The organism is Streptomyces sp. SD15 (assembly GCF_054462255.1).
In genome coordinates this window covers 1-44,773 of the sequence record NZ_JBTLMO010000061.1, presented here as the reverse complement: position 1 = coordinate 44,773, position 44,773 = coordinate 1, and the positions used below count along the sequence as shown (strand labels likewise).

General features: G+C 68.7%; 37 protein-coding genes and 5 pseudogenes. 19 read left to right on the top strand and 23 right to left on the bottom strand.

Features of this window, described 5'->3' with window-relative positions; genetic code table 11:
- Positions 1 to 87 precede the first annotated feature (87 nt).
- Positions 88 to 366 (top strand): annotated as a pseudogene (locus tag ACX28W_RS37720) (transposase); the annotation flags it as partial.
- An 891-nt stretch (positions 367 to 1,257) separates the two neighbouring features.
- Here ACX28W_RS37720 and ACX28W_RS37715 read toward each other — a convergent pair.
- From ACX28W_RS37715 to ACX28W_RS37695, 5 genes are all read right to left on the bottom strand, one after another.
- A complete protein-coding gene (locus tag ACX28W_RS37715; RefSeq protein WP_459004586.1) occupies positions 1,258 to 1,524 on the bottom strand; it encodes a DUF4235 domain-containing protein in 267 nt (88 codons plus the stop codon).
- Entirely contained in the window at positions 1,521 to 1,991 is a 471-nt protein-coding gene (locus tag ACX28W_RS37710) for a DUF3618 domain-containing protein (protein ID WP_459004585.1), read from the bottom strand. Before ACX28W_RS37710 ends, ACX28W_RS37715 begins: the two co-directional genes overlap by 4 nt.
- The gene (locus tag ACX28W_RS37705; protein ID WP_459004583.1) at positions 1,988 to 2,407 is read right to left on the bottom strand and encodes a phage holin family protein; all 420 of its coding nucleotides are present in this window, start codon (positions 2,405 to 2,407) and stop codon (positions 1,988 to 1,990) included. Before ACX28W_RS37705 ends, ACX28W_RS37710 begins: the two co-directional genes overlap by 4 nt.
- Positions 2,408 to 3,019: 612 nt before the next feature.
- Positions 3,020 to 4,789 carry a thiamine pyrophosphate-dependent enzyme gene (locus tag ACX28W_RS37700; RefSeq protein WP_459004582.1) on the bottom strand — a complete coding sequence of 590 codons (1,770 nt, stop codon included), beginning with the start codon at positions 4,787 to 4,789 and terminating at the stop codon, positions 3,020 to 3,022.
- Positions 4,790 to 4,829: 40 nt separating this feature from the next.
- Complete coding sequence (locus tag ACX28W_RS37695; RefSeq protein ID WP_459004589.1) at positions 4,830 to 6,398, bottom strand: FMN-binding glutamate synthase family protein; 1,569 nt, start codon at positions 6,396 to 6,398, stop codon at positions 4,830 to 4,832.
- A gap of 265 nt (positions 6,399 to 6,663) precedes the next feature.
- Between ACX28W_RS37695 and ACX28W_RS37690 the strand changes: the two genes are divergently transcribed.
- From ACX28W_RS37690 to ACX28W_RS37675, 4 genes and pseudogenes are all read left to right on the top strand, one after another.
- Entirely contained in the window at positions 6,664 to 7,014 is a 351-nt protein-coding gene (locus tag ACX28W_RS37690; protein ID WP_459004580.1) for a PRC-barrel domain containing protein, read from the top strand.
- A 660-nt stretch (positions 7,015 to 7,674) separates the two neighbouring features.
- A complete protein-coding gene (locus ACX28W_RS37685; protein ID WP_459004578.1) occupies positions 7,675 to 7,887 on the top strand; it encodes a hypothetical protein in 213 nt (70 codons plus the stop codon).
- A 52-nt stretch (positions 7,888 to 7,939) separates the two neighbouring features.
- Positions 7,940 to 8,362, top strand: a pseudogene (locus ACX28W_RS37680) (TIGR03557 family F420-dependent LLM class oxidoreductase); the annotation flags it as partial.
- Between the two features lie 191 nt (positions 8,363 to 8,553).
- A complete protein-coding gene (locus ACX28W_RS37675; protein WP_459004577.1) occupies positions 8,554 to 9,423 on the top strand; it encodes a UbiA family prenyltransferase in 870 nt (289 codons plus the stop codon).
- A gap of 379 nt (positions 9,424 to 9,802) precedes the next feature.
- On the opposite strand, the gene ACX28W_RS37670 is transcribed toward ACX28W_RS37675, so the two are convergent.
- Positions 9,803 to 10,297 (bottom strand): SPW repeat protein, encoded by a 495-nt coding sequence (locus ACX28W_RS37670; RefSeq protein WP_459004575.1) that lies wholly within the window; start codon positions 10,295 to 10,297, stop codon positions 9,803 to 9,805.
- A gap of 285 nt (positions 10,298 to 10,582) precedes the next feature.
- Between ACX28W_RS37670 and ACX28W_RS37665 the strand changes: the two are divergent.
- Positions 10,583 to 11,010 (top strand): annotated as a pseudogene (locus ACX28W_RS37665) (hypothetical protein); the annotation flags it as partial.
- Positions 11,011 to 11,216: 206 nt separating this feature from the next.
- On the opposite strand, the gene ACX28W_RS37660 reads toward ACX28W_RS37665, so the two are convergent.
- Complete coding sequence (locus tag ACX28W_RS37660; RefSeq protein ID WP_459004573.1) at positions 11,217 to 11,798, bottom strand: DUF2231 domain-containing protein; 582 nt, start codon at positions 11,796 to 11,798, stop codon at positions 11,217 to 11,219.
- 682 nt (positions 11,799 to 12,480) lie between these two features.
- Between ACX28W_RS37660 and ACX28W_RS37655 the strand changes: the two are divergent.
- Both ACX28W_RS37655 and ACX28W_RS37650 read left to right on the top strand, forming a co-directional pair.
- Positions 12,481 to 12,645: pseudogene (locus ACX28W_RS37655) on the top strand (SDR family NAD(P)-dependent oxidoreductase); the annotation flags it as partial.
- 288 nt (positions 12,646 to 12,933) lie between these two features.
- Positions 12,934 to 13,632: an IS110 family transposase gene (locus ACX28W_RS37650; RefSeq protein ID WP_459004572.1), complete on the top strand. Its 699-nt coding sequence runs from the start codon at positions 12,934 to 12,936 to the stop codon at positions 13,630 to 13,632.
- Between the two features lie 63 nt (positions 13,633 to 13,695).
- Here ACX28W_RS37650 and ACX28W_RS37645 read toward each other — a convergent pair whose 3' ends face one another.
- The gene (locus tag ACX28W_RS37645) at positions 13,696 to 16,629 is read right to left on the bottom strand and encodes a GH32 C-terminal domain-containing protein (RefSeq protein WP_459004570.1); all 2,934 of its coding nucleotides are present in this window, start codon (positions 16,627 to 16,629) and stop codon (positions 13,696 to 13,698) included.
- A gap of 261 nt (positions 16,630 to 16,890) precedes the next feature.
- Between ACX28W_RS37645 and ACX28W_RS37640 the strand changes: the two genes are divergently transcribed.
- The 6 genes from ACX28W_RS37640 to ACX28W_RS37615 all read left to right on the top strand — a co-directional run bounded on the left by ACX28W_RS37640 (position 16,891) and on the right by ACX28W_RS37615 (position 23,278).
- The gene (locus ACX28W_RS37640; RefSeq protein ID WP_459004568.1) at positions 16,891 to 17,925 is read left to right on the top strand and encodes a LacI family DNA-binding transcriptional regulator; all 1,035 of its coding nucleotides are present in this window, start codon (positions 16,891 to 16,893) and stop codon (positions 17,923 to 17,925) included.
- Between the two features lie 143 nt (positions 17,926 to 18,068).
- Entirely contained in the window at positions 18,069 to 19,373 is a 1,305-nt protein-coding gene (locus ACX28W_RS37635) for an extracellular solute-binding protein (RefSeq protein ID WP_459004566.1), read from the top strand.
- A gap of 87 nt (positions 19,374 to 19,460) precedes the next feature.
- Positions 19,461 to 20,387 (top strand): carbohydrate ABC transporter permease, encoded by a 927-nt coding sequence (locus tag ACX28W_RS37630; protein ID WP_459004565.1) that lies wholly within the window; start codon positions 19,461 to 19,463, stop codon positions 20,385 to 20,387.
- A 1-nt stretch (position 20,388) separates the two neighbouring features.
- Positions 20,389 to 21,261: a carbohydrate ABC transporter permease gene (locus ACX28W_RS37625; protein ID WP_351837303.1), complete on the top strand. Its 873-nt coding sequence runs from the start codon at positions 20,389 to 20,391 to the stop codon at positions 21,259 to 21,261.
- Between the two features lie 47 nt (positions 21,262 to 21,308).
- Positions 21,309 to 22,790, top strand: a complete 1,482-nt coding sequence (locus ACX28W_RS37620; protein WP_459004563.1) for a glycoside hydrolase family 32 protein — start codon at positions 21,309 to 21,311, stop codon at positions 22,788 to 22,790.
- A 350-nt stretch (positions 22,791 to 23,140) separates the two neighbouring features.
- Complete coding sequence (locus tag ACX28W_RS37615) at positions 23,141 to 23,278, top strand: hypothetical protein (RefSeq protein ID WP_459004561.1); 138 nt, start codon at positions 23,141 to 23,143, stop codon at positions 23,276 to 23,278.
- Between the two features lie 675 nt (positions 23,279 to 23,953).
- Here the strand turns inward: ACX28W_RS37615 and ACX28W_RS37610 are convergent.
- The 4 genes from ACX28W_RS37610 to ACX28W_RS37595 all read right to left on the bottom strand — a co-directional run bounded on the left by ACX28W_RS37610 (position 23,954) and on the right by ACX28W_RS37595 (position 28,284).
- Positions 23,954 to 24,928, bottom strand: coding sequence for an NmrA family NAD(P)-binding protein (locus ACX28W_RS37610; RefSeq protein WP_261691482.1), 975 nt, complete (start codon positions 24,926 to 24,928; stop codon positions 23,954 to 23,956).
- A 293-nt stretch (positions 24,929 to 25,221) separates the two neighbouring features.
- On the bottom strand, positions 25,222 to 26,256 hold the full coding sequence (locus ACX28W_RS37605; protein ID WP_351436249.1) for an alpha/beta fold hydrolase: 1,035 nt from the start codon (positions 26,254 to 26,256) through the stop codon (positions 25,222 to 25,224).
- Between the two features lie 30 nt (positions 26,257 to 26,286).
- On the bottom strand, positions 26,287 to 26,988 hold the full coding sequence (locus ACX28W_RS37600) for an SDR family oxidoreductase (protein WP_382009696.1): 702 nt from the start codon (positions 26,986 to 26,988) through the stop codon (positions 26,287 to 26,289).
- A gap of 480 nt (positions 26,989 to 27,468) precedes the next feature.
- Positions 27,469 to 28,284 (bottom strand): oxidoreductase, encoded by an 816-nt coding sequence (locus ACX28W_RS37595; RefSeq protein WP_382009734.1) that lies wholly within the window; start codon positions 28,282 to 28,284, stop codon positions 27,469 to 27,471.
- A gap of 301 nt (positions 28,285 to 28,585) precedes the next feature.
- Here ACX28W_RS37595 and ACX28W_RS37590 point away from each other — a divergent pair, with 301 nt between their 5' ends.
- A complete protein-coding gene (locus tag ACX28W_RS37590) occupies positions 28,586 to 29,119 on the top strand; it encodes a TetR/AcrR family transcriptional regulator (RefSeq protein ID WP_459004559.1) in 534 nt (177 codons plus the stop codon).
- A gap of 87 nt (positions 29,120 to 29,206) precedes the next feature.
- Here the strand turns inward: ACX28W_RS37590 and ACX28W_RS37585 are convergent, their stop codons facing one another.
- Together ACX28W_RS37585 and ACX28W_RS37580 are read right to left on the bottom strand one after the other, a co-directional pair.
- Entirely contained in the window at positions 29,207 to 29,776 is a 570-nt protein-coding gene (locus ACX28W_RS37585) for a TetR/AcrR family transcriptional regulator (RefSeq protein ID WP_369263646.1), read from the bottom strand.
- Between the two features lie 232 nt (positions 29,777 to 30,008).
- Positions 30,009 to 31,307 carry an SNG1 family protein gene (locus ACX28W_RS37580; protein ID WP_459004558.1) on the bottom strand — a complete coding sequence of 433 codons (1,299 nt, stop codon included), beginning with the start codon at positions 31,305 to 31,307 and terminating at the stop codon, positions 30,009 to 30,011.
- A 589-nt stretch (positions 31,308 to 31,896) separates the two neighbouring features.
- On the opposite strand from ACX28W_RS37580, the pseudogene ACX28W_RS37575 reads away from it, so the two are divergent.
- Positions 31,897 to 32,089, top strand: a pseudogene (locus ACX28W_RS37575) (transposase); the annotation flags it as partial.
- Positions 32,090 to 32,138: 49 nt separating this feature from the next.
- Here ACX28W_RS37575 and lipB read toward each other — a convergent pair.
- From lipB to ACX28W_RS37555, 4 genes are all read right to left on the bottom strand, one after another.
- Positions 32,139 to 32,807 (bottom strand): lipoyl(octanoyl) transferase LipB, encoded by a 669-nt coding sequence (gene lipB / locus ACX28W_RS37570; protein WP_266588643.1) that lies wholly within the window; start codon positions 32,805 to 32,807, stop codon positions 32,139 to 32,141.
- Positions 32,808 to 32,993: 186 nt separating this feature from the next.
- The gene (locus ACX28W_RS37565; RefSeq protein ID WP_459004556.1) at positions 32,994 to 33,437 is read right to left on the bottom strand and encodes a hypothetical protein; all 444 of its coding nucleotides are present in this window, start codon (positions 33,435 to 33,437) and stop codon (positions 32,994 to 32,996) included.
- Positions 33,438 to 34,203: 766 nt separating this feature from the next.
- Positions 34,204 to 34,689, bottom strand: a complete 486-nt coding sequence (locus ACX28W_RS37560; RefSeq protein WP_388127051.1) for a DUF6114 domain-containing protein — start codon at positions 34,687 to 34,689, stop codon at positions 34,204 to 34,206.
- Between the two features lie 117 nt (positions 34,690 to 34,806).
- Positions 34,807 to 35,421: a DUF6230 family protein gene (locus tag ACX28W_RS37555; protein ID WP_459004554.1), complete on the bottom strand. Its 615-nt coding sequence runs from the start codon at positions 35,419 to 35,421 to the stop codon at positions 34,807 to 34,809.
- 273 nt (positions 35,422 to 35,694) lie between these two features.
- Between ACX28W_RS37555 and ACX28W_RS37550 the strand changes: the two genes are divergently transcribed.
- Positions 35,695 to 36,405, top strand: coding sequence for a MerR family transcriptional regulator (locus tag ACX28W_RS37550; RefSeq protein WP_369263652.1), 711 nt, complete (start codon positions 35,695 to 35,697; stop codon positions 36,403 to 36,405).
- Positions 36,406 to 36,498: 93 nt separating this feature from the next.
- Here the strand turns inward: ACX28W_RS37550 and ACX28W_RS37545 are convergent, their stop codons facing one another.
- Positions 36,499 to 38,682 carry an MMPL family transporter gene (locus ACX28W_RS37545; RefSeq protein ID WP_459004552.1) on the bottom strand — a complete coding sequence of 728 codons (2,184 nt, stop codon included), beginning with the start codon at positions 38,680 to 38,682 and terminating at the stop codon, positions 36,499 to 36,501.
- A 265-nt stretch (positions 38,683 to 38,947) separates the two neighbouring features.
- Between ACX28W_RS37545 and ACX28W_RS37540 the strand changes: the two genes are divergently transcribed.
- Both ACX28W_RS37540 and ACX28W_RS37535 read left to right on the top strand, forming a co-directional pair.
- Positions 38,948 to 39,583, top strand: a complete 636-nt coding sequence (locus tag ACX28W_RS37540) for a TetR/AcrR family transcriptional regulator (RefSeq protein WP_261691473.1) — start codon at positions 38,948 to 38,950, stop codon at positions 39,581 to 39,583.
- 287 nt (positions 39,584 to 39,870) lie between these two features.
- A complete protein-coding gene (locus ACX28W_RS37535; protein WP_459004550.1) occupies positions 39,871 to 40,704 on the top strand; it encodes a PIG-L family deacetylase in 834 nt (277 codons plus the stop codon).
- A gap of 400 nt (positions 40,705 to 41,104) precedes the next feature.
- Here ACX28W_RS37535 and ACX28W_RS37530 read toward each other — a convergent pair whose 3' ends face one another.
- The 4 genes from ACX28W_RS37530 to ACX28W_RS37515 all read right to left on the bottom strand — a co-directional run bounded on the left by ACX28W_RS37530 (position 41,105) and on the right by ACX28W_RS37515 (position 44,591).
- A complete protein-coding gene (locus ACX28W_RS37530; protein ID WP_459004549.1) occupies positions 41,105 to 42,262 on the bottom strand; it encodes an L-dopachrome tautomerase-related protein in 1,158 nt (385 codons plus the stop codon).
- A gap of 299 nt (positions 42,263 to 42,561) precedes the next feature.
- Positions 42,562 to 43,074 (bottom strand): nuclear transport factor 2 family protein, encoded by a 513-nt coding sequence (locus tag ACX28W_RS37525; protein WP_459004548.1) that lies wholly within the window; start codon positions 43,072 to 43,074, stop codon positions 42,562 to 42,564.
- Positions 43,075 to 43,156: 82 nt separating this feature from the next.
- Positions 43,157 to 43,969, bottom strand: coding sequence for an oxidoreductase (locus tag ACX28W_RS37520; protein WP_261691490.1), 813 nt, complete (start codon positions 43,967 to 43,969; stop codon positions 43,157 to 43,159).
- Positions 43,970 to 44,408: 439 nt separating this feature from the next.
- Positions 44,409 to 44,591 carry a hypothetical protein gene (locus ACX28W_RS37515; protein WP_459004546.1) on the bottom strand — a complete coding sequence of 61 codons (183 nt, stop codon included), beginning with the start codon at positions 44,589 to 44,591 and terminating at the stop codon, positions 44,409 to 44,411.
- Between the last annotated feature and the right edge of the window lie 182 nt (positions 44,592 to 44,773).

Sequence of the window (44,773 nt, the reverse complement as noted above, 5' to 3'; positions counted from 1 at the left end):
GCCACCACCCGAGCTGCACCAGCAGCATCACCACCAGCGCGTTCCCCGTGCCCAGCCCGGGCGACACTGTCAGGAAGTGCGTGCAGGGCGTCCTTCGCCGCTTTGTGCGGGGTCAGTCCCGTCGAGCGTTCCTCGGGACGCCGGCAGTTCCGTCGCCTCAACCGCGGCGGCGACCGGCAGGCCAATGCTGCGCTGCATCGCATCGTGTTCACCCGCCTGCGGGTCGACCCGCGCACCCAGGACTACTGCGAGCGCCGGATCAAGGAGGGCAAGACCCGACGTGAAATCGTCCGTTGCCTCAAACGCTATGCGGCCCGGGAGGTCTTCCACCTGGTCGGACAGCTACAGCCAGGACCCCGCTCATAGGGGCTGTCGTGACAGATGAAAGGGTCAGGCGGGTGAGTGAGACACCGATGAACACCCTGCAATACCGCTTTGACGGGCCAGAAGACGCCCCTGTCCTGATCCTCGGTCCCTCACTGGGTACCACATGGCACATGTCGTAGAAACCGTCCAAGGGCGTCCAGTTGATCCATAACGGGGGCGTAAGTCCAGGTCAGAACCCTGCGACGCGTGAGCGTCCATGGGGCTCGTGACAGGGAGTGACAGAAAACGCGCTGCGGGACCCCCGCGAGCTAGTCCGGCCGAGGGTCCGGTCGCGTACTGCGGCCTGCTACCCAATTCCTTGCGACCGTGGCCCCGGGTGTGGCCGTCAGAACCGCGATGACCTGCTCCCTGAGCAGGGTGCGAAGGCGCTCGTGGATGGGCTGGTTCTTCTGCTCGGCGTGCAGGGACCATCAGCGGGAAAGACACCCGAGGGTAGGACGAATTCTCGGCACGCATGGACTCCTGTCCAGGCGACGATTGCCGACCCCCACACCGAGTGGCTCGCCGGCATCACCGCCCTCGACTCCCGCGGAACGGCTCCGCGTCGAGGGTCTGGTTCCTGATGGTGAGGCGGACGGTGTGGAGCAGCTCGGCCACGATGAACAGCACAAGGCCGTTGTCCGAGGCGTGGAGGGCCCCACTTGGCGGCCGACGGGTGGCTGAGTTTGGGAAGTCGGCGTTGGCCCGAAGGACGTCGTTACAGGAGCACGTGGAGAAGCACGCCTGGGCTGGCAGGCGTTTGTCGACCTCGTTCGTCGGCTTCTGGCTCTCTGCTCGGCTGTCCGAAGACGAGAGGGGCCCGGCAACCGCAAGGGGGCATGGCGAAGGGGAGAGGTGGCTGCGGGCTGCGGGGGACGCCGAGGGAAGTGGTCAGCCGGGCCAGGTGCCGGTCAGTCGGCGGATAGCGGTGGCGCCGCCGCGGTCGACGGCGGCTTTGACGCCGGCGAAGATCGCTCCTTGCAGGGCGGCTGCCGACAGGACCTCGGGCCAGGTGCGGTGCTCGTCGGTGGCGTTGGGGGTGTCGTCGTCGTGGCCGAGCCGTTTCCAGACCTGCTTGAACGCCGCACCGGCCAGCATGCCGCTGAGGGCACCCAGGGCCATGCCGAGTGGTTTGTAAGCGATCTTGCTCGCTTTCATCGGTGCTTCCTGGAGCGACGGATGAGCAGCAGCGCGATGAGTGCGCCTGCCGCGACGAGCAGCGGAGCGCGGTTGGCTCGTGCCGCCCGCAGACCCTGGCCGGCCTTTTCGCGTGCTGGCTCCGGGGTCTTCTCCCAGGCGAGCTGACCGGCGTGAACTGCCTTGTCACGGACCTGCTCCGTGGCGGCGGCGGCCTTGGCCCGCACCGGCTCCGGGGTCCTGTCCTGCACCTCGTGGACTACGCGTGATGCTGTGTCCCGCAGTTGGGCCTTGGCCTGTGCCGCCTTCTCCTCGACCTGTTCCCTGACGGTGTCCGTCTTCTCCTGGGCGCGGGCCTTGACATCGGCCTTGGCCGCGAGCGCCTCAACGGTCTCGCCGAGCTCCTCGCGGGTCGCCTCGACCTGCTTGCGCAGTTCCTCCGTGGAGGGGGCTGCCTCATCGCCCGTGTGCGGCTTGTCCTGGGTCATCGCTGTGCCTTCTCCTTGATTTCGGCTACGTCGGCCTTGACGCTGTCGATGGTCTGTTCCGGTGCAGGCGGGGATGCCTTGCTGATCTGCCGCTTGCCGAGAGCTGCCATCAGCGCGGCGACGGCGGCCAGGACGGCGGTGACGATCAGCGCCGCCGCCCACACAACCATGACGAGCGAGAGCGCGGCGATCACCGTGACCACCAGCGCCTGCAGAGTGAGAACACCCATCAGGCCGGCGCCGCCGAACAGCCCGCCGCCCTTGCCGAACCGCTTGGCCTTCTCGGTCATCTCCGCCTGCGCCAGGCGCATTTCGTCGCGGACCAACTGCGACAACTGCTGCGAGGCGCGGTGGACCAGGTCGCCGACCGGTTCCTGTGCTCCACTGTCGGTGCGTGGGGAACCCTCTGCGGTCATGGGCGCTCACCTGTCCTTCGTCGGCGTTTCGGTAGGTCCTGTGACGTTCGGCGTCCGTTCGTGCTCACCGGAGGTCGTGAACCGCCGTGGGCGGCGACCAACCGGCCTTCGCCTGCCACCGTTTGATCCTGTGTCCGTGTACCCGGGCAACGGCGCCTCACCGCTGCTCGGAGCAGACGCCACCACGGCGGTCCTGAGCTGACACCGTGATTGCTCTTTCGGCGCGTTTATGGTTTCGGTTGTTTATCGGGCGAAGGGAGACCATGACCGACCTTCTTCTGCGGCCTGTGCGGCCGAGGAATTCAGTGGCGGTCAGCAGCTATGGGCACATGCCACGGCGGGGCAACAGACTCACCGGAGCGGGATGAAAGGTTTTGACGGGGGCACTCGGTTCTCTGCGGCACCGATGGGTGCTGTTCCCCGAAGGAAAGAGAAACTCGTGTACATAGGTCTGGGTACTGTCGTCGTCATCATTGTCATCGTCGCTGTCGTCATGATGCTGCGCCGCCGCTGAACCGTGGCCCTGGTGCCGCACGATCAGTCATGACCGCAGCCCGCCCGGATTTCTTTCCTGGATCCCGGGGCGGGCATGGTCGCTTTCGGCGGAGGGGGTCAGTCGTGGGTTTCGTCGCCGTGGCTGCGCAGCAGTTCCTTCATCTTGGCGACGGCGAAGCCCCAGCCCTGTTCGACGGTGGGCTTGGCGGGGACGGCGATCTCGTCCGGGTTGGTGAGGACGTCGAGGAGGACGGGGCCGGGGGTGGCGAAGGCGCGGCCTACGGCGTCGTCGAGGTCGGCGGGGTCGGTGACGCGGATGCCGGTGATGCCGATGGCGGTGGCGACGGCGGCGAAGTCGGGGTTGTCCAGGACGGTTCCGAACTCCGGGAGACCGGCTTGCTCCTGTTCCAGCTTCACCATGCCCAGGCGGCGGTTGTCGAAGACGACGAGCTTGACCGGCAGTCGGCAGGACTTGAGGGTGATGAGGTCGCCGAGGAGCATGCTCAGACCGCCGTCGCCACAGAACGCGACGACCTGGCGGTCCCGGTCCAGATACTGCGCGCCGAGTGCCTGCGGCATGGCGTTGGCCATGGAGCCCAGGTTGTAGGAGCCCAGCAGCCGACGAGTCCCGCGCATCTCGACGAACCGCGAGAGCCAGACGGTGGCCATTCCGGTGTCCGAGGTGAAGATCGCGTCGTCGGAGGCGTTGCGGTCCACGGCGGCGGCCAGTGCTTCCGGGCGGATGTCGTGTTCGCGGTTGTCGAGTGTGGAGCGGGCCCTGCCGACCAGACTCTTGTCGTGTGCGGGATCGGCGAGGCGTGCCTGGCCCTCACGCCAGCTCAGGAAACGTTCCCGTGCCTGGTTCAGGTGTCCGCGGTCGTGTGCGCCGTCCGACCCGGACGACCCGCCCGGCTCGGTGGTCAGGTGGGCGAGCAGGTCGCGCACGGTGGCACCCGCGTCGCCGACGAGGCCGATGTCCACCGGCACGCGGCGGCCGATGTGCGCGGGTTCGGTGTCGACCTGGATGACGGTGCGGCCCTCGGGATACCAGTCGCGGTAGGGGAAGTCGGTGCCCAGCAGGAGCAGGGTGTCCGCGGACTGCATGGCGCCGGCCGCCGCGGGGTTGCCGATCAGTCCGGTCTGGCCGACTTGGAAGGGGTTGTCGCCCTCGAAGCCCTCCTTGGCCTTCAACGTCAGCACCATCGGGGCCGCGAGGCGGTCCGCCAGCGCGAGGACGTCTCCGCGGGCGGCGCGGGCGCCCTGCCCGACCAGGAGGGTGATCCGGTCCGCGTGGTCGAGGAGCTCGGCGGCCCGGCGTACGGCGGACGCTTCGGGGCGGGTGGTGGGCGTGGTCAGGGAGAAGCGGGCCGGACGGTCGGCGTGCAGTTCCCGGTCGCCGATGTCGCCCGGCACGGTGAGGACCGCGACGCCCTTGTGGCCCAGGGCGTTGCGCACCGCAGTCTCGAGGAGCTGCGGCAGTTGGTCGGGGTCGGTGATGGTGGCGCGGAAGACCGCCACGTCACGGAAGAGCAGGTCGTTGTCGACTTCCTGGAAAGCGTCGCTGCCCAGCTCGGACAGGGGGACCTGGCCGGCGATGGCCAGGACGGGCGTACGGCTCTTGGCCGCGTCGTAGAGGCCGTTGAGGAGGTGCACGGAACCGGGGCCGACCGTGCCCATGCACACCCCCAGGCGGTCGGTGAGCTGGGACTGGGCGCTCGCGGCGAAGGCCGCCGCCTCCTCGTGACGGCAGCCCACCCACTCCACGTCGTCGGTGGTGCGGATGGCGTCGGTGAGCGGGTTGAGCGCGTCTCCCACGACGCCGAACACCTGGCGGACGCCGAGTTCGCTCAGGGCGTCCACGATGACGCGGGCGACGGTTCGTGCCACGGTTTCCTCCAGGTCGGACGGTGAAGTGAGCGGTCGTGGGTCAGATGGTGAAGTGGTCCGGGTCGGCGGCCTTCCAGTCGGTCGCCCAGTCGGCGGGCGGCTCGACCAGCAGTTGTCCGGGGGAGAGCCACTCGTACAGGTCGTCGTAGGAGCGCACGGTCTGTGCGTCGATGCGGCGCCGCAGCATGTGCGGGTGGAGCTGTGCGGGGTCGGTGACTCCCATGGAGGCCATGATCTGCAGTGCACTGCCTACGGTGGCCTCCTGCAGGCGGCGCACCCGCTCGGCCTTGTCGCCGACGTCCAGCGCGCGGGCTCGCCGCGGGTCCTGGGTGGTGACGCCGACGGGGCAGGTGTTGGTGTGGCAGCGCTGGGCCTGGATGCAACCGACCGCGAACATCATGGCGCGGGCCGCGTTGCCGTAGTCGGCGCCCTGGACCAGGCGTTTGACGAGGTCGGCCCCGGTGGCGATCTTGCCGCTGGCGCCGATCCGGATCTGCTCCCGCAGGCCCACGCCGACCAGGGCGTTGTGCACGGTCATCAGACCCTCGGTGAGCGGGGTGCCGACGTGGTCGGCGAATTCGAGCGGTGCGGCACCTGTGCCGCCCTCCCCGCCGTCGACGATGATGAAGTCGGGTGCGGTGCCCTCCTCGAGCATCGCCTTGCACACGGCGAGGAACTGGCGCCGTGAACCGGGGCACAGCTTGAAACCGGCCGGCTTGCCGCCGGACAACTCCCGCATCCGCGCGATGAATCGGACGAGTTCACGAGGGGTGGAGAACACCCGGTGGTAGGGCGGTGAGATGACCGTCTCGCCCTCGGGTACGTCCCGCACCCGGGCGATCTCCGCGTTGACCTTGGCTCCGGGCAGCACACCCCCGATCCCGGGTTTGGCGCCCTGCGACAGTTTCAGTGACACACATCTGACGCTCTCGCCCGACGCCTTCTCGGCGAACTCCCCGGCATCGAAGTCCCCGTCCCGGGTCCGGCAGCCGAAGTAGCCGGTACCGATCTCCCACACCAGGTCACCACCCGGGCGCAGGTGGTACTCCGACAGCCCGCCCTCACCGGTGTCGTGCGCGAAACCGCCCGCCGCGGCCCCCTTGTTGAGCGCCAGTACGGCGTTGGCCGACAGCGAGCCGAAGCTCATCGCGGAGACGTTCAGCAGGGCCATGTCGTACGGCCGGGTGCAGTCCGGACACCCGATCCGTACGCGCGGCGGGTGCTCGGGCACCGGGCGGGGAGCCATCGAGGGAACCAAGTACTCGTAGCCCGCCTGGTACACGTCGCGTTCGGTGCCGAACGGCTCCTCCGCGGCGGTGCCCTTGGCCCGCTCGTAGACGATGCTGCGGATGTCCCGGTCGAAGGGCCGCCCGTCGAAGTTCCGCTCGACGAAGTACTGCTGCAGTTCGGGACGGATGCGCTCCAGCAGGAAGCGGGCGTGCCCGATCACCGGGTAGTTGCGCAGCATCGAGTGCCGTCGCTGGGTCAGGTCCCACACACCGATGACACCGAGCACGGCGAGCGGCACCGCCGCGAGCCACCACCAGGGCGACACCACGACGGCCACACCGACCACTGCGAGGGCGGCACCCACGACCACCGCGATCATTCCGATTCTCAACACGACCCACGGGTAACCCGCTTGGCCCGTCTCATGCGGACCGACCGTGCCGACCGCCCGTTCCTGGCTGTCAAAACGGTTGTGTTGATTCTTGTACTTGTCTTGCCCTGATATTCGGTGGCGCAGGGTTCGCCATTAATAAATGGATGAGGGTGTGGGACGGAAAACCGTGGGCACTCGACCTGCCGAGGGTCGCCCACCGAAATACTGGACGGGCTCCTCGCTATTCACGTATTGCAAGGGGAGGTTTTGTATGACGGACAACATGTGGGGCTACCAGGCCGAGTCGGGTCACCAGACGGGGACGGACCTGACCGGATTCAAGGTCGAGGCGAGCGACGGTTCGATCGGCAAGGTCGACAAGCACTCCGAGGATGTCGGGGCCGGGTACATCGTCGTCGACACCGGAGTGTGGATCTTCGGCAAGCAGGTTCTGCTCCCTGCCGGTGTCATCTCGACCATTGACGTCGCGGAGCGGACGATCCACGTCGGCCGTACCAAGGAAGAGATCAAGAACTCTCCCGAGTTCGACAAGGACAAGCACGCCGGTGACTCCGGCTACCACGAGCAGGTCGGCGGCTACTACGGAGACCACCGAGCCTGACCGTCGCGGCAGTACACAGGGGCGGGCACCGGCGTTCTGCCGGTGCCCGCCCTTCGCCGTGCCCGGTCCGGGACCCCAGGGTCCGGAGCGCCGGGGTCCGCATCATCGTCGGCCGTCGGGGTACCCGCGCCTGACACCCACCCTGCGCGAGGAAGCGAGAACACCGTGAGCGAGCGCCGCCCGGAAGCCCCCGGAAACAGAGGGCGGCCGAAACCGAAGCCGATCCCCAGGGACCCGCCCGATCAGCAGGCCGGCGCCGACGAACAGCGCGAGCCGGAGGGGCGCGATCGGGAGGTCCCCGACCCGAGGATCCCCGACACGGATGAGGCCGGCACCGGGCGGAGGGGCGCCGCGCATTCCGGCAGTACGCGTCCGGGGCATCCCGCGCCCGACGAATCGACGGGTTGACGCCCCGCGCGCCGGGGGAGCCGAGGCGGGATCCGCTCGGCCGTGTGCCGTCGCCACCCGTGAACGGGTGCGTCTGATCACCCACGTCCCGCCGTATTCAAGTTTGAGGAGAGTGAGCCCGATGGCCACCGTGTCTCTCACCGGAGCGTCCAAGGAGGACGCCGCCACCGTCTTCGGCGTCCTGCGGACGGCGTTCCCCACCGACCGTCCTGCCGACGCGTACCCCAGGAGCAGCCGGGCGACCACTCCGCAGTGTGGAGCGCGGAGTTCGAGCCGACGCAGGAGTGGATCCCGGCCGATCCCATTCCGCTGGACGGCTCGGTCTCCGCCACACTCCAGGGCGCCTACGTCGCCGTTGACCAACTGTTCGAGGCCCTGAGCACGGCGTTCGCCGTGGACCACTGGGGCGCGGCGTCGGGAGACCAGGAGAAGGAGGTCGACCTGCGGCTCACGACGAAGCGGTGACGGGACAGAAAGCCGTCCTCGCGAGACTCCGACCCACGAGGAGATGAGCGACATGGTGCAGATCGGGTACACGATGATGACCGAGCAGGCCGGCCCGCGAGAACTCGTCGGCCATGTGGTCGGCGCCGAACGGGCAGGCTTCGACTTCTCGGTCACGTCCGACCACTACTTCCCCTGGCTGGAGTCCCAGGGTCACGCCTCCTACGCGTGGAGCGTGCTCGGTGCCGCCGCGCAGGCCACCGAACACATCCCCCTCATGACCTACGTGACATGCCCGACGACCCGCTACCACCCGGCGGTCGTCGCCCAGAAGGCCGCCACCCTGCAACTCCTCTCCCAGGGACGGTTCCGCCTCGGACTCGGCTCCGGGGAGAACCTCAACGAGCATGTGGTGGGCGGCGGTTGGCCCGCCACACACGTCCGCATCGAGCGGCTGGAGGAGGCCGTGGAGATCATCCGGTCGCTCTTCGTCGGCGAGTGGTGCGAGGGCACCGTGAACGGCGGCGATCCGCGTCATATGGTTCCCGTCCGGCTGTCGACTGGGGCGAGTTGCTCTGCACGTGTTCCCCGGACCGGGGCTTCGACACCATGGATCGCCCGTCCGGCCGTTAGCCCAGGGGCGCGTGCTCCAGCCGGGTGAGGGCCGGGACGCCTACGATCGGCCGGGTGGGCACTCCCGAGCAGTCGACGGCCGACGGCGCGGCCGCGAGCTGGGCCGGCCGGCTGGGCGGCCTCGCCGGGTCGTGCCACCCCGGACCTGTCGTGGCGGTCACCGCCTTGATGGCCGCGCTGGCCGCGACCGCCGGACAGGGCGCCGCACGTTGTGTCCTGACCGCAGCCGCAGTTCTGACCGGGCAGTTGTCCGTGGGCTGGTGCAACGACGCGTTCGATGCGCGCCGGGACATCGCCGCCGGCCGCCGTGGCAAACCCGTCGTCGACGGCACGGTGGGTGTGACGGAGGTGTGGGTGGCCGCGTATGCCGCGCTGGCGCTGTGCCTGCCGATCTCGTTCGCCTGCGGCCTGTGGGCGGGCGTCGTTCACCTGGCCGGGGTGGCGGCGGCGTGGGCGTACGACCTGCGGCTCAAGGCGACTGCATGGTCCTGGGCGCCGTACGCGGTGGGTTTCGCTGCGCTCCCGGCGTTCGTGGCGCTGGGGCTGCCGGGGCAGCCGTGGCCGGCCTGGTGGGTTGTCACCGCCGGGGCGCTATTGGGGGTCGGAGCCCATCTGGGTGATGTGCTGCCGGATATCCGCGGGGATCTGGCGACGGGCGTACGGGGATTTCCGCACCGACTGGGCCAGGACGGCGCGCGGCTGCTGCTGCCGGTGCCGCTGGTGACCGCGTCCGCGGTTCTGGCACTGGGGCCCGCCGGAGGCCCCGGCAGATGGGGAGTGGCGGCGCTCGCGGTGGCCGCAGTGGTGGCGGTGGCGGGGACGGTTCTGGGACGCCGCCGGCAGAGGGCGGCGTTCGCGGCAGCGGTCGCCGTGGCGGTGGTGGACGTGGCGTTGCTGCTGCTGCGCGGCACCGGGATCGCCTGACCGTTCCGCCTGGCCGACCGGCTCACACCATGACCAAGCCCGAGATCGTGCGGAGCGCCTCACAGCTCGCGGGTCCAAAGGTCCGTGCAGTCCTGGGTCGCAGCCAGAGCAGACCAAGTGGACGTATGGCGCGACGAGTGGTGCCCTTCGGACTGTGCCCGCACAGGGGGAAGAGTCGATCACCGTCCGAGACCGGTGGAGCAAGATCAGGGCCTGGGCGATGAGCGGCTGTCGCCCGTCCCGCACGGAAGTCTGACCACCCGTTGGCGCGGTCAGTCGCTGTCCCAGCTCTCGGCGGCTCGCCGAGCGTGCGCGCGGGGCTGCCAGGAGGTGAAGGGGTGCGGTTCTCCTGGCGGCGTTCCCTGCGGGGTTCGAAGGGTCAGCGGTCGTCGCGCCCCTGGGACATGGTGCGGCGGTCGTCGTAGTTGCTGGTGCTGCGGCGGCGATTGTCGGTGTGATTACGGGCGGCGGAGGCGGCGGCGAGGGCGAGGAGGGTGGCGATGGCGCCCGTGATGAGGTTGCTGGTGATGGAACGGGTGTGGGCGACGTCGCCTGCGACGACCCAGGGGGCGACGCAGGTCCAGATGCCGATGGCGGCGGCGGCCCAGGCCATGGAGTGGGTGCGCTCGTAGGAGCTGCCGAGGCCGCCCAGGAGCAGCATGTAGGCGATGCCGGCGATGAGGTTGGTGACGGCGAGCGTGGTGAAGCCGTTGAAGCCGACTATCCAGGGGGACGCGGCGAGGTACAGGCCGGTGATGAGCGCGAGGGCCTCGATCATCTGGGCTCGTGGGGTGGCGGCGGCGCGGTCGTGCCGGGCGCGCAGTTCCACCAGGTCGGGGTGTTCTTCGATGGGCGCGTGATGGGTTGACGCCATGATGGCCTCCAAGGGAGAGATATTCACCCACCGTCTACCCCCGTAAAGCCGACTAAATACTCAAACAGGGCACATCTCTGGTCGCGGCGGCGTGCGCCGGTGTCGGATGTGGCTGCTGGCGCCCGCCGCCCTCGCGGATGGTGGGTCGGCTGATTCGCGCACCTGTGCCCACGCCCAGGTGGGCATTACCGACCTTCTAGCTCGGGCCCTGCGCCTGGTGGAAGTGCGTACGCCGCATGGCGCAATCGACCGCTCGGCAAGACACCCTCCGGGCAGGGGACCACCATGGAAAGCAATCGCGAGTTGGATGCGGCGCACCAGGTACCCGACGGTGTCGGCGTCAAGACGGTGCTCGCGCTGGGTGCGCTCTCGAAGGTGTTGGAGACCATCGGGCCCGCGGCCACCTCTATGGGTTCCACCAACTGACCGGGTCGGCGGACTTCGAGCTCGGCGACGCCGTCCGGCTCTTGCGCGAGGCGGGCCACGACGAGCAGGCCGCACGGGTCGAGCGTGACATCGTGGGCCGCAACGTCGTCCTGGGGCACTGGGCCTTCCAGATCATCGAGGCCTACAACTCCACCTACTACCAGCCCTTCGCCGAGATGGAACGCGGGATCGTGGGCGAGCTTGCCGCCGGACGCGACCACCTGCACGAGGCGGGCCTGAAGGCGGCCCGACGCACCCATCACCACCCCGACCACACCGCGACGCCCCCACCTCCTGAAACGCAGCCCGTGGAAATCAGGGCTCGTTCGCGATCCGCGGGGAGCGGGTCCGATCCAGGGCCCAGCTGCTCGGCCCGGGGTTCCAGGCCGTCCGGAAGCGACCAGCCGACTGCGCTGGCGTCTGGCCCCTGTGGTTTCGCGGGCATGGCGCCTAGACCTTCACACGCACTCGGCATGGTTGCCACGCGCTTTGCCTAGGTTGAGGGATGCGCTCCGACGGCCTGCCGATAGGCGACGTGCCCGCCCAGCGCACCGCTCACAGCGACCGCCGTCAGTCCGCCCAACGACCACAGCCTGCCGTTCGTCGCGCGACCGCGGAGCCGCGCCGTCAGGGACGCGGTGTAGAAGGCCACCGCAGCCACGTTCGAGACCGCGTGGGCCAGTCCGACCCGGGCCTGCTCGGGCGGCAGGTCCGCCCAGTCAGCCCAGCCGGCGACCGCTGCCGGGGCGACTCCGGCCAAACCGACGGCCGTGAGGGTTGTCGGCGCACGCTGCCCTGCCGGCACGATGTCCAGGACAGCGGCTGACAGCCAGCAGCCGATAGGCACCTGTACCAGAACGGGATGTACGGGATGGCCCAGCGGCCTGCCGCGCAGCAGATCGCGTACCTCGCCCAGCGGGACCGAGCGGATTCCCCGCTGGAGAACCCGGATCGCCGGATCCGCTACCACCGACCGTTCGATACGGTCCAGAGCCGTCAGCCACCATGTCGACGCGGTGTCTAGGGCCGAGGTCTTTCTGGCCTTCGTAGAGGTGTCGAGGGCGTGAGTGTTCATGCACAACGACTACCCGGCATCACGCCCCCATCCCACCGCGGCCTCGACTAAACCCGAACGGTTGGCCTGCATAATTTCGATGTCCGGCCGCCGGGCCTGGTCGTGCGCCGCGGCTCGATGCCTCCCGGGCGGCCGGCAGGGTTTGCGGGACGGATGAGTCGCCGGTGCCGCACAGGCCGGGGTGATCACCGTGAAGTCTCCTCGCCGGCAGTGGCATGAGGGAGCACCCATCGATCCAGTCTGCGGCCAGGCGTGGGGACGGCTCGACGCGGCGTTGGCGTATCGCGTCGGCCTGGGCCCATGGGCGTACGAAGGGCGGACGGTGGTTCGTCGGGTGGAACCGCCCCGCTGGCCGGAGCTCGAGGCCGACAGCGGTCGGTTGGGCACGGCGCGCATCGCCATTGAGGTACGCCCGTGGGGCGGACAGGCGTTGGTCCTCGTGGATGAGCACCCGCTGCGCGGACCGGGAGGAACTCTGCACGCCGCGCCTCTCGATCTCCTGATTCAGCTGCGGCACCGCAGCGTGCTGCCCCGCCTTGCGCAAACCGTGGAGCGCGTGACCTCGACGGACGGTGGTGGGGGCGGTCGTTCTAGCGGTGAGTGGTCCACGCTCGGCGGATCAGGCGACGCACGGTGATGATGGTGCCGGCGAGGTCGAAGAAGGCGCCGATGTCCTACGACAGGAGATGGGATCATCAACACCACGTCCGCGCTGGCCTACAAGCCGAGCCCGCATCTGGTGGGCTCCGCCACAGTCAAGGGCGCGATCGTGATCTTCACGCCGGGGCTGGCGCCGATGGTGGCCGGCGACGGCATCCGCGTCAACGCCGTGGCACCCGGCCCGGTGTAGACGCCGCTGAGCGACACTGCCGGACACCACCTACTTCGGCAAACAGGCCCCTGACTTGTTGAATCAGGCCCAGACGCGCGGTCTGCAGCCGTAGCGTCCAGGGTGTCGGTCGGCACGGGCCCGCAGTGCCCCTTGCCGCCCATGGGCTGGCTCTCCGATAGCGTGCCGCCGCTGGCCGGCACCCACGCGGTGTGGCTCGACAGAGGCATGAACGTGTGTGACTGCTACTTCAAGTCAGGGTGCCCACCGCATACTTCGTCTCTTCGAGTACAGACCGGGATGCGCGTGATCACGATCGGGATCGACCCCCACAAGTCCTCTCACACCCCCGTAGCCGTGGACGGCGCAGGCCACAAGACCGGCCAGCGGCGCTTCGTCGTCAACGCCGGCACTTTCACGCAGCTGATGCGCTGGTGCGAGCCGTGGCCCGAGCGCCGCTTCGCCATCGAAGGCGCCGGCGGCCTGGGCCGCGCGCTCGCCCAGCAACTGGCCGCCGCGGGCGAGGAGGTGGTGGACGTCCCCTCCACCCTGTCCGCGCGTGCACGCCTGCTGGCCACCGGAGGGGACCGCAAGACCGACCCCGCCGACGCCCTGCACGTCGCCCAGGTCGCGCTCTTCCGCCAGGACCTGCGCAAGGTCACTCCGGAGGACCAGTCCACCATCCTCCGATTGCTCACGGAGCGTCATGACGACCTGGCCAACGAGGGGACCCGCACCACCAACCGCCTCCACGCCGTCCTGCTGCCCGGCGGAGCCCCCACCGGCCTCTCGGCGGACAAGGCCGCCACGCTAATGAAGGGCATCCGCCCGATCACGGCCACCGACAACTGCCGCCGTGACATAGCCTGTGACACGACGAAGCCCCACCGGTTTGCTCCGGTGGGGCTTCGTCGTGCGGCTGGTCGAGACGGATCGGGGCCTGTGCTGGGGCTCCATTGTGCTCCGGCTCGCCGCTCTCGAGTACGTGGAGGAGTGAGGCGGTGACGACGCGGGCGGGGCGCCCATCGGGGGGACTTGTGGTGGTCCCGGATGCTGTGGTGGCAGGCGTCACTCCCGGTCGACGGGAACGTTGACGTCGTCGACGTTGATGTGGCCCCAGCCGCCCGTCGCTTGGTCGACGACCTCGACGTAGATCCGCTCACCGATGTGGGCGGACAGGTCGAAGACGACACGGCGGTACTGCTCGACGCCACGGCCAGTGGCCTTGGCCAGCACCTTCTGGTCGCTGGCGCGGACGACCGCCGCATAGAGCCGGTCGGGGTCGTCTCCGCCGGCGACGAGCAGATCGACGATGCCGTCTCCGCCGAGGGGGACGGTGGCGGAGCGGAGAACGCCGGTGGCGTCATCGCCGCCTGCGGTCGGGTTGTAGCCCCACAGGTGGTGGCCGGCCGGGTCCTCCTCGGTCTCGGCCTGGTAGAAGGGTCCGCCCCAGCCCCAGTCGGTGCGGGTGGTCACGTTGGCGTCGCTGAAGGTGGCGCCCGAGACGACGGTCCATCCGGTGAGGTCCCCGGTGGCGAAGTCGTGGTTGGGGAGGCCATCGACGTCCGTCGGGCGTGGCGGATCGTAGGCAGCGGGCGCGACAGGCGTGTCGTAGGCACCGTTCATGCGCCAGACGTCCAGGGACACGACCCGGGCGGAGCCGCTCTCACTGGTCAGCCGCAGGGTGGTGGCGTCCTCCCTGGTCGGATAGACACGGCTGGTGAGGCTGTTGGTGCCGTTGACGTACGCCTCCAGCATCGAACGATCGAGCAGGACCCTCAATTTCAGTCGTCCGCCGTCGAGTTCGACGGTACCCCCGTGGACGCCCTTGCGTACGTCCGGGTCGAGGCTGGAGCGGCTGCGGTCGATGGAGAAACGCTTCTCGGTCGTGTCGTAGGAGAGCAGTGTCTGCTCGCTGCCGTCGGCGCTTGCCCGGACGGCCAGGGTGACGGTCGTGGCGTCGCGCAGTTCGATGACGGCTTCGATGTCCAGCAAGTCGCCGGAGACGTCGGCGAGTCCGCGATTCGCCTCCTTCACCGAGGTCTGGCGGATTTTGGCAAGTCGGCGGCCCCGCAAGCCGGCCGCCTCGGCGATCGGTTCGACGCCCAGGGTGCCGTCCTGACGCAGCGAAACGCTGACGGGCATCCCGGCGTTGTGTGCCCAGCCGGCCTGGGCGTGTTGCTGTTCGCTGCGGCGGTCCTGGGTGATGCTGAAGAGCACGGAGCGGCCGTCGGGGGTGACGAAGCCGGACGGCCCGGTGAAGTGTTCGCCGAAGTCGAACTCGCTGGGCTTTTCGTGGTCGGGCACGAAGCGGCAGGTGTCCTTGTTGAAGGTGCCGATCCAGTAGTACGTGTGCTTGACGGCGTTCGGGTTGAACGCCTCCCACCAGGGGCTGACCAGCAGGATGTGCTTGCCGGTGCGCTTCCCCTTGGGTCCGGGGAGTGGGAGGAGGACCGGCAGTTCCCACACCTCGCCGGGCTCGGGCACCGTGGTGAGGTCGTTCCAGTGCAGCGGGCCGCGGTAGGTCCAGGGGCCCTCCGGCCTGCGGGCGGTGTGGACGAGCGCCGTTCCGCCGTACTTCTTCGTGACCTGCGTGCCGTCGTAGTCGACGATGCCGCTGCCCGTCAGCTGGTACCAGACACCGTCCTCCTCCCAGACGAACGGGTCACGGAAGTTCTGCGCCCACGCGGTGCCGGGGCCGGCCGGGAGACCTGCGGGGGCTTCGGTGACCGGCTTGGATTTCATCGTCCAGGCGGGCAGGTCCGTATCGCCGTCGGTGGGGTAGGCGGACACAGCGAGCCCAGTGCGCTGGACGTAGGGCAGCCGGTCGTCGCCGCCGGTGAAGAAGAGCACCGGGCCGCGGTCACCGTCGACGTGGGCCGAGCCCGACCAGCAGCCGTCCGGCCCGATGGAGTCCGCAACGGGTGCGAGGGCTATGGGGAGGTCGCGCCAGTGCACCATGTCGGTGCTGACCGCGTGCCCCCAGTGGATCTGGCCCCAGTACGGGCCGAACGGATCGTGCTGGTAGAAGATGTGGTACTTGCCCTTGAAGTACACGGGCGCGTGCGGCTCGTTCATCCAGTGCCAGGGCGGCAGCATGTGGAACTGGGGGCGGTGGCGGTCGCCGTCGTAACGGGCCCGCTGCTGGACCAGGTCCGGCCGGGGCACGCGATGACCGGGAAGAGCCGCGATGGTGTCGGCGTGCTCCCTGTGCGCCGTCGGGTCGTCCAGGGTGCCCGGGCGGATCACGAGGCTGTCCATCAGGCCGATGTACATGTTGGCGTGGAACTCGCCGTTGAGCAGCGTGGGTGTGTTGTGCCGTCCGATGAGCAGCGGCTCGTCCGAGGTCAGTACGGGGCCCTTGTCCGGGGTGGTGGCGGTGCCGATCAGCTGGCCGTCGCGGTAGAGGCGCAGTTGTCGGGCGGCCGGGTCGTAGGTGGCCGCGACGTGCGTCCACCTGCCCTTGGCGGCCGGCTGGTCCAAGGCGCCCTTGACCTCGATCAGGTCGGTCCCGAAGCCGAGTTGGAAGACGAGCTGCCCGAAGCGGCGCAGACCGAGCAGGAATCCGGTCTTCGCGTTCGGGTCGTGCTGGTTGACCAGTGCCTGGGGCTTGCCGTCGATCCCCTGCTCGTAGGCGTAGGGGGCGATCCACACGTCGAGGGTGATGCCACCGGTGGGATCGAGTGAGCCGGGGCCCTGGGCGGTGACGACGGTCGAGTACCCGTCGAAGTACAGCGCCCGGCCGCGTACCCCGTGGCGCCGTTCGGGAGCGCTGTCGGGCTTGTAGCGGGCGTCGTTGAAGACGTAGTCGACCGGGTCGGCGGTGTGGGAGACCGCCTCGCGGGTGACGGTGCCTGTGCGTTCGTCGAAGTCCCAGCGGGCGGAGGGGCTGCCGGGCAGATGCCGTTCCTGGGCGGCGGCGGGAGCGGGAGCGAACGAGAGAGGGACGACGGCGCCGCTGACGGCGGCGGACACGACGCCGAGGACTGCTCTTCTCCTCATGGTTGACTCCTGGGTGGCTCGACAGGCTTGCGCCATGCCAAATCGGTTTAACTGATGGCTCGGCATCGTTCGCGCTCTGCGTCGGCTAAAGCAAGAGCTAACGCACATCGATTTACCTGGCTGTTACTTTCAGGTCAGGCAAAACGGAACATATAGTCACCGTTTCCCATTTGAGATGTCCGGGATGTTGACATCGGCCAAAGTGCGCATCACTCTCATCGCATCTTGCTAATCCGATTTAACAACGGAGCTGAGCAGTCGATGTCTGAACGCCGCGTGACCATGGCCGACGTTGCCCGCAGGGCGGGCGTCTCGCCGACGACGGCGTCGTTCGCTCTCTCCGGACGCACCGACATGCGTACCTCGGAGGCTTCCCGCGAACGTGTGCTGGAGGCCGCCCGGGAGCTGGGCTACCGTCCCAACGTCACCGCACGCAGTCTGCGGACGAAGTCGACCCAGACCATCGGGTTCGTGTCGGACCGGATCACCACGACGCCGTTCGCCGGTGATGTGATCCGCGGCGCGATGGAGGCTGCCCGGGAACGGGACAACCTGCTGTTCATCACGGAGGCCGGCGGCGACCGCGCCGCGGAGTCGTCGCTGGTCCACGCGCTGCTGGACCGCCAGGTCGACGCGGTGATCTACGCGTCCATGTTCACCCGGTACATCACTCCGCCCAGGGAGCTGTACGGGCACCGGGTGGTCCTGCTGAACTGCCTGGCCCCCGGTTTCGACGCGCCGTCCGTCGTCCCGGACGAGATCGAGGCCGGCCGGGACGCGGCCCGTGCCCTGCTCGCGGCCGGCCACACCGAGGGCATCTGGTCGATCGGCGGCCACCAGGCCGTTCCGGCCACGCCTGAGGGGATCATCGCCGGCAACGAGCGCATGCGCGGCCTGGAGGAGGTCCTGCGGGCGGGCGGGGCCCGCCTGGACGGTGTCGTCGAGTGTGACTGGGATACGCGGGACGGCTATCGGGAGGTTGCCGCGCTGCTCGCGGCGGGCCATCGCCCCCGGGCGCTGGTGTGCCTGACCGACCGGCTGTCCTTCGGCGCCTACCAGGCGCTCGGCGAGGCGGGTCTGTCGGTGCCCGGCGACGTGTCAGTGGTCTCCTTCGACGACCAGGACATCGCGTCCGTACTGCGCCCGGCGCTCACCACGCTGAAGCTGCCGCACTACCAACTCGGCCGCCTTGCCGTGGAGTTGATCCTCGGCGAGGGGCCGCTCGAAGCAGTCGTACACCGTGTGCCCATGCCGCTGCAGGAACGTGCCTCCATCGGCACCCCCGCCAAGGGCTGATACCGGGCACCCGACAAACGGCTGTCCCGCCGCCCGGAGCGAAGACTCCCGGGCGGCGGGACGACCACCAAGAACTGCGACCGTCGCAACCGGTCGCAAAGGCGGGTCCGGCAAGACCCGTCTCAGTGAGATGGAGGAACCTCGTGGTGTGGAGAACCAGGCGCCTCGCAGTAGCGAGTGTAGCCGTCGCGGCGGCGACCGCGCTGGTCGCCGGATGCGCGACCGGCAGTGGAGGCAGCACGTCCGGAGCCAGCGGCAACACGCTGACGCTGTGGACGCACAACGCCGGCAACTCGGCAGAGCTCGACGTCGTCAAGAAGATCATCAAGGAGTTCAACGGCTCGCAGAGCAAGTACAAGGTCAAGCTCCAGGCGTTCCCGCAGAGCGACTACAACAACTCCGTGGTGGCCGCCGCCTCGGCCCGCAAGCTGCCCTGCCTGCTCGACGTGGACGGCCCCAACGTGCCGAACTGGGCCTGGGGCGGCTATCTGTCCCCGATCGATGTCTCCGGCAGTCAGGTTCCGCTGTCCGACCAGCTGGCCAGCACGATCGGCCGCTACAAGGACAAGGTCTACGGGTTCGGTTTCTATGACGTCGCCCTGACCTTCTTCGCCCGCAAGTCGGTGCTGAACAAGTACGACATCCGCATCCCGACCACCGACAAGCCCTGGACGAAGTCCGAGTTCGACTCCGCGCTGGCCAAGCTGAAGAAGAGCGGCACGTTCCAGTACCCGCTGGAGATGGGTACCGGCGGCAGCGGCGAGTGGTGGCCCTATGCCTACTCCCCGCAGATGCAGAGCTTCGGCGGCGACCTGATCAACCGCGACGGCTACAAGACCGCCTCGGGCACCCTCGACGGCAAGAGCTCCGTGGAATGGGCCACCTGGTTCCGCTCGCTGGTGACCAAGGACTACCTGTCGAAGAAGTCCGGAGCGGACCCGAACAAGGACTTCCTGGGCGGCAAGAGCGCCATCCAGTGGGACGGCAGCTGGAACGCGACCAAGAACGCCGAGAAGCTCGGCGACGACCTGGCGATCATCCCGCCGGTCGACTTCGGTCACGGACCCAAGATCGGCGGCGCCTCCTGGCAGTGGGCCATGAGCTCCACCTGCTCCAACAAGGCCGGCGCGCAGGCGTGGCTGAAGTTCTCCCGCCAGACCAAGTACTTCGTCGACTACGCCAAGGCAACCAGCACCATCCCGGCCACCGACGCCGCTGCGAAGCAGGTCGCGGACTACCAGCCGGGCGGGAAGTTCAACGTGCTCGTCCAGTTCGCGCGCAAGTACGCAGAGGTACGCCCGGTCACCCCGGCCTACCCCTACATCTCCACCGAGTTCCAGAAGGCGGCCCAGGACATCCTGGCCGGCGCCGACCCGAAGAACGCTCTCGGCCAGGCCGCGAAGGACATCGACAACAACCTGAAGACAAACAACTACTACTCAGGCTGACCCGCCCCGGTCCGGTTCGGGCCCCCGACCGCGCCTCCCCGCGCCGCCTGAACCGGACCGGCTCCCCCTGGAGCTACCGTGACCACCATGATCGCAGCCCTTGGCCGGCTGCGTCCGGTCCGGCGAACCCGAACGACCAACGCCCGTCGCCGTGAGAGCCTCACCGCCCTCGGCATGGCCACACCGGCCGTCGTGCTGCTGATCGTCTTCCTCGTCGTACCGGTCGCCCTCGCCTTCGCCCTGGCGTTCACCGACGCGAGGCTCATCTCGCCCACCCCCGCCCGTTTCGTGGGCCTGAGGAACTTCACCCTGCTCTTCCAGGACCCGGTCTTCTACAAGTCCCTGCGTAACACGGCATACTTCGCCGCCGTCGTGGTCCCGCTGCAGGCCGGGCTCGCCCTGGTGCTGGCGCTGCTGGTCAACGCGAAGGTGCGCGGCGTCAACTTCTTCCGCACCGTCTACTTCCTGCCGGTCGTCACCTCGATGGTCGTCGTATCCCTCCTGTGGACCTTCCTCTACCGGCAGGACGGCCTGGTCAACAACGTGATCTCGGCGCTCACCCTGGGACACGTCCACGGCCCGGACTGGCTCGGCGACCCGGCCACCGCCATGCCCGCCATCATCCTGATGTCGGTGTGGCAGGGCGTCGGCTTCCACATGATCATCTGGCTGGCCGGCCTGCAGACCATCCCCGCCGAGCTGTACGAGGCCGCCGACCTGGACGGGGCCACCCGCTGGGACCGCTTCCGCCATGTCACGTGGCCCGGGCTGCGTGCCACCCGCACGTTCGTGCTGGTCACCATCACCATCGCGGCGTTCAGTCTCTTCACCCAGATCAGGGTGATGACGCAAGGCGGCCCGCTCGACTCCACCACCACCGTCGTCTACCAGGCCGTGCACACCGGCTACGACCAGCAGCAGACCGCGTACGCGGCGGCGATCTCGCTGGTCTTCTTCGTGCTCGTGCTGACCGTGTCCCTCGTCCAACGATTCCTGACCCGGGAGAAGGACTGACATGACCTCCCTCCTCAAGCACCTCGGCGGTCACGCCGGCCGTGTCGTCCTCGCCCTGGTCTTCGCGCTCCCGCTCGTCTTCATGCTGGTCTCGTCCTTCAAGCCGGACGACCAGATCTTCGGCGACCTGGGCTCCGTGCGCGCCTTCCTGCCGGTCGGCGCCCTGTCACTGGACAACTACACGGGTGTGTTCGAGCGGGTCCCGGCAGCCCGGTTCCTGCTGAACTCCGTACTGATCTCCTCGATCACCGTGGTGCTCGGCATCGTCGTCAACAGCCTGGCCGCCTTCGCCCTGTCACGGATGCGCTGGCCGGGCAGGAAAGTCGTCCTGACCGCCGTCATCGCCACCCTCATCGTGCCGTTCGAGACCTTCGCCCTGCCGCTGGTGTGGTGGGTCAACCAACTGCCGCTGCTCCGCGTCAACGGCTTCCACCTGGAGTGGACCACCGGCTGGCTGGACACCTACCAGGTCCAGATCGTGCCGTTCGTCGCCAACGCGTTCTCGATCTTCTTCTTCCACCAGTATTTCCAGAGCATCCCCAAGGAACTCGACGAGGCGGCGATCGTGGACGGCGCCGGCTGGTTCACCATCTACCGCCGCATCGTCATGCCGCTGTCCGGACCGGCCATCGCCACCGTCGCCATCCTCACCTTCCTGCCCGCCTGGAACTCCTACCTGTGGCCGCTCATGGTCGTGCAGAGCGAGAGCCTGCGTCCGGTGATGGTGGGCATCTCCTACTTCTTCCAACTGAACGTGGGCTGGGGCCAGATCATGGCGTACTCCTCCATGATCACCGTGCCGATCCTGGCCCTCTTCGTGGGCTTCCAGCGGTCGTTCGTCAACAGCATCGCCTCCACCGGCGTCAAGGGCTGACTGCGCTCCTTCGACCCCCACACCGAAAGGACCCCTGCGTGTCCGTCATGCCCGCAGACCCCCACCTGCCCGTCGCGCACCTACGCCCGGCCCGCAACTGGATCAACGATCCCAACGGGCTGGTCTTCCACGACGGCCATTACCACGTGTGCTTCCAGTACAACCCGTACGGACCCGAGCACGCGCACATGCACTGGGGCCACTTCCGCAGCCCCGACCTGCTGACCTGGGAAGAACTGCCCCTCGCACTGACCCCCACGCCCGGCGGAGAGGACGCCGACGGCTGCTTCTCCGGCAACGCCGTCTCCGACGGCGACCGCATGGTCGCCTTCTACTCCGCCTTCCGCACCGACCGCTGGGCGCAGCCGGTCACCACCGCCGAGTCCCGGGACAACGGTGTCACCTGGACACCGCGCGGCAGCCTGCTCATCCCCGAACTGCCCGCGGGCGCCACCATGTACCGCGACCCCTACGTCTGGCGCGAGGCCGGCCGCTGGCGCATGCTGGTCGGCTCCGCCCAGGCCGACGGCCGGGCGGCAGCCCTGCTGTACGAATCCGCGGACCTGGAACAGTGGGACTACAGGGGGCCGTTCCTGGACCGGGCCCCGCAGCCGGTGGCGCCGGGCGCCGACACCGGACTGGGCTGGGAGTGCCCCCAGTACCTCCACACGGACGGACGCGGCGCGTTGCTCCTCAGCGCCTGGGACCCGGAACTCGGACCGCGCCGGACCCTGGTCTACCCCGGGCGCGAGCAGGAGGGCCACTTCCTCGCCGACGCTCCCGTCCTGCTCGACCACGGTCCCGACTTCTACGCCCCGGCGCTGCTGCCCGCACCCGACGGCCGGTGGCTGCTGTGGGGCTGGTCGTGGGAGGCCCGCGACCCGGAGTGGGTACGTGAGGCCGGCTGGGCCGGGCTCCTGACACTGCCGCGCGAGGTGACAATCGCCGAGGACGGTTCCGTACGACAACGACCGATTGCGGAACTCCTCGCGCTGCGCGACGAGCGCGCGGTGACCGCTGCAGGCGAGACCGCCGCTACCGCCGTACTGGGAACGGTGAGCCCGAGCTTCGACCTGACGGCCCGTCTGGAACCCCGCGGTGCCGGGACGGCAGGAGGACTACGGCTGGTGACCTCCGCCGAAGGCACCGAGTACCTCGACATCAGGATCGACCCCGCCGCCGGTGAGCTCGTCGTGGACCGCGACCACGCCTCCATCGACCCGCGCGCACACGGCGGAACCTACCGCGTCCCCTGCCCCGAGGCGAGGGCGGTGTCCGGCGCCCCGGTCGAACTGCGCCTGGTGGTGGACCGCTCCGTCGCCGAGCTCTACCTGCCGTCGGGCCGGGCGTTGACCCTGCGGTTCTACCCAACCGGCGGCGCTCCCTGGCGGATCGAGGCCCATGCCGGAGGCGAGGGCAGCCTCGGTTACACGGTCGGAGCCTGGAACCTGCGGCCGTACACCATGCGGTACACGGCCGACTCCAACGCCCAGTCCGCGCTCCCGGACGCTGGCCTCGTCCGCCCCTGATTCTGTTACCGCCTCCACGGCCCTCGGGCGCGGGCTCCCGGCATCCAGTGCACGATCACTCCGGTGCGCTGGGCGCTCGGCGAGATCGGGCGCCGGGGCGATTGCAGAGGGACGTTAGCTGCGCCAGCCAGCCGGGAACCCGCGGAGTCGGCTCGCACGACTCCGCCGCTGCTGGACAGGCATGGGACCTACTGTAACCGGCTGCTGTAGGTCGACCGGAAGTAGACGCTTGGGCGTCAGTGACTGGTGACGACCTTGCCGAAGTGACCGCCTTGCTCCATGTAGGACGCTGCGGTGGGGGTTTCCTCGAAGGGGAAGACGCGGTCGCAGCCCCGACTACATCGACATCTATGCGCGCAGCGCGCACCGTCGCGGCAAGAAGACTGCCACCGTGGCAGTCGCCCGCAAGCTCCTGGCCCGCGCCCTGGCACGTGCTGAGCGAAGCAGAGGAAGCAGCCCAGGCCAAGGAGGCGTACACCACGGCATGAACGGCCAACAACCTTTGCGGGGGAGGACGCAAGCCCCGGGTGAGCTCGCAAAACCGCATGAGACGGCCCCGCCGCACTCGTTGACCTGAATGAGCAGTCCGGCCCCGGACCAAGGTCATGGTGCCCGCCCACCAGCCCGCGCCGAATGGGTGTGTGTGAGTCGTCTCCGCCCGACCACATCCTGGGGAACCACATCCGGCATCCCGCCCCTTTCACAAGACTGCCCACCCCGGCGGGGGCCCGCCTCACACCGGGGACAGGCCCTTACGCGCCTTGACAACCCCGGCCCTCATGGGTGCGGCTTTATGGAGGATGGCGGCGGGATGGGCCCCGGGATACCGTGACGCTCGTCCTGGCGGTACATCAGATGCCTGCGGGCCCGGGTGCGGCCGGGAACGGGCGGGGCGCCCGCACACGCTGCGCGCGAGGCCGTCGATGGTATGTGGAAGCGGGTTCTCACAGCTCCGCGACCGATTCGGGCGCGAGCCCGCCGGGGGCGTTGAGCACTCGGGCACAGTTTGACGGCACTTGTTCGGGCGGCACCGGGACCTTCGGGGTATCACCAGGACTTCAGCCGGGCCGCGTCACGCTGGACCGGGGCCCGCGCCACATCGGAGTCCTCCGCATGAGGACTCCGATGTGGCGTCATGTTGCTGCTCTGGGCTGCTCAGTGGCTCAGGCAGACGCGAGCTTCTGGATGCGCGGATGGTTCTCCAGGGCCCAGCGCACGGTCTTCGGCGGGCGTCCGAGCAGGGTCTCCAGCTGGTCGGTGGTGCCGCGGTAGCCGCCGCCGCCCATAAGCCGGGTCAGGGTCTTCAGGTGCTCCGCAGTGTGCGGGATCGCGGCCAGGGCGGTGTCCACGTAGGTCTCGTTCCAGGTTTCGACGTCTTCGGGAACGTAGGTGACCGGGCGTCCCAGCACGGCCGCGAAGTCCTCCGCGAACCCGTGCATGTCCTTCGCTTCCGGACCGTTCAGTTCGTAGGACTTCGAGATGTGCGGCGCCGGGTCGGCCAGGATCTTCGCGCACACCTCCGCCACGTCGTAACCCGCGATGGGCGCGAGCCGGTGGTCGCCGAAAGGCAGACGCAGTTCACCGCGGCTCAGCGGCTCCAGCGCCAGCCAGGTCATCAGGGGGTTCTCGACGAACATGGCCGCCCGTACGTTGACGGCCGGGAGGCCGGACCACTCCAGCACCTGCTCGGCGACCCAGTGGGCCCGCTGCTGCGGCGACCAGTTCGCGACGAGTCCGCCCAGCCACGCACGCCGCTCTTCCTCCGGCGCGGTCAACTTCTCGAACGTCATGAACGACTGCTCGTACTCGGACATGTTGACGAAAACCTCGATATCGCCCTGGGCCCGCGCCGCCGCGGCCATCAGGCTGACGGCGTCGGTGTAGTACGGCGACAGGCTCATGCTGAAGTAGATGCGCCGGACGCCCTTCAGCGCGGCGCTCACGTCGGCGATGGTGAGCAGGTCCCCGACGAACACCTCGGCCCCGGCCTGGCGGAGCGAATGCGCGCGTTCGTCGTCCTGGCGCACGAACGCGCGCACCGGGTGCCCTTGTTCGAGCAGCATGTCGACCATCGTTCGGCTCACACCACCGATTTCGCCGGCGGCACCGGTGATCAGGATGGGATTGCGCTCTGGCATCAATGTGTCCTCTGTCTGGTTGGGGTGAGTCAGCGAGTCAGTGAGTCGGTTGTTCACAAAGCCGGGGCCGACAGTGGGTGTCGGCGACCGTTTTGGGCTGCTTGAGGTGCGAGGAGCGCCTTGCACGGCGTACGGAGGTCCGCTCGAAGCACTTCCTGAACGCAGGCCAGGGTCTCAATCAGGACTCCCGGGCCGCGGAGGATTTCCAGTCGCCCGGCTCGATGGCCGCCTGCGCGTGAGCCGTGGGCTCTGCTGTGTCCGGACGGTGCCGGCCAGGCGGATTCGGCGGAGGGTCATCGGGGTGCGGGGCCGTCGATGTGGGCGAGGAAGTCGAGGAGTGCGGCGTTGACCTCGGCGGGACGTTCCTGCTGTGTCCAGTGCCCGCAGCCCGGCAGCACCACCAGGTCGTGCAGTTGAGGCGCGATAGCGGTCAGCGGGTTGTCCGACCCGCCCTCGCCACGGAACATTTCGCCCAGCGAAGGGCCCCCGTCCGGGCCGCGCAATGAGGTGACCATGTCGCGGTCTCCCACCACGTACAGCGCGGGGACGTCGATACCGCGTCCCCGGAACGGCGCGAGCAGTTCGTTGTTGCGTTCGATGTTCCGGTACCAGTTGAAGGCTCCGGTGAACGCCCGCTCGCCGTGCAGGGCGAAGTCCTCGGCGTACACCTGAATGTCCTCCTCCGTCAGCCAGTCCGGGAGAGCCGGCGACTCCGGCATGGTGTCCAGGAGGCCCAGACCGTCGGGTATGACCAACGGGCGGGGTTCGCTGCCGAGCGGGTTGTCGCCCGAGGCACCGACCAGGAGGCGGCGCAAGGCGTCCGGGATGTCCTTGGCGAACTCCGCGTCGGCGACTCCCGGTTGCTGGAAGTACACCTGGTAGAAGCCCTCGCCGTACTGGGCACGAGTGATCGAGGGCGGGACCAACCCGCCGGGCAGGATGGGCGGAATGCTGAGCCCGGCCACCGCGCGGACCTTGTCCGGGCGCAGCATCGCCGCGGTCCAGGCGACGGGTGCACCCCAGTCGTGGCCCACGACGACCGCCTGCTCCTCCCCGAGCTCCTCGATCAGGGCGATCACGTCGCCGACGAGGTGGAGCAGGGTGTACGACGCCACGTCCGGCGGCTGCTCGCTGCGGGCGTAGCCGCGCTGGTCGGGGGCGACGACCCGGTACCCGGCCGCCGCCAGCGCCCCGAACTGGTGACGCCAGGAGTACCAGCTCTCCGGCCAGCCGTGCAGCAGCAGGACCAGCGGCCCTTGCCCCTGCTCGGCGATGTGCAGCCTGACCCCGTTCACGTCGACGAAGCGGTGGGTGAGCGGACTTTCCACGAGGAGCTCCTTGAAGTGCGTGAGTGCGTGCTACTTCTTCAGCTGGGCGTACATGGCGTCCAGGCCGGCGGACAGCTGGGACTTGACCCAGCGGGTGGTGTCGTCGGCCAGCACCTCGTGCGCCCCTGCCTCGATGCCGTCGAGTGCGGCCACGGCGATGTCGCGGGGGTCGGCCTTCGGTGCGTCGACGCCCGAGGTCATGTCGGTGTCCACGTAGGCCATGTGGAGCCCGGTCACCGCTATGCCGCGCGGCTGCAGCTCCAGGCGCAGGGAGTTGGTCTGCGACCACAGGGCGGCCTTGGAGGCGCCGTAGGGCGTACCGTCGGCCAGCCAGGACAGGGCGGAGTGGGCGTTGAGGAGGTGACCTCCGCCGTTGCGCTCGATGACCGGCACGAAGGCCCGGGTGACCAGCAGCGGCCCGTAGAAGTTGGTCTCCAGATCCCGGCGCACGTCCTCCATCGGGGAGTCGAGGTACGAAGCGCGGACGGATGCGCCGGCGTTGTTGATCAGAATGGTGACGTCCTGGGCCTGCTCGGCCGCCGCCGCCACAGATGCCGGGTCAGTGGCCTCGAGCGCCAGCGGAACGGCATCGGGGTGGGTCACCGTGCGCGGGTCACGGGCCGTGGCGTAGACCTTGCCGGCCCCGCGCGCGTAGAGCTCCTCGACCAGCATCTTGCCGATGCCACGGCTGCCTCCGGTGACGAAGACGTTGGCGCCCTTGATTGCTGTCATGACTACCTCCACGAAGGATAAAACCGATCGGTTTTCACCACCGTAAACCGATCGGTTTCGTCATGCAAGTCGGGTTGAGCACCGGATGACTACGGCACGCGGGGTCGAGGTGGAGTCGGGCGGAGCTCAGGATTCAGGGGCTGGCCTCGTTTCCATCGGCGAAGTCCGTACTCGCCCGTCGCAGGCCGGTGAAGCCTCGAGCCTGCCAGTGATCGACGTGGCCTGGCTGGGCCCAGGCGGAGTTCAGCGGGGTGACGTGAGGAGTGGCGTGCCGTACGGCTCGGTATCGCCGGCGTGCCCGGCCGTCGTCCCCGGCCGGCTCGGGGTCGGCGGCCAAGGGCGGCCGACTGTCGGCGGCGCAAGGACCGTCAAGTACGGCGGGCGGGTCGGCTAGGCGCGTGACGACAGGAAAGACAGGCCCGACGACCCCGACGACTTCTGCGTCTTTCCTCTTGCGGGGTGCTTGAGTGCGGGCAGGCGTCAGCCGGCCAGCTTGTTCATCTTGCGGATCTGCTTGTCGAAGACCTGGGCGGGAGCGACGCGGCGCAGTATGCGCGCGCGTCCGGCCAGGGGGCCGGCGGTGTAGCGCAGCTTCGGTTTGGCGTCGGTCGCCGCCGCGACGATCGCCTTGGCGACGACGGCGGGGGCGTCACCGTCCCTGATCGCCTCCGCCATCACGCGGTCGACGGTGAGACGCTGCTTCGCGTAGGCGTGCAGGGGCGTGTCGGGCTTCGCGCTGTTGGCCTCGAATCCCGTCCTGGTGTAGGCGGGTTCGACGATGAGCGCCCGGATGCCGTGGTCGCGGACCTCGTGGTCCAGGGACTCGGAGTAGCCCTCGATCGCGTGCTTGGAAGCGGCGTAGACAGCCATGTAGGGCTGGGGCAGGAACCCGAGCACGGACGAGATGTTGATGATGCGCCCGCGCCGCTGGGCGCGCATGTGCGGCAGGACCTCGTTCACCATGCGCATGACCCCGAAGACGTTGGTGTCGAAGACGCCCTGGGCCTGCTCGACGGAGGTTTCCTCGGCCGCACCCATCGAGCCGACCCCGGCGTTGTTGACCAGGACGTCGATCCGCCCGAACCGCTCGCTCACCTCCTGGACCGCTGTGGCGACCGAGGCGTCACTGGCCACGTCGAGGTCGATGAACGTCACACCGCCGAGCAGGGCGACGCGCGAGGTGTCGCGGCCTGTGCCGACCACGTCGAAACCCGCCGCGACCAGTGCGAGTGCGGTTTCCTTCCCGATGCCGGATGACGCACCCGTCACGAGTGCCACCGGCCGGTTCGTCGTCATCATGGATTCCTGACTCGTTAGAAACTGATCAGTTTCCGCTCACAGTAAACCGATCGGTTTTCATGCGCAAGCTCAAGTACCAACCCGATCCGGGCCGCGCCACTGTCTGCACGCTGAGGCCGATCGGGCCGCGCGGCGGCTGCGGCGTCTCGCCCAAGGTGGGGCGGAGCGCTGTCGTGACGCGCGGCAGACAGGAGCCCGTCTCATGGCGGTCGGCCGCCACAAGGGCCCTGCGGACCGGCGCCCGGTCAGGCGCCTTGCTGGCTGACGCAAACCGACCGGCGCCTGCCAGAATGACGGCATGGCCAGGATCAGTGCGCAAGAGAGACGCGAAAGCGTCGTCCGCGCAGCGATCGCCGAGTTCGCACTCAAGGGCTACTACGGCACCTCCACCGAGGCGATCGCCAAACGCGTCGGCGTCACGCAGCCGTACCTCTTCCGGCTCTTCCCGGGCAAAAAGGCGATCTTCGTCGCCGCCTTGGTACGGAGCATGGAAGACACCCGCCTGGCTTTCGAGCGGGCGACCGACGGGATGGAGGGCAGCGAGCAGGCCCGGGGCACCATGGCGGACGCGTACGCGCGGCTGATCTCGGCGCGCCCCGAAACGCTTCTGATACAGATGCAGGGATACGCCGTCGTCGGGGCGGCCGAGGCAGAGGGCGATGACAAGACGGGCGAGCTCGTCCGGGCCGGCTGGATGAGGCTGTGGGAAACCGTGCACCTGTCGCTGGGTGCCGATGTACATGCGACCACAGGCTTCTTCGCTTGCGGCATGCTTGGCAACACTCTTACGGCCATCGGGCTTCCCTCCGATTGCCGGGAAGCAGGAGCGTGAGGCCGTGGGCGCTGCTCCGGCTGCCGGAGACGGGCATCAACCCGAAAGAGCGCTTCGGTCGCCGATCCTGCTGGAAGACGGGGTGGATCAGTGCATGTCTGCCGCATCGAGCAGGGTGGTCACAGTGGGCGCGATGAGCCCGGTCAGGTTGTCGGCGCCGATCCCCGCGCGGGCGCTGGCGCCGTCGAAGACCAGGATGAGCTGCCGGGCCAGCAGGTCGGGGTTGCTCGCCCCACCCCGTTCGGCCTCGGAACGGAAAAAGGCCGTCAGGTTCGCTTTGATCTCGTGGGCCACCCGGCTCGCGGGGTGGGTCTGATCCTTGAGCTCGATCTGCACAGCCAGGTACCGGCAGCCTTGGAAGTCGGGCGCACCCGCCTGCGACTCCACCCGCTCGAAGACGTACAGGATCCGCTCGCGCGGTGATCGGCCATCATCCGCCGGGGGCAGGGCCCTCGCCACGAAGGCAGCGGCACGCTCCTTCAGGCTCGCCGCCAGCAGTTCATCCTTACTCTCGAACAGCTGGTACATGGAGCGCTTCGACACCCCCGCCGCCTTGCACAGCGCCTCGACGCCGATGCCGACGCCGTCGCGGTAGGTGAGCGTGGCTGCTGCCTCCAGCAGCCGCTCCCGGGGGCTTTGCTTCACTTCAGTAGTCATACCGCGAGGTTAACTCGAATCGGACGAAATAGAAACCGATCGGTTTCCATGGTTGTCGAGGAGACGCCCGCCGCCGGGCGGACACCTGCAGGCCGCCCAGAGGCTCGGCGACGGTCTTGGGGGAGAGACCGTCGCCGAGCCCTGATGGTGCACGCGCCTCTCGTCCCCACGGGGGCGACGCACACCGGGGCCACTCCGAGTAATGGCCCCGCCTTGGGTGAGCCGCCTTCCGCTACGCCGGGGCAGCGGTCTTCTCGGGCTCCGTCTCGGCGGGGATGCGGTGCAGCCCCTTGCGGTCGTACCAGCTGGTCATGCCGAAACCGAAGAGGGCGGCTGCCGCGAGGCCGACGGCCATCATGACCCAGCCCCGGGTCAGGCCGGCGTCGGCCTGGGCGTCGTAGTAGAGGATCGACCGGATGCCGCCGGTGATCTGCCGCAGCGGCTCGAACTCCGCCAGGAAGCGGTAGAAACCGGGCAGCGCCTGAAGCGGCGTGGTGGCGCCGGCCGTCGGCACCGCCATCCCGATGAAGACCAAAGTGACCACCAGCATGCCGGGCGTGCCGAACACGGCGAGCAGGGTGAGCGCACCGACCCCGGAGACCGCGATGGCGCACACCGAGTACAGCCACAGCAGCGGCAGATGGGCGGCGTGCATCCCCATGAGGCCGACCGCGCCCACCATGACCAGGCTCCCCATCAGCAGCGACAGCCCGGCCATGAGAGTGCTGCTGACGGCGAGGGTCTGCACCCGGGTCGCCCGGATGAGCGGGCGGTGCATGCGGAGCGGGCCCATGTCGTTGTGGGTGTAGCCGAGGGCGTGGTCCACCTGGCCGCTGATGACGTTGGCGGAGAGCATGCCGCAGACCACGAGGACGAGCGCATAGTAGAACGCTGTCAGGCCCAGGCCGCTGTGCGAGTCGAGCGGATGGCCGTCCTCCACGGTGACGGCGGCCGGGTCGGCCAGCAGGACGCGTGCCGCAGCGGGCAGCTTCGCCTGCCCGGTCCCGCCCTGGGACGTGAGCTCCTTGCCCACCTGCAGCGAGGCGCTTTCGGCCGCCTGCGTCGTCGCCGTCCGGGCCAGACTGGAGCCCACACTGCCGGCGGACTGATTGGTCAGCACCGTCAGCGTCGGACGGGTCGGGGTCCCAGTGGCCGCGGCGCCGGTGAGTGCGGCGGTGGCGGAGGTGAAGTCGGCGGGGACGACGAGCGCGCCGTACAGCTTGCCCTTGCCGAGTTCCTCCTTCATCTCCTTCTCGTCCATCACCTTCCAGTCGATCTTGCCCCCGCTCGCGGTGGACTTCTTGATCGACTCGGTGATCCGAGCCCCCAAGTTGACCTGCTCGCCGCCGACAGCGGCCCCCTTGTCGGCGTTGACCAGGCCGACGGGCAGATTCTTCATGTGATCGACGGGATCGATGTTGGCCCCGACGTAGAACACGGTGAACAGCAGCGCGAGGACGCCCGTGATGACGCCATTGGCGATCCACAAGGGTTTGGCACGCAGGACGCGGAACGGGTGAATCCCACTCATGACTTACTCCGGTCTCGGACAACACGCTCATATCCGGAGAAGGGCGGACAGCTTCATTGCGGTCCGGCGACCCTCGGAACGTTCAATCTCGGCACACACGGCCGTCGACGCGGAACCGGGGATGCGGCACTCCCGCCGGACTCCGACTGATGAAACCGGTCGGTTTCAGGCCCATCGTAAACCGATCAGTTTACAAATTCCAAGTCGAGGCGCTGGCCCATATCCCAGCACCGCCAGGAAACCGCGTGCCGGCGCCATCCCTGGCATCGGGTCGCTTCGAGCCGCGAGTGGAGCGGCTCGCTTCAGGTCACGCAAGCGGTCCAGGTCCGTCGCGCCGAACACGGCCATCGGGGCCGTCCCGCCCAGCAGTCGCCATTGCCGGCTCCCGGTGACCTGCCCGGCTCCAGATGATGGCCTCGATCTGCCTGGGCCCGGATGAAGCCGATACCGTGCTCTACCCGCTCGATCGACACCGACTCCCTGCGGAGCTGGAAGTTCACGGCCAGTTCTCCGGTGGCGAGCCTGTATGACGTCGTGATCAATCTTGCCGATCCGGATCCGCCTGGAAGGCGGATCCGGTAGGAAGACCATCGCGACGCGCAGGCAACTCCCCGACAAGCAGTGGCAGTTGCTCGAGCCGTTCCTGCCGACAGGCGAGCACGGCCCGTATCCTGAGCGGCTGCGTGAGCAGTTCGAGGGGGGTGATCTGGCGGTTCCGCACCAGCAGTCAGTGGCGGGAAATGCCGGGCCGGTTCGGCCCGTGGCCGACGGTCTACGGGAGGCGGGGACTGGAAACTGAGCGGCGTCCACCACGCAAGCGCCTGCCCCGGCTCAGAAGGGTGTGCGCGTTGGCGCCAGCTCGGCTGTTACGGCGTCGGCTACAGCGTCCCTCACCTGCGCCTCCGTGGGCGTGGGCCGGCCGAGTTCGGCAGCGAGTTGAGCCAACGAGGTCATCCGGACACCGGGCAGGGCGCAGGCCGTGAACGTGGTGTAGACGTCGAGGTCCGGGTCGACGTTGAGCGCGAATCCGTGGCTGGTCACGCCGCCGCTGATGCGCATGCCGATGGAGGCGATTTTGCGGTGGCCGGGGGTCCACACGCCGACCAGGCTCTCGGCGCCTCGGGGTGTGTCCCGGCGTATCGCGTCGAATCCGAGTGATCCCAGTGCACGGATCAGGGCGTGTTCGATCCGTCGTATCAAGCCGCGCGGTCCTAGCTCGCGTACGTTCAGCACGAGATACCCGATCAGCTGCCCTGGCCCGTGATAGGTGGCGTGACCTCCCCGGTCGACTTCGACCAGGCTGATCGGTGAAGCCGGTTCCGGCAGTTGGTCGGCCGGTGTTCGCGCCGTGTAGGTGATCACGGGAGGGTGGGTGAGCAGAAACAGCCGATCCCCAGTACGCCCCTGCTTCCGCTCGGCCACCCAACCAGCCATATCGGCCTGCGCCACCTCATACGGCACCTCACCCAGATCGACCCGCTCCATCTCCCCTGGCTGCATTACCTCTCCTGTGCCCTTTGGGGCGACGTCGCCTCGCGCCGCGCCTGCGAAAACCCGCCCTCGACGAACAGACCACGGCCGCGGCTCTTGCCGCTGCACCAGCAGACCACCGTGCGCGCGACACAGTCCCGCGGTCAGGTGTCGTCATCCATGACCACGACCAACCACAGCCGCTTGGGGCTGGCTTCAGCGTGGCGTCCCGTACCCATGGATCCCCGGGATGGCGAGTTTTCCGCCTGTCTGTCCGGCCTGGTCGATGTCGGCGTCGTCCAGGCCGAGTTGGAGCTTGAGGTCGAGCTTCCCGACCGTGTCGTAGAGCCACTCCGGAATGGTGTCCGGGGTGAGGTGCAGGCGGAGGACGGGTGGTGCGGCAAGGTTTTCGATGCTGGAGAGGGTGCCTGTCAGGCTTTCGACGTACATGGTGATGTCTCCGCCCCGGAGCGTGGAGGTGGAACCGGGCGCTCCGTCGATGTGCTGGATCTGCGGGCCGACGGGCACCGCCATCTTCAGGTCGCGGATCGTGACCGCCGCCGCGGTGAACTTGAGCACCCGTTTGGGCCCGGCGGCTGTCTCCACGGTCACCACGCCGCCGAAGACGAGGCCGTGCAGTTCGAGGCGGCTCCCCTTCATGTTCCATGCCTCGGCGGAGAATCGGCCGGCCTCATGGTCCTGAGGGGCCTTGACGTCACTGATGTCGCAGGTGCGGGCAGTTCCTTGGGATGACTCCGGTCGGGGCGACGGCTCGGCGGTCCGGTGGCTGGGAGCAGGTGATACAGGCGTGGTGGACAGCCGGGGCTCGGGCAGTGCTCCGGACTCTGGCCTCGAAGTGGCCGAGCTTGGTGAAGGGCTCGCGTGGAGTGAGGGGCTCGCGTCCGGTGACGGGCTTTGCTGCTCGGCGTCGTCGCGAAAGAGGGGACCGAGGATGTCCGCAAGGCTCGTTGTCGCGGAGGTTGCGCTGGGCGAGGGGGTGGGAGTGGCGGTCGGTGCTGGGGTCGGGCCCGCTCCCTCGTCGTCAGCGTCCGACGGCGGCTTGACGGGCTCCCCGCTCGGGTGAGCGCCGGCCGTGCGGGGATCAGCGGACGGGGTGGGGTTTGCGGGAGCGTTCGTCGAAGAGGTTGAGGTGTCGTCAGGACGGGCGCAGTCGACACCGCTGGTTCCAGGCGCGCCTGCCCCCTCTTCGGAAACGGAGAGCGCCGCGGTGGCGCTCGTGTCCGCGGACTCGGGCAGGCGCTGACTTCCCAGGATGAGGGCGGTCGGCAGCGCGGTCAGCGCGAGAGCCCTCCCGACCGGCAGACGCAGACGTGTCAACACGGACGTACGGGGGATGGCGTGCCGGCCCCTCGATGGTCGAGCGAATCGGGGGGCTGCGGCCTCGTTGCGGGTGTCGGGCGACTGGTCACTCACTCCCTTGTCCTCCCGCCCGGCTGACAGCGGCTGACGGCCCCTCGGCGCCGTCGGGTATGTCCTCCGGGTGCCCGTCCACCGGGCCCCACGCCAGAGCCAGGAGTCCGCCCGACGCCGCGAGCAGTGTGCCGACGAAGAATCCGCCGAAGTTGGAGATGGGAAGCGACAGCACGCCGAGGAACACCGCGACGCAGCCGGCGAAGAACCTGATGATCGGCTGGAACCAGAGGAGTCCGCCAAGGACGATCAGAGTCAGGCCGATGACCAGGGACCCGGCCCCCGCGGTGGTGGACATCGCCACGGACAGGGCGCCCAGGGAAAGGTTGAAATACGGGAAGTAGATGATGGGCGCAGCGGCAAGGAGCACCAGCAGGCCCGCCCAGAAGGGGCGGGTGCGCCGCCAGGCCCGGAAGTCCCGGCGAGCGCGGATGAAGCCGCTGTCACTGTGGGGGTACGCGGGTGCACCTGCACTCGTCATGTGGCAGCTCCCAAGTCGTGAGTGGGTGAGGGTGTCCGCGAGGACGATGGAGCACTGCCGCCCCCTGGGAGTCGCCGGCCGCTTGCGCGCACGGGAGACTAGAGGGCGGGAGCGAGGTCAGAAGCAGTCGTGCCGACCGGCCGCGATGTTCATGTGCAGGCCCGCCAGTTCGAACGTTCCCGCAGTCGTGGCCCAGACCTTCTGGTGGGCATCAATGATCTCGACCGCGTCCGCCTGCTGGGCGTAGCCGTTGGGATCGACGTGGTCCTTCGGGTTGACCTGACCCTTGGTCATGGAACCGGTGGCGACGCCGATGTCGACGTTGGTGAAGGTGCCCTTCTTCGCCTGGAGATCGGTCATGTCGATGTACAGGTCCTTGGCCTTGGCCGGCGTACCCTCCCCGCCGGCCTTGAGTGTCATCGTGTAGGTCCCGAGGACGGGTATGTCCACCGGGACGGACTGGCACATGTCGGTGACCGTCGCATTCTTGATGGACGAGACGGAGACGGGCACGTGCTTGCCGTTCTTGGCGACGTCGACCGTGGCGTAGTTGCCGAATCCGGTGCCGCTCAACTTGCCGGCCGAGACCTGGAAGTCGGAACCGGAGATGCTGAACGAAGCGGCCAGTGCGCCCTGGGCCATGGAGACGGCGACCGCCGCGGTGGCGGCCACCGTCGGCACGGCACCGATGGCGAAGCGCTTCCAGTGGGTCTTGCCGATTCGCTGGGACATGGTGTGGTTCTCCGTTGTCTAGGCGTACGAGACGACCGGACCCAGAACCGACTGGCCCGGGCCCGGGGCGGGGGAAGAACTGCGGCTGGGTGTGGCCGTGGCGGTGCAGGCGGCTTCCGCGGGCGCATGTCGTCCACGCGCACGGAGAAGTGGGCACACCGAAGAAGCACTCGATAGTGTTACTACCGAGTACCCGATAGTGGCACTATCGATCCCGTCGGGGCAACCCCCGATAACGCGATACTGGTGGGACAGTTGAGCGTGAGGGAGCGCATGAGGATTTCAGAGCTCAGTCGCCGGTCCGGGGTACCGGTGGCGACCATCAAGTACTACCGACGGGAAGGGCTGCTGCCCGAGGGCCGCGCGCTGAACCCGACCACGGTCGAGTACGGCGAGGAGCACATCCAGCGGCTCCGTCTGATCCGTTCCCTCATCCAGCTCGGCGGGCTCTCCGTCGCCCGCACCCGGGAAGTACTCGAAGCCGTCGACCGTCCACTGGATGCCTTCGAGACCCTGGGCGTCGTCCACCACGCACTGCCCGTGCCCTCCGCGGAGACGAACGGGAAGAACAGCGCGGACAACGAGGACGGTCCCGGAGCGGAGAGCGCCGCCGACGAGGCGGTACCAGGCGGAACCGCTGCGAGGGTCGACGCTCTCATCGAGAACATGGGCTGGCGGATCTCCGACGCGTCACCCCACCGCCCGGCACTCGCCGAAAGTCTCGCCGCGCTGAGCCGCCTCGGCACCGACTACACGGCCGACGACCTCATCCCCTACGCACAGCTCGCCACCTCCGCCGCCGATTTGGACTTTGCGCAGTTCGAGGGGATCGAGGACCGCATTGCCCTTGCCGAGCGGGCGGTGGTCCTCACCGTGCTGTTCGAGCCGGTCGTCCGGCTGCTACGGCGCCTGGCCCAGGAGGACGCGAACCACCGTCGCCATGATCGCCGTGCGCGCGGGCGGGGCGAGCATCCGGAGGAGTGAGTCCCCAGCAGTGCACCGCCGACACCCCCCGCTCGCGACGGCAGCGAGGGCCGAAGTGCCCCGGGTGAAGGCACTTCGGCCTCTCGGGAGGGTTCAGCCCGTGGCGACGGGGACCCGCTCGTCGGCGGTGTCGTCCGCCGGTATGTCGGTCTCCTTGATGCCGAACCGGTCGTAGAAGCGGGCGAGTGGGCCCGGAGCCCACCAGGCCGCCCTGCCCAGCAGTCTCATGACGGCTGTTCCCAGCAGGATGCGCACCACCAGCACGTCCGCCAGGACCGCGAACACCATGCCGACGCCGAAGAGCTTGATGGTCAGCACATCGCTCATCCCGATCGCCGCGAGCGGCACGCACATCAGCACCGCGGCGCTCGCGACCAGGCGGCCGATGGACTGCAGCCCGGTCGCCACGGCCTCCGTGCTGTCGCCCAGCTTGTCGTACTGCTCCCGCATCCGGGACACCAGGAACACCTCGTAGTCCATGGAGAGTCCGAAGATCAGAGCGAACAGCATGATCGGCATGTTGGGCTCGATGTTGCCCGTCGGATCGAAGCCGAGCAGGCCGTTCAGATGGCCGTCCTGGAAGATCCAGACCAGGACCCCGAAGGTGGCGGACAGCGACAGCATGTTCATCGCGATCGCCTTCAGCGGCAGCAGCACCGAGCCGAACGCGAGGAACAGCAGGATGTACGTCATCACCGCGATGTAGAGCAGCATCCACGGCAGGGTCTCGCCCAGTGCGTCCAGGGTGTCGTCGTAGACCGCCGACTCGCCGCCGAAGTACGCCCGGGCGCCCGGCGGTTCGGGGACGTCCTTGAGCCGGTTCACCAGGTCGCGCGCGTGGGTCGAGACGGGATTGCCGTCGTAGGTGACCGACACCCGGGCCGTGGTGCCCTCCACGCCGCTGATCCGGGCGCTCGTGGCGCCCTCCGTGGCGCCGAGCCGCTCGGCGTACGCCTTCAGCGCCGCGCCCTGGTCCTTCGAAGTCCCGTCGGACTTCAGCACGAGCAGCGAGTCGATGGACTTCACCGCGTCGCCGTCGAAGTCGTGCTCCATGGCGTTGAAGACCTGGCGGCCCTCGGAGCTGCTCGGCAGCTGCTGCGCGTTGATGGAACCGAACTCGATCTTGGAGAACGGCAGGGCGAGCGTCAGCAGCAGGCCCACCGCGCCCACCACCGCGACCCATCGCCGCCGCATCAGGCCGTGCCCGAACCGGTACCAGGCGCCCTCGCCCGCCGCCGTCGGCCGCGCTGCCTTCTTGCGGCGCAGCGGGAAGGCGTTGACCTTCGGTCCCATGACGGCGAGCAGCGCGGGCAGCGCGACCAGTGAGAAGAGCACCGCCAGCAGGACCGCTGCCACACCGCCGTACGACATCGACTTCAGGAACGTCGACGGGAAGAGGGTCAGGCCCGCCAGCGCCGCCGCGACCGTGGTGCCGGAGACCATCACGGTGCGCCCGGCCGTGGCGAGAGTGCGCCCGATCGCCGTTTCGCCGGAGTAGCCGGCCGCCAGCTCCTCGCGATAGCGGCTGACGATCAGCAGGCCGTAGTCGATGGCGACCGCGAGACCCAGAATCGTGACCAGGCTCATGGAGAACACGGACACGTCGGTGATGTTCGCGATGGTCCGCAGGACGGCCATCGACCCAAGGATGGAGAGCACCCCGACGAGCAGCGGGAGGAAGGCGGCGGTCAGGCCGCCGAACACGACCAGCAGAAGCAGGAAGAGCACGGGGGCCGAGATGATTTCCGCGGTTCTCAGGTCGTGTTCGATCTTCTCACTCGCCTGGTGGCCGGTGGGCACCGTTCCGCCTTGCAGAGTCTGAAGGCCGGGTGCCGGAATCTTGTCCTTGACCGCCTTGTACGCGTCCTCCTTGGCCTTCTCGCTGCTGCCGTGGAGGTTCAGGGCGACGTAGGTGGCGTGCCGGTCGTGGCTGACCTGCGCCGGCATCTTGGTCGTCCAGAAGTCCAGGTAGCCGGTCACCTCCGACTTCGGCAGGGACTCCAACTGCTTGACGACCGCCTGCTGGAAGGACGGGTCGTCGACGGTGCGGTCCTTGTCGCGGTAGACGATCACCGCGTCGGGTGTCCGCTGCGGGAACGCCTTCTCGGCGATGTGGGCCGCGCGCACGCTGTCCGAGCCGGGGTCCTGGAAGCCGAGCGGTGTCAGGGAGCCGAAGACTCCGGCACCGTAGGCCCCGGACAGGACGGCGAACAGCATGGTCAGTATCAGCACCGGCTTTCGCCTGCGGTACAGCAGACGCCCAAACCCCTCAAACATGACTTCTCCTAGATCGTTAGCCGGCGCCGGACAGGACCGTCCGAAGGTCGGCGCCGAATGAACCGTAACAGCGTTTTCATTGCTCGATGCAACGCGGTTACACACCTCTCATCCGGAGAGGGGTCGAGCTCCCCTGCCCTGACCTGCTGGTATGCAAGAGGATCTCGTTCGGAAGTGGCGGGTCCTGACGCGGGGCGCAGCGGACGACAGCAAGCCAAGGCGATATCGAGAAGCATTCGTAACGGCGTTGCAATACGATGGCGCCATGGCCAGGCTCAAGACACATGACGAAGCACTCCGGCTCCGGCTCCTGCACCGCGCGGCCGCCACGGTCTTCGACCGCGGCACTGCCGCGCTGAGCCTGCGACAGCTCGCTGCGGACGTGAAGACCTCGACCACGGCGGTCTACTCGCTGTTCGGCAACAAGGCGGGTCTGCTCAGCAGCCTGTACGAGGAGGCCGTGCGGCTCTTTGTCGCGCGCCTGGCAGCCATCCGTCCCACGGACGACCCGGCCGGCGACGTGATCCGACTTGGGCTCGTCTATCGCGAATACGCCATCGCCAACCCGCATCTCTACGCGATCCTCTTCTCCGACCGCAGCGTCCAGTGCCCGTCCGAGTCGGAGTCGGAGAGGCCGCGTGAGGCCATCGAGACCTACCGGCCCCTCGTCGACGCCGTGCGGCGCGGACAGCAGGCAGGGCAGTTCAGTCCGGAGTCCGACCCGGAGGTCATCGCGCTGTCGGTCTGGGGAACGGCCCATGGCCTGGTGTCCCTGGTGCTGTCAGGGAACGAGCCGCCCGGGCTCGCGGTCGCCGACTGCTATGAGCGGGCCCTGGGGGTATTGGTAGCGGGGTGGCGAGTGAGCGAGGGGAAGGTTCAGGGGTTCGCGGACGTGCCGTGAGCCCGGAGCCGGTACCGCTCCGGGCCTGAACGTACGGTTCGGTGGGACTCTTTCGGGTCGCGTCCCGCGAGGTGGTACGTGAGTCCCCGCTGCCGTGGCCGGTCTATCCGGTTGGGGCCCGTTCCGAGATGACCAGTTCTGAAATGATCAGTTGAAGAACGGCAGCGGGTGAACCCAGGCCGGTCGGATCCTGCGGGACACCGGACGGACTCGGCGGGCTGCGGACGGTCAGGTACCGCCGTGCCGCAGACTGACTTCGATCGCTTGACCGACCAGGGGTGGATTTCATGGCTGACCGGGCTTTGACTCTGATGGCAGTGCACGCCCACCCGGACGACGAAGCTACGGGAACAGGGGGTGTCCTGGCGCGTTATGCGGCGGAGGGCATCCGCACGGTGCTCGTCACGTGCACGGACGGTAGCTGCGGTGACGGTCCGGGGGGCGCCAAGCCGGGCGACCCCGAGCATGATCCAGCTGCCGTTGCCGTGATGCGTCGAGGCGAACTCGAAGCGAGCTGTGACGTCCTGGGGGTCGGTCATCTTGAGCTGCTCGGGTACGCCGACTCCGGGATGATGGGCTGGCCGGCCAACACCGCGTCCGGATCGTTCTGGAGTACGCCCGTGGATGAGGCAGCCGCTCGGCTGGCGGAACTGATGCTGCGATACCAGCCTGATGTCGTCGTGACGTACGACGAGAACGGGTTCTACGGCCACCCAGATCACATACAGGCGAACCGGATCACGATGGCAGCGCTGTCGCTGACCGGGGTGGCGTCGAAGGTGTACTGGACGACGGCGCCGCGCTCGATGATGGAGAAGTTCGGGCAGATCATGCGCGAGTTCGGCGCGGACTGGGAGGAGCCGGATCCGTCCGAGGCCGGAGAGGGGCCCGAAATCGGCCTGCCCGACGAGGAGATCACCACGTGGGTGGACACCACCGACTTCGGCAGCCAGAAGTTCGACGCGCTGGCCGCGCATGCCAGCCAGGGTGAGAACATCTTCTTCCTGCGGATGGGCAAGGCGAGGTTCACGCAGCTCATGGGCGTGGAGACGTTCGTCCGGGTCCACGACACCACCGGCGCGCCCCTGCCCGAGAACGACCTCTTCGCCGGCCTGCGCTGAGCTCCAGTCGGCGGCCGTCCTTCGGACACGCGGAGAACCGCAGCCTGCACACGCTGCGGCCCGAGCGACGTTGTCGGAGCCTTCTTCAAGGCGGACGACGCGCGTGCTGTCCTCGTTGAAGGCCAGGCCCCTCGGCGCCGGCCACACCGCGAGCTGCTGCTTGACCTGTCGGGCCTGTTCCTCGCTGACGCGCAAAGCCACCAGATCGTCGGCCTAACGGATCACCACGGGGGTGCCCGGCTCCAACCTACCGGCGTGCCTCATCCCATCAGGGAGGTACCGGCCCCCGGCGGCTTCATCCAGCCCATGCAGGGCGACGTTCAACAGCGTCGAGCTGATAACCCCGCCTTGTGGAGCCCTCTCCTCCGACCAGGCGGCCGCCTGACGCGGGCCGGAGAGGTCACACGAGCCTGACCGGCCCGGCGTCGATCGGCAGGCGGACCAGGAGATAGGGCTTGCGGCGCAGGTCCTTGCCCTCGTGGAAGGGCGACAGCCGGTTGAGCTGGTTGGCGATGGCGTACAGGTGCCGGTCCGAGGCGACGGACAGGGTGTCGACCCAGAGCAGATCGCGTCCCTGGGCGAGGGTCCGGTAGGTGCCGTTCGGGCTCCTGCGCCAGATCGCGTTGTGTTCGAGGTCGCCGCCGTAGAGCCGCCCCTTGTCGTCGCTCTCCAGGCCGTCGGCCATCGGCTTGAACCCGAGGTCCTCGACCGTCGCCGCCACCTCGGCGTCCGTGGCGTCCGGATCGGCGAGGGCGTCGGTGGACACGCTGTGCAGTCGGCGGCTGGACAGCGGGCAGTAGTAGAGGCGCGCGCCGTCATCGCTGAGAGCGATGCCGTCGGAGCCGGTCTCGTAGTACGTGGGCTCGCCGCCCGCGGGACGGACCATGAAGGGCTCGCCCTCGATGACCGGAAGGAACTGCGCGTCCGGGAGCGCCGAGGGATGCCCGGCCAGTCGCCGCCATGAACGGCCCGTGGCGAGGTCGACCACGATCACCCCGTTGGAGCCGCCCGAGTCGGTGATGAAGGCCATGCCTTCGGCGCCGCGCCGCAGGTCGAAGCGCACGTCGTTGGGGTACCTGTTCGCCGGCACCACCTCGGGCGGGAAGAGGATCTTCCGTACGATCCGGTCGGTGCGCAGGTCGACCGCCACGAGCTTGGGACCGCCGTAGGAGGACCCGGCGAACAGCGGGCTTCCGGTGTCGAGGATCCACAGCCGGTCGGCCGGGTCGACGACGACGCTCTGCACCGACTGGAAGTGCCCGGCCAGGTCGGAGGCGTCCTGACGGTTCACCTCGGCGTCGGGGTAGGCCACCGGCTTCCCGCCGCGCAGTTCGGCGACGGTGAACGGGACGTCGTCGCCCCAGCGGGGAAAGTTGACGAAGACCCGGCCTCGGCGCGAGACGGTGACACCCGTCGGCATCGCGCCCCAGAAGCGGGCAACAACCTCGTAGTGACCGGCTGTTGAACCGGAGGGGGAGGCGGAGGCGTAGGCGGGTCCGGCGAGTTGGGTGGCGGCCAGCGACGCGGTGGTCGCCGTCAGGAACGTACGTCGTTTCATGGGAGCGTCTCCTGTTAGGTCAAGTCGCTGCAAGGATCGGCGAGTTGCCGCATCACCTCGGCGCGTGGGGGGATTGGCCGGACATTGCCGTGGCCGGTGGAGAACGGTGCCTCCAGCAGCCGCTCTCGGGGAGTCGGCTTCGCCCGTGTGGTCAGGGCGAGCCGGAGCCCACCTGGACGGCAGGTACCTCGTGCGTTCCTGCGATCTGAAGCTGTCCGCCGGGGACATCGCCTGCGGCTGCCGCCAACTCCTGGAAGGGGAACGGGGCCAAACGGCCAGTGGACCTGGTGCTCTCAGGTCTACCGGGCTGCCTGCCGGGTCTTTGCCACCATGCTGCGGTCCCCGAAGGTGACCATCGCGTGCACGGGCATGGTGCTGGCGCGCATGAGCGCCGCGAGGCCCCGGCGGCCCTGCTGGCGGGCGAGCTCCGGCCCCAGGGTCGTCATCAGGGCGGTGAGGGCCGGCATCGGACGCCCGAAGAGCGTGATCTCCTTGATCTTTGCCTCGTCGTCGAGCCGCAGCAACTGCACCTCCTCGAACGACTGGGACCCCACCCGCGCCCGGTAGACCAGCGCGTACGCGTCGCCCTCGCCGGTCTGGGTGTGGTAGCGGACGTCCTTGACCGCCGTGAACGCCGAGGTCAGGAAGTCACGCAGCTGGTCAGATCCCTCGAAGCGGAACTGCTCGGTGAGCGGCGAGCTGAGCACGACGTCCCGGCTCAGGCACGCGACCGCGGCGTCGACGTCCCCGCGCTCCTCGGCGGAGCGCCAGCTCGCGACGGTAGCGGCGGCGGAGTGCAGGGTCTCGGACATGGTTCTCTCCCGGTATCAGCGGCGCGATGGGATGTGCGGGTGCCGACGTGCTTGGTGGACGGGGTGCGCGGGGTGGCGGGTGTCAGCCGGTGAGCTTGTTCATCGTGCGGATCTGCTTGTCCAGGACCCAGGCGGGAGCGAAGCGGAGCATGCGTGCGCGTCCGGCCATGGGGCCGGCGGCGTAGCGCAGTTTCGGCTTGGTGTCGGTGGCAGCTGTGACGATCGCCTTGGCGACGACGGCGGGGTCGTCACCGCTCTTGATCGCCTCTGTCATCAGGCGGTCGAAGACGTGCCGCTGGTCGGCGTAGGTCTGCAGGGGGGTGTCGGGCTTGGCGCTGTTGGCCTCGAATCCGGTGTTGGTGTAGGCGGGTTCGACGAGGAGCGAGCGGACGCCGTACTGGCGGACCTCGTGATCCAGGGACTGGGAGTAGCCCTCGATCGCGTGCTTGGACGCGCCGTAGACGGCCATGTAGGGAGCGGGGATGAAGCCCTGTACGGACGAGAGGTTGATGATGCGGCCGCGTCCCTGGGCACGCATGTGCGGCAGGACCTCCTTCACCATGCGCATGACCCCGAAGACGTTGATGTCGAAGACGCTCTGGGCCTGCGTGAGTGAGGTTTCCTCCGCCGCGCCGATCGAGCCGATGCCGGCGTTGTTGACCAGGACGTCGATCCGCCCGAACCGGTCGATCACCTGCTGGACCACGGCGGTGACCGACTTGCCACTGACCACGTCGAGGTCGAAGAACGTCACGCCCTGGAGCGGGGTGACGCGTGAGGTGTCGCGGCCCGTGCCGGCCACCTCGAAACCCGCCGCGACCAGCGCGAGCGCGGTCTGCTTGCCGATGCCGGAGGACGCCCCCGTCACGAGGGCCACCGGCCGATTTGTCGTCATCATGCACTCCCGAACTCGCCTGAGAAACCGATCGGTTTCCCCTTGCCTTCACTGTAAACCGATCAGTTTCCAATGCGCAAGCTCAAGCACGGCACTGATCCCGGGCCGCGTCACCGGCCGGCTTCAGGTTGAGCTGACCGGCGCCCGGCGGCAGGGCGGCACGCGCCGGATGAGCAGGCAGAGAGACGCGACAGCGCCATCCCCGCGCCGCGATCGCGAGTTCGCGCTCAAGGGCTGCTACGACACCTCTGCCGAGGCGATTGCCAAGTGTGCCGGTGTCACGCAGCCGTACCTCTTCCGACTCTTCCCGGGCGAGAAGGCGATCGCCGCCGCCTTGACGCGGAGCACGGAAGAACGCCCGCCTGGCGTTCGAGAGCGTGGCCAAGGATGAGCGGCACGAGCGGGCCTCCCGCGCCATGAGCAGCTCAATGGCGATCGGTTACACGCGGCCGATCTCGGCACACCCCGAAACGCTCCAGATGCAGATGCAGGGATACGCCGCCGCGGCAGCCACCAGGCGGTAGAGGCCCTCGGCGGCGTCCGGTGAGACGGGCACGAGCCCGACGTCGCCGACGATGATCACTGACGGGGCGCAGTACTCGATCCTGGCGAATGCGTCCACCGCGCGAATACGGACAGTGACTGCGGTCGAGAGACACAGGCACTTAGAAGTCATCTCATTTGGCCGGGTAAGCTGCCGGTCGTGGCAGGGATCGTTGAGCGGCTGGTGCCGGACGAGTTGTGGGAACTGTTCCAGCGGGTGGTGCCGGAGGCGCCGTCGCGGCCTCAGGGCGGTGGCCGGCG

Bases quoted from the DNA above. Each gene is read 5' to 3' on its own strand.
- ACX28W_RS37715 (WP_459004586.1), bottom strand. From the start codon at position 1,524: ATGAAAGCGAGCAAGATCGCTTACAAACCACTCGGCATGGCCCTGGGT.
- ACX28W_RS37710 (WP_459004585.1), bottom strand. From the start codon at position 1,991: ATGACCCAGGACAAGCCGCACACGGGCGATGAGGCAGCCCCCTCCACG.
- ACX28W_RS37705 (WP_459004583.1), bottom strand. From the start codon at position 2,407: ATGACCGCAGAGGGTTCCCCACGCACCGACAGTGGAGCACAGGAACCG.
- ACX28W_RS37695 (WP_459004589.1), bottom strand. From the start codon at position 6,398: ATGATCGCGGTGGTCGTGGGTGCCGCCCTCGCAGTGGTCGGTGTGGCC.
- ACX28W_RS37690 (WP_459004580.1), top strand. From the start codon at position 6,664: ATGACGGACAACATGTGGGGCTACCAGGCCGAGTCGGGTCACCAGACG.
- ACX28W_RS37670 (WP_459004575.1), bottom strand. From the start codon at position 10,297: ATGGCGTCAACCCATCACGCGCCCATCGAAGAACACCCCGACCTGGTG.
- ACX28W_RS37660 (WP_459004573.1), bottom strand. From the start codon at position 11,798: ATGAACACTCACGCCCTCGACACCTCTACGAAGGCCAGAAAGACCTCG.
- ACX28W_RS37645 (WP_459004570.1), bottom strand. From the start codon at position 16,629: ATGAGGAGAAGAGCAGTCCTCGGCGTCGTGTCCGCCGCCGTCAGCGGC.
- ACX28W_RS37640 (WP_459004568.1), top strand. From the start codon at position 16,891: ATGTCTGAACGCCGCGTGACCATGGCCGACGTTGCCCGCAGGGCGGGC.
- ACX28W_RS37630 (WP_459004565.1), top strand. From the start codon at position 19,461: ATGATCGCAGCCCTTGGCCGGCTGCGTCCGGTCCGGCGAACCCGAACG.
- ACX28W_RS37625 (WP_351837303.1), top strand. From the start codon at position 20,389: ATGACCTCCCTCCTCAAGCACCTCGGCGGTCACGCCGGCCGTGTCGTC.
- ACX28W_RS37620 (WP_459004563.1), top strand. From the start codon at position 21,309: ATGCCCGCAGACCCCCACCTGCCCGTCGCGCACCTACGCCCGGCCCGC.
- ACX28W_RS37615 (WP_459004561.1), top strand. From the start codon at position 23,141: ATGCGCGCAGCGCGCACCGTCGCGGCAAGAAGACTGCCACCGTGGCAG.
- ACX28W_RS37610 (WP_261691482.1), bottom strand. From the start codon at position 24,928: ATGCCAGAGCGCAATCCCATCCTGATCACCGGTGCCGCCGGCGAAATC.
- ACX28W_RS37600 (WP_382009696.1), bottom strand. From the start codon at position 26,988: ATGACAGCAATCAAGGGCGCCAACGTCTTCGTCACCGGAGGCAGCCGT.
- ACX28W_RS37595 (WP_382009734.1), bottom strand. From the start codon at position 28,284: ATGACGACGAACCGGCCGGTGGCACTCGTGACGGGTGCGTCATCCGGC.
- ACX28W_RS37590 (WP_459004559.1), top strand. From the start codon at position 28,586: ATGGCCAGGATCAGTGCGCAAGAGAGACGCGAAAGCGTCGTCCGCGCA.
- ACX28W_RS37585 (WP_369263646.1), bottom strand. From the start codon at position 29,776: ATGACTACTGAAGTGAAGCAAAGCCCCCGGGAGCGGCTGCTGGAGGCA.
- ACX28W_RS37580 (WP_459004558.1), bottom strand. From the start codon at position 31,307: ATGAGTGGGATTCACCCGTTCCGCGTCCTGCGTGCCAAACCCTTGTGG.
- lipB (WP_266588643.1), bottom strand. From the start codon at position 32,807: ATGCAGCCAGGGGAGATGGAGCGGGTCGATCTGGGTGAGGTGCCGTAT.
- ACX28W_RS37565 (WP_459004556.1), bottom strand. From the start codon at position 33,437: ATGAAGGGGAGCCGCCTCGAACTGCACGGCCTCGTCTTCGGCGGCGTG.
- ACX28W_RS37560 (WP_388127051.1), bottom strand. From the start codon at position 34,689: ATGACGAGTGCAGGTGCACCCGCGTACCCCCACAGTGACAGCGGCTTC.
- ACX28W_RS37555 (WP_459004554.1), bottom strand. From the start codon at position 35,421: ATGTCCCAGCGAATCGGCAAGACCCACTGGAAGCGCTTCGCCATCGGT.
- ACX28W_RS37550 (WP_369263652.1), top strand. From the start codon at position 35,695: ATGAGGATTTCAGAGCTCAGTCGCCGGTCCGGGGTACCGGTGGCGACC.
- ACX28W_RS37545 (WP_459004552.1), bottom strand. From the start codon at position 38,682: ATGTTTGAGGGGTTTGGGCGTCTGCTGTACCGCAGGCGAAAGCCGGTG.
- ACX28W_RS37540 (WP_261691473.1), top strand. From the start codon at position 38,948: ATGGCCAGGCTCAAGACACATGACGAAGCACTCCGGCTCCGGCTCCTG.
- ACX28W_RS37535 (WP_459004550.1), top strand. From the start codon at position 39,871: ATGGCTGACCGGGCTTTGACTCTGATGGCAGTGCACGCCCACCCGGAC.
- ACX28W_RS37530 (WP_459004549.1), bottom strand. From the start codon at position 42,262: ATGAAACGACGTACGTTCCTGACGGCGACCACCGCGTCGCTGGCCGCC.
- ACX28W_RS37525 (WP_459004548.1), bottom strand. From the start codon at position 43,074: ATGTCCGAGACCCTGCACTCCGCCGCCGCTACCGTCGCGAGCTGGCGC.
- ACX28W_RS37520 (WP_261691490.1), bottom strand. From the start codon at position 43,969: ATGACGACAAATCGGCCGGTGGCCCTCGTGACGGGGGCGTCCTCCGGC.